The sequence below is a fragment of the Aliivibrio sp. S2TY2 genome (genome assembly GCF_028765525.1).
GTDB lineage: Bacteria > Pseudomonadota > Gammaproteobacteria > Enterobacterales > Vibrionaceae > Aliivibrio > Aliivibrio finisterrensis_A.
In genome coordinates, this window is record NZ_JARACS010000006.1 from 1 (window position 1) to 57,671 (window position 57,671).

General features: G+C 39.1%; 53 protein-coding genes and 3 tRNA genes (1 of these 56 running past the window's edge). 14 read left to right on the forward strand and 42 right to left on the reverse strand.

The annotated features are described in order from the left end of the window. Positions 1-67: 67 nt before the first annotated feature. The 8 genes from PVK63_RS10865 to PVK63_RS10900 form a co-directional block, all read right to left on the reverse strand. A tRNA-Ser gene (locus tag PVK63_RS10865) sits at positions 68-160 on the reverse strand. A gap of 67 nt (positions 161-227) precedes the next feature. Then, a tRNA-Arg gene (locus PVK63_RS10870) sits at positions 228-304 on the reverse strand. Between the two features lie 53 nt (positions 305-357). Next, positions 358-450 (reverse strand) — tRNA-Ser (locus tag PVK63_RS10875). A gap of 214 nt (positions 451-664) precedes the next feature. Further along, on the reverse strand, positions 665-862 hold the full coding sequence (gene csrA / locus PVK63_RS10880; RefSeq protein WP_005417777.1) for a carbon storage regulator CsrA: 198 nt from the start codon (positions 860-862) through the stop codon (positions 665-667). Between the two features lie 81 nt (positions 863-943). Further along, positions 944-2,113, reverse strand: coding sequence for an aspartate kinase (locus tag PVK63_RS10885; protein WP_130046832.1), 1,170 nt, complete (start codon positions 2,111-2,113; stop codon positions 944-946). Positions 2,114-2,125: 12 nt separating this feature from the next. Continuing rightward, positions 2,126-4,705 carry an alanine--tRNA ligase gene (gene alaS, locus PVK63_RS10890; protein WP_130086993.1) on the reverse strand — a complete coding sequence of 860 codons (2,580 nt, stop codon included), beginning with the start codon at positions 4,703-4,705 and terminating at the stop codon, positions 2,126-2,128. 245 nt (positions 4,706-4,950) lie between these two features. Then, positions 4,951-6,000 (reverse strand): recombinase RecA, encoded by a 1,050-nt coding sequence (gene recA / locus PVK63_RS10895; RefSeq protein WP_274440457.1) that lies wholly within the window; start codon positions 5,998-6,000, stop codon positions 4,951-4,953. Positions 6,001-6,142: 142 nt separating this feature from the next. After that, on the reverse strand, positions 6,143-6,640 hold the full coding sequence (locus PVK63_RS10900) for a CinA family protein (protein WP_130086989.1): 498 nt from the start codon (positions 6,638-6,640) through the stop codon (positions 6,143-6,145). A 140-nt stretch (positions 6,641-6,780) separates the two neighbouring features. On the opposite strand from PVK63_RS10900, the gene mutS reads away from it, so the two are divergent. The 5 genes from mutS (at position 6,781) to PVK63_RS10925 (ending at position 14,550) form a co-directional block, all read left to right on the forward strand. Further along, entirely contained in the window at positions 6,781-9,315 is a 2,535-nt protein-coding gene (gene mutS, locus PVK63_RS10905) for a DNA mismatch repair protein MutS (RefSeq protein ID WP_165371192.1), read from the forward strand. 252 nt (positions 9,316-9,567) lie between these two features. Then, complete coding sequence (locus tag PVK63_RS10910; RefSeq protein WP_130086985.1) at positions 9,568-11,244, forward strand: AMP-binding protein; 1,677 nt, start codon at positions 9,568-9,570, stop codon at positions 11,242-11,244. A gap of 424 nt (positions 11,245-11,668) precedes the next feature. After that, on the forward strand, positions 11,669-12,910 hold the full coding sequence (gene codB / locus PVK63_RS10915) for a cytosine permease (RefSeq protein ID WP_130046837.1): 1,242 nt from the start codon (positions 11,669-11,671) through the stop codon (positions 12,908-12,910). A 10-nt stretch (positions 12,911-12,920) separates the two neighbouring features. Continuing rightward, positions 12,921-14,198 carry a cytosine deaminase gene (locus PVK63_RS10920; protein ID WP_130046838.1) on the forward strand — a complete coding sequence of 426 codons (1,278 nt, stop codon included), beginning with the start codon at positions 12,921-12,923 and terminating at the stop codon, positions 14,196-14,198. 112 nt (positions 14,199-14,310) lie between these two features. Beyond that, the gene (locus PVK63_RS10925) at positions 14,311-14,550 is read left to right on the forward strand and encodes a VF530 family DNA-binding protein (RefSeq protein WP_130046839.1); all 240 of its coding nucleotides are present in this window, start codon (positions 14,311-14,313) and stop codon (positions 14,548-14,550) included. A gap of 120 nt (positions 14,551-14,670) precedes the next feature. Here the strand turns inward: PVK63_RS10925 and fusA are convergent, their stop codons facing one another. Together fusA and radA are read right to left on the reverse strand one after the other, a co-directional pair. Then, entirely contained in the window at positions 14,671-16,755 is a 2,085-nt protein-coding gene (gene fusA / locus PVK63_RS10930; protein WP_130086983.1) for an elongation factor G, read from the reverse strand. A gap of 194 nt (positions 16,756-16,949) precedes the next feature. Continuing rightward, a complete protein-coding gene (radA, locus tag PVK63_RS10935; protein ID WP_130046841.1) occupies positions 16,950-18,335 on the reverse strand; it encodes a DNA repair protein RadA in 1,386 nt (461 codons plus the stop codon). Between the two features lie 117 nt (positions 18,336-18,452). On the opposite strand from radA, the gene PVK63_RS10940 reads away from it, so the two are divergent. The 5 genes from PVK63_RS10940 (at position 18,453) to PVK63_RS10960 (ending at position 23,907) form a co-directional block, all read left to right on the forward strand. Continuing rightward, positions 18,453-18,683, forward strand: coding sequence for a hypothetical protein (locus tag PVK63_RS10940; protein ID WP_274440458.1), 231 nt, complete (start codon positions 18,453-18,455; stop codon positions 18,681-18,683). Positions 18,684-18,863: 180 nt separating this feature from the next. Next, a complete protein-coding gene (locus tag PVK63_RS10945) occupies positions 18,864-20,798 on the forward strand; it encodes a PilZ domain-containing protein (RefSeq protein WP_274440510.1) in 1,935 nt (644 codons plus the stop codon). Positions 20,799-20,911: 113 nt separating this feature from the next. Then, a complete protein-coding gene (locus PVK63_RS10950; protein ID WP_274440459.1) occupies positions 20,912-21,592 on the forward strand; it encodes a response regulator in 681 nt (226 codons plus the stop codon). A gap of 2 nt (positions 21,593-21,594) precedes the next feature. Next, positions 21,595-22,938 carry an ATP-binding protein gene (locus PVK63_RS10955; protein WP_274440460.1) on the forward strand — a complete coding sequence of 448 codons (1,344 nt, stop codon included), beginning with the start codon at positions 21,595-21,597 and terminating at the stop codon, positions 22,936-22,938. A 3-nt stretch (positions 22,939-22,941) separates the two neighbouring features. Further along, positions 22,942-23,907, forward strand: a complete 966-nt coding sequence (locus PVK63_RS10960) for an ATP-binding protein (protein WP_274449256.1) — start codon at positions 22,942-22,944, stop codon at positions 23,905-23,907. A 56-nt stretch (positions 23,908-23,963) separates the two neighbouring features. Here PVK63_RS10960 and PVK63_RS10965 read toward each other — a convergent pair whose 3' ends face one another. The 15 genes from PVK63_RS10965 to serB form a co-directional block, all read right to left on the reverse strand. After that, the gene (locus PVK63_RS10965; RefSeq protein ID WP_274440461.1) at positions 23,964-24,623 is read right to left on the reverse strand and encodes an OmpA family protein; all 660 of its coding nucleotides are present in this window, start codon (positions 24,621-24,623) and stop codon (positions 23,964-23,966) included. 14 nt (positions 24,624-24,637) lie between these two features. Then, the gene (locus PVK63_RS10970) at positions 24,638-26,029 is read right to left on the reverse strand and encodes a pilus assembly protein TadG-related protein (RefSeq protein WP_274440462.1); all 1,392 of its coding nucleotides are present in this window, start codon (positions 26,027-26,029) and stop codon (positions 24,638-24,640) included. A 2-nt stretch (positions 26,030-26,031) separates the two neighbouring features. Continuing rightward, positions 26,032-26,580 carry a tight adherence pilus pseudopilin TadF gene (gene tadF / locus PVK63_RS10975; protein WP_155655106.1) on the reverse strand — a complete coding sequence of 183 codons (549 nt, stop codon included), beginning with the start codon at positions 26,578-26,580 and terminating at the stop codon, positions 26,032-26,034. Beyond that, complete coding sequence (locus tag PVK63_RS10980; protein ID WP_011261286.1) at positions 26,555-27,040, reverse strand: TadE/TadG family type IV pilus assembly protein; 486 nt, start codon at positions 27,038-27,040, stop codon at positions 26,555-26,557. Before PVK63_RS10980 ends, tadF begins: the two co-directional genes overlap by 26 nt. Before the next feature lie 8 nt (positions 27,041-27,048). Then, positions 27,049-27,789 (reverse strand): tetratricopeptide repeat protein, encoded by a 741-nt coding sequence (locus tag PVK63_RS10985; RefSeq protein ID WP_274440463.1) that lies wholly within the window; start codon positions 27,787-27,789, stop codon positions 27,049-27,051. Further along, positions 27,782-28,654 carry a type II secretion system F family protein gene (locus tag PVK63_RS10990; RefSeq protein ID WP_274440464.1) on the reverse strand — a complete coding sequence of 291 codons (873 nt, stop codon included), beginning with the start codon at positions 28,652-28,654 and terminating at the stop codon, positions 27,782-27,784. The genes PVK63_RS10985 and PVK63_RS10990 overlap by 8 nt, the downstream gene beginning before the upstream one ends. Continuing rightward, on the reverse strand, positions 28,654-29,571 hold the full coding sequence (locus PVK63_RS10995) for a type II secretion system F family protein (protein WP_274440465.1): 918 nt from the start codon (positions 29,569-29,571) through the stop codon (positions 28,654-28,656). Before PVK63_RS10995 ends, PVK63_RS10990 begins: the two co-directional genes overlap by 1 nt. Further along, positions 29,571-30,860 carry a CpaF family protein gene (locus tag PVK63_RS11000; RefSeq protein WP_155692044.1) on the reverse strand — a complete coding sequence of 430 codons (1,290 nt, stop codon included), beginning with the start codon at positions 30,858-30,860 and terminating at the stop codon, positions 29,571-29,573. Before PVK63_RS11000 ends, PVK63_RS10995 begins: the two co-directional genes overlap by 1 nt. A gap of 6 nt (positions 30,861-30,866) precedes the next feature. After that, a complete protein-coding gene (locus PVK63_RS11005; RefSeq protein ID WP_274440467.1) occupies positions 30,867-32,105 on the reverse strand; it encodes an AAA family ATPase in 1,239 nt (412 codons plus the stop codon). 49 nt (positions 32,106-32,154) lie between these two features. Next, positions 32,155-32,625 (reverse strand): hypothetical protein, encoded by a 471-nt coding sequence (locus tag PVK63_RS11010; protein ID WP_274440468.1) that lies wholly within the window; start codon positions 32,623-32,625, stop codon positions 32,155-32,157. Next, entirely contained in the window at positions 32,622-33,932 is a 1,311-nt protein-coding gene (locus PVK63_RS11015; protein WP_274440469.1) for a type II and III secretion system protein family protein, read from the reverse strand. The genes PVK63_RS11010 and PVK63_RS11015 overlap by 4 nt, the downstream gene beginning before the upstream one ends. A 3-nt stretch (positions 33,933-33,935) precedes the next feature. Continuing rightward, entirely contained in the window at positions 33,936-34,748 is an 813-nt protein-coding gene (gene cpaB / locus PVK63_RS11020) for a Flp pilus assembly protein CpaB (RefSeq protein ID WP_274440470.1), read from the reverse strand. A 7-nt stretch (positions 34,749-34,755) separates the two neighbouring features. Then, on the reverse strand, positions 34,756-35,193 hold the full coding sequence (locus PVK63_RS11025) for an A24 family peptidase (RefSeq protein ID WP_274440471.1): 438 nt from the start codon (positions 35,191-35,193) through the stop codon (positions 34,756-34,758). Between the two features lie 15 nt (positions 35,194-35,208). Further along, on the reverse strand, positions 35,209-35,415 hold the full coding sequence (locus PVK63_RS11030; RefSeq protein WP_274440472.1) for a Flp family type IVb pilin: 207 nt from the start codon (positions 35,413-35,415) through the stop codon (positions 35,209-35,211). Positions 35,416-35,674: 259 nt separating this feature from the next. Next, positions 35,675-36,643: a phosphoserine phosphatase gene (serB, locus tag PVK63_RS11035; RefSeq protein ID WP_274440474.1), complete on the reverse strand. Its 969-nt coding sequence runs from the start codon at positions 36,641-36,643 to the stop codon at positions 35,675-35,677. Positions 36,644-36,776: 133 nt separating this feature from the next. On the opposite strand from serB, the gene PVK63_RS11040 reads away from it, so the two are divergent. Further along, a complete protein-coding gene (locus tag PVK63_RS11040) occupies positions 36,777-37,373 on the forward strand; it encodes a YtjB family periplasmic protein (protein ID WP_274440475.1) in 597 nt (198 codons plus the stop codon). A gap of 63 nt (positions 37,374-37,436) precedes the next feature. Here the strand turns inward: PVK63_RS11040 and deoD are convergent, their stop codons facing one another. The 13 genes from deoD to ubiT form a co-directional block, all read right to left on the reverse strand. Then, positions 37,437-38,153, reverse strand: a complete 717-nt coding sequence (gene deoD, locus PVK63_RS11045; protein ID WP_060992425.1) for a purine-nucleoside phosphorylase — start codon at positions 38,151-38,153, stop codon at positions 37,437-37,439. A 71-nt stretch (positions 38,154-38,224) separates the two neighbouring features. Next, positions 38,225-39,445: a phosphopentomutase gene (locus tag PVK63_RS11050; RefSeq protein ID WP_274440476.1), complete on the reverse strand. Its 1,221-nt coding sequence runs from the start codon at positions 39,443-39,445 to the stop codon at positions 38,225-38,227. Positions 39,446-39,455: 10 nt separating this feature from the next. After that, the gene (gene deoA / locus PVK63_RS11055) at positions 39,456-40,787 is read right to left on the reverse strand and encodes a thymidine phosphorylase (RefSeq protein ID WP_274440478.1); all 1,332 of its coding nucleotides are present in this window, start codon (positions 40,785-40,787) and stop codon (positions 39,456-39,458) included. Positions 40,788-40,902: 115 nt separating this feature from the next. Continuing rightward, entirely contained in the window at positions 40,903-41,679 is a 777-nt protein-coding gene (gene deoC, locus PVK63_RS11060) for a deoxyribose-phosphate aldolase (protein ID WP_274440479.1), read from the reverse strand. A gap of 265 nt (positions 41,680-41,944) precedes the next feature. After that, on the reverse strand, positions 41,945-42,115 hold the full coding sequence (locus tag PVK63_RS11065; RefSeq protein ID WP_274440481.1) for a XapX domain-containing protein: 171 nt from the start codon (positions 42,113-42,115) through the stop codon (positions 41,945-41,947). A 287-nt stretch (positions 42,116-42,402) separates the two neighbouring features. Beyond that, a complete protein-coding gene (locus tag PVK63_RS11070; RefSeq protein ID WP_130086959.1) occupies positions 42,403-43,659 on the reverse strand; it encodes a NupC/NupG family nucleoside CNT transporter in 1,257 nt (418 codons plus the stop codon). Between the two features lie 198 nt (positions 43,660-43,857). Next, positions 43,858-44,634: a TatD family hydrolase gene (locus tag PVK63_RS11075; RefSeq protein ID WP_274440482.1), complete on the reverse strand. Its 777-nt coding sequence runs from the start codon at positions 44,632-44,634 to the stop codon at positions 43,858-43,860. Beyond that, positions 44,634-44,747, reverse strand: a complete 114-nt coding sequence (locus PVK63_RS11080) for a DUF5363 family protein (RefSeq protein ID WP_130044286.1) — start codon at positions 44,745-44,747, stop codon at positions 44,634-44,636. The genes PVK63_RS11075 and PVK63_RS11080 overlap by 1 nt, the downstream gene beginning before the upstream one ends. A 102-nt stretch (positions 44,748-44,849) precedes the next feature. Further along, the gene (gene prfC / locus PVK63_RS11085; protein ID WP_130044287.1) at positions 44,850-46,430 is read right to left on the reverse strand and encodes a peptide chain release factor 3; all 1,581 of its coding nucleotides are present in this window, start codon (positions 46,428-46,430) and stop codon (positions 44,850-44,852) included. A gap of 117 nt (positions 46,431-46,547) precedes the next feature. Next, positions 46,548-46,994, reverse strand: a complete 447-nt coding sequence (rimI, locus tag PVK63_RS11090; RefSeq protein ID WP_274440483.1) for a ribosomal protein S18-alanine N-acetyltransferase — start codon at positions 46,992-46,994, stop codon at positions 46,548-46,550. Further along, on the reverse strand, positions 46,984-47,385 hold the full coding sequence (locus PVK63_RS11095; protein WP_130044289.1) for a DNA polymerase III subunit psi: 402 nt from the start codon (positions 47,383-47,385) through the stop codon (positions 46,984-46,986). The genes rimI and PVK63_RS11095 overlap by 11 nt, the downstream gene beginning before the upstream one ends. Before the next feature lie 129 nt (positions 47,386-47,514). Then, the gene (locus tag PVK63_RS11100; RefSeq protein ID WP_130044290.1) at positions 47,515-48,018 is read right to left on the reverse strand and encodes a GNAT family N-acetyltransferase; all 504 of its coding nucleotides are present in this window, start codon (positions 48,016-48,018) and stop codon (positions 47,515-47,517) included. Next, positions 48,008-48,526, reverse strand: coding sequence for a ubiquinone anaerobic biosynthesis accessory factor UbiT (ubiT, locus tag PVK63_RS11105; protein ID WP_130044291.1), 519 nt, complete (start codon positions 48,524-48,526; stop codon positions 48,008-48,010). The genes PVK63_RS11100 and ubiT overlap by 11 nt, the downstream gene beginning before the upstream one ends. 216 nt (positions 48,527-48,742) lie before the next feature. Between ubiT and PVK63_RS11110 the strand changes: the two genes are divergently transcribed. The 3 genes from PVK63_RS11110 to PVK63_RS11120 all read left to right on the forward strand — a co-directional run bounded on the left by PVK63_RS11110 (position 48,743) and on the right by PVK63_RS11120 (position 52,877). Then, positions 48,743-50,770, forward strand: coding sequence for a putative bifunctional diguanylate cyclase/phosphodiesterase (locus PVK63_RS11110; protein ID WP_130046860.1), 2,028 nt, complete (start codon positions 48,743-48,745; stop codon positions 50,768-50,770). Positions 50,771-50,987: 217 nt separating this feature from the next. Next, positions 50,988-51,989, forward strand: a complete 1,002-nt coding sequence (ubiU, locus tag PVK63_RS11115) for a ubiquinone anaerobic biosynthesis protein UbiU (protein WP_130046861.1) — start codon at positions 50,988-50,990, stop codon at positions 51,987-51,989. A 9-nt stretch (positions 51,990-51,998) separates the two neighbouring features. Next, entirely contained in the window at positions 51,999-52,877 is an 879-nt protein-coding gene (locus PVK63_RS11120) for a U32 family peptidase (RefSeq protein WP_274440484.1), read from the forward strand. Positions 52,878-52,952: 75 nt separating this feature from the next. Here PVK63_RS11120 and nlpI read toward each other — a convergent pair whose 3' ends face one another. The 4 genes from nlpI to truB all read right to left on the reverse strand — a co-directional run. Beyond that, entirely contained in the window at positions 52,953-53,921 is a 969-nt protein-coding gene (nlpI, locus tag PVK63_RS11125) for a lipoprotein NlpI (RefSeq protein ID WP_130046863.1), read from the reverse strand. Positions 53,922-54,031: 110 nt separating this feature from the next. Continuing rightward, on the reverse strand, positions 54,032-56,161 hold the full coding sequence (gene pnp, locus PVK63_RS11130) for a polyribonucleotide nucleotidyltransferase (protein ID WP_130044296.1): 2,130 nt from the start codon (positions 56,159-56,161) through the stop codon (positions 54,032-54,034). A gap of 350 nt (positions 56,162-56,511) precedes the next feature. After that, positions 56,512-56,781, reverse strand: coding sequence for a 30S ribosomal protein S15 (gene rpsO, locus PVK63_RS11135; RefSeq protein WP_130044297.1), 270 nt, complete (start codon positions 56,779-56,781; stop codon positions 56,512-56,514). A gap of 163 nt (positions 56,782-56,944) precedes the next feature. Then, positions 56,945-57,671, reverse strand: the 3' portion of a protein-coding gene (gene truB / locus PVK63_RS11140) for a tRNA pseudouridine(55) synthase TruB (RefSeq protein WP_130046864.1). 230 nt of this gene lie beyond the right edge of the window; the window shows 727 of its 957 coding nt (coding positions 231-957); its start codon lies beyond the right edge, outside the window — the gene reads right to left on this strand; its stop codon occupies positions 56,945-56,947.

The window sequence follows — 57,671 nt, forward strand, 5'->3', positions numbered from 1 at the left end:
GCTGAGCTACTAGCGCACAATAATTCTTTTATGTTTTTGCTGATTTAAAATCAACAGAAACAAATAATGGCGGTGAAGGAGGGATTCGAACCCTCGATGCGGCTATAAACCGCATACTCCCTTAGCAGGGGAGCGCCTTCAGCCTCTCGGCCACCTCACCGTGTAAATTTGCTTATAGTTACCTACTAAATAACTATATTATTGATAATCACTTACCAATGAAAGAATGGTGCGCCAGGGAGGATTCGAACCTCCGACCGCCTGGTTCGTAGCCAGGTACTCTATCCAGCTGAGCTACTAGCGCACAATAATTCTTTTTTATTCTTGCTGACCATAAAGATCAACATGAATCAATAATGGCGGTGAAGGAGGGATTCGAACCCTCGATGCGGCTATAAACCGCATACTCCCTTAGCAGGGGAGCGCCTTCAGCCTCTCGGCCACCTCACCGTCTTGAGGAGGCACATATTACGGTTTACCAAAAATATGTCAATGACTTTCTTAGTAAAAAATAACGTTTTTTGTTTAACAGCCTACGAAACGACCAAAGTGAACAAAAATAAAACGTTATCCCTAGTTTGTGCCTTTTATTTTGTTTGTTTTTACTCATCAATGCTAAATAAAAACAAACAAGGTCAACACTGTTGACCCTATTCATACGAAATTAAAAGTTACCTTGCGATGCTGCAGGTGTACCTTTTTCCGCTTGAATGCGCATATAAATTTCTTCACGGTGTACAGATACTTCTTTAGGTGCATTAACACCAATACGTACTTGGTTACCTTTAACGCCTAGTACAGTAACTGTTACTTCGTCACCAATCATAAGAGTTTCACCTACACGGCGAGTCAAAATTAGCATTCGAATGCTCCTTGAGTTATCTCAGTTTTATAATAAATGTATGTTTTGTCCGTTATCGCTTATTTTCATAAACGTCTTTGCTCAAGAAACAGCGATCATAAGGTTATTATCTTGTGATTGCTCTGTAATAACAAACGTTTTATGTAAAATATCGGCCGCTCGTTCTAAATCAGCTTGATTCACGATAACCGACAAACTTTTAGGCTCTATACTATGCTGATAAATATCAACACAATTAGCCATTAGTTGATTGCAAGCAGAGTCTGCCATCCCTTCAACCTTATCTCCAACTAACGTCAGAATTGATAAGCTACTAATATTGCGTATTTTTGTACTAAATGCCAGTTTCAATTGTAAAAAAGCCGCTTTTGGCACAACAATTTGAAAACAATCACACCTTTCAATTAACACTCTGTACTGTTTACGTAATTCAGTCAACTCTTCTTCTAAAAAGCCATTACACTCTATTAGGAGTAAATCCTGCTTAAGTGCCAAACCGATTACCCCTTTACCCTCTACTGGTTGTTCACAAATCAGTGTCCCTTCACCATCGTCAAATGATGATAATACACGTAAGGTAACCGATGAATTCCAGGCGTGAGCGACAGAATGCTCTTGTAATACTTTGGCTCCAGACTTTGCTAATAAATGCATATCTGAAAAAGAGATTTCTTTTAAACGACGTGTATTAGGTACAAATCGAGGATCTGAAGAATACACACCATCAACATCAGTAAATATTTGGCACTCATCTGCATTTAATGCAGCAGCTAAAGCAACCGCAGTGGTATCTGAGCCGCCTCTTCCTAATGTCGTAATGTTGCCATTCTTATCTCGCCCCTGAAAACCAGCAACAATAACAATATAACCTTTATCTACCCACTGAGTTATTAAATCGGTTTCAATATGCTCAATAGTTGCATCATTAAATCTATTGTTAGTGTAGATTCCAGCCTGATCAGCCGTTAAAGAAATAGCTTTAATGCCCTTTTGATTTAAAGATAGGGCTAATAACGCGATAGAAACTTGCTCGCCAGCAGAAAGCAACATATCTAATTCACGTGGTTCTGGAACCTCGCTCATTTGATTTGCTAAATTCATTAAACGATTGGTTTCACCCGCCATAGCAGAAACAGCAACAACAACATCATGTCCTTGCTGCTGGGTTGAAATGATGCGTTCAGAAACAGATTGGATCCGCTCAACGGATCCAACTGATGTACCACCATACTTTTGTACGATTAATGCCACCGATACGACCTATTACAGACGCTCAGTTAGCCAAGCTTCAACAGAAGCTAGTGCTGCAGGTAATGCATTCGCATCAGTACCGCCAGCTTGAGCCATATCAGGACGACCGCCGCCTTTACCACCAACTTGTTGTGCAACCATATTCACTAATTCGCCCGCTTTCACTTGGCCAATAAGATCTTTAGTTACACCAGCAATTAAACCTACTTTACCGTCATTCACATTACCTAACATGATAACGCAGCTACCAATTTGATTTTTAAGCTCATCAACCATGCCACGAAGCGCTTTACTCTCTGCACCATCTAACTGAGCAATAAGTACTTTTGTTCCTGCAATGTCTTGAACTTGATTGATCAGGTTTGCACCTTCTTGAGACGCTAGCTTATCTTTAAGCTGTTGGATCTCTTTCTCAAGTTGTTTTGCTTTTGATGCAGCTTCATTCAGCTTTTTATCTGCTGATTTTTGTTGTGCTTCAATCGCATCTAATGCTGCTTCACCAGTAACGGCTTCAATACGGCGGATACCTGCAGCAATACCACTTTCTGACGTAATTTTAAATAAACCAATATCACCAGTGCTTGATGCGTGAATACCACCACACAATTCAGTTGAGAACTCACCCATAGAAAGAACACGAACTTCATCGTCGTATTTCTCACCAAATAGAGCCATTGCGCCTTTTTCTTTCGCTGCATCAATGTCCATTAGGTTTGTTTCAATCTCATGGTTTAAACGTACTTGTTGGTTAACAATACGCTCAACTTTACGCAATTCTTCAGCTTTTACGCCTTCAAGGTTAGAGAAGTCAAAACGTAAACCTTCCGCCTTAACTAATGAGCCTTTTTGAGTTACGTGCTCACCGAGTACTTCACGAAGTGCTGCGTGTAATAAGTGAGTTGCTGAGTGATTTAAAGTAATCGCAGTACGACGCTCTTCATCAACTTGAGCCATTGCACTATCAGCCGTTGATAATACACCTTCAACTAACTTACCGTGGTGACCAATTGCATTACCTACTTTTTGAGTATCAGTAACAACAAACTTACCCGCTTCAACAGTAATGATACCGGCGTCACCAGATTGACCGCCTGACTCTGCATAGAATGGCGTTGCATCTAAAATTAGAATCGCATCATCACCAGCAGAAAGAGTCTCAACGGCTTCACCTTCACGGAAGATTTCTAATACCGTTGCTTTTGCTTCAGTCGAATCATAACCGTGGAATACTGTTTCAGATTCAACTTTGATCACTGCATTATAATCAGTACCAAATTGACCCGCTTCACGAGCACGTTGACGTTGTTCTTCCATCGCTTTTTCAAAACCATCTTCATCGATAGTTAATTCACGCTCACGAGCAACATCATTGGTTAAATCAGCAGGGAAACCGTAAGTATCGTAAAGTTTAAATACAGTTTCGCCGTCAAGAACCGTACCTTCAAGGTTATCTAATGCTTCGTTTAGAATTACCATTCCACGCTCTAGTGTGCGACCAAAGTTTTCTTCTTCAATCTTAAGAACTTTTTCAACTAGCGCTTGCTGTTTTTTCAGTTCTTCACCAGCGGTTCCCATGATCTCTGCCAATGGTCCAACTAATTTATAGAAGTAAGAACCTTTAGCACCTAACTTGTTACCGTGACGTACCGCACGACGAATAATACGACGTAATACGTAACCACGACCTTCGTTTGATGGCATAACACCATCAACAATTAAGTAAGAACAAGAACGGATGTGATCAGCAACAACACGTAGAGATTGGTTTGAAAGATCATCGTAACCAACTACTTTTGCTGTTTCTTTAATTAGTGTTTGGAAGATATCAATTTCATAGTTTGAGTGAACGCCTTGCATGATTGCTGCAATACGCTCAATACCCATACCTGTATCTACTGATGGCTTAGGAAGCAGTTCCATTGTACCGTCTGCTTGACGGTTGAATTGCATAAATACGTTGTTCCAAATTTCAATGAAACGGTCGCCATCTTCTTCAGGAGAACCTGGACGGCCACCCCAAATGTGCTCACCGTGATCGTAGAAAATCTCAGTACAAGGACCACAAGGACCAGTATCACCCATCTGCCAGAAGTTATCTGATGCGTAAGGTGCACCTTTATTGTCACCTATGCGTACGATACGATCTGCTGGAATACCCATTTCTTTATTCCAGATTTCGAAAGCTTCGTCATCAGTTTCATAAATAGTGACTAATAAACGGTCAGCTGGCAGTTCTAGACGCTCTGTTAGAAATTCCCAAGCATACTTGATTGCATCTTGCTTGAAGTAATCACCAAAGCTGAAGTTACCTAGCATTTCAAAGAAAGTATGGTGACGAGCAGTAAAGCCTACGTTTTCTAAATCGTTATGCTTACCACCAGCACGAACACAACGTTGAGCCGTTGTTGCACGAGTATAGTTACGTTTTTCTGAACCTAGGAAACAATCCTTAAATTGGTTCATACCTGCGTTGGTAAATAAAAGAGTTGGGTCATTTGCTGGAACTAGAGAAGAACTCTCAACAATTTGGTGTCCTTTGCTTTCAAAAAAAGCAAGAAACGCACGGCGGATCTCGTCAGTGCTCATATACATGTAGGTATTCCTGATTGAATCGTAGGTTAACTCACTCTTGTACTCAGTTAAGACAAGCAGTGTTTTTTAGACAGAATTTCGAACATTGTATACGCAAATGCAAGCGAAATATAGATAAGTAAAGTGATCAAATGAGGAATAAGGTGGGTTTTAAAATATCACTGATAGATTCTCAATAAATAGAAACAAAAAAGCCAAACACTGTGGTTTGGCTTTTGTCTTCATTTATTTTCAAAGAAAGCGATTTAGAACTCTTCGTTTTCTTCTACTTCAGCAGTCACATCTGGTGTTTCTGGCTGATCTTCTGCTGGAGTTAGTAACAGCTCACGTAATTTAGCGTCTAGTTCCGAAGCAATGGCTACGTTATCACGCATAAACTTAGAAGCGTTTGCTTTACCTTGACCAATCTTGTCGCCGTTATAGCTGTACCAAGCACCCGCCTTATCAACTAATTTATGCTTAACACCTAAATCAATTAATTCACCTTCGCGGTTAAACCCTTTTCCGTATAAGATTTGAGTTTCAGCTTGCTTAAATGGTGCTGCAATTTTATTTTTAACAACTTTAATGCGTGTTTCGTTACCAATCACTTCGTCGCCATCTTTTACTGCGCCTGTACGACGAATATCAAGACGAACTGATGCATAAAACTTAAGTGCATTACCACCCGTTGTGGTCTCTGGGTTACCAAACATCACACCAATTTTCATACGAATTTGGTTGATGAAGATAGCCATACAATTTGATTGTTTTAGATTACCTGTTAACTTACGCATTGCTTGAGAAAGCATACGTGCCTGAAGACCCATGTGGCTATCGCCCATTTCACCTTCAATTTCAGCTTTTGGTGTTAACGCAGCAACCGAGTCAATAACCATTACATCAACAGCACCAGAGCGCGCTAACGCATCACAGATCTCTAGAGCTTGCTCACCCGTATCAGGTTGAGAAACTAATAATTCATCAATGTTTACGCCAAGTTTTTTAGCATAAACAGGATCTAGAGCATGCTCAGCATCGATAAAGGCACATGTTTTACCTTCACGCTGTGCTGCAGCAATTAATTCAAGAGTTAATGTTGTTTTACCTGAACTCTCAGGACCGAAGATCTCAACGATTCGCCCCATTGGTAAACCACCAGCACCAAGTGCAATATCAAGAGATAAAGAACCAGTAGACACAGTCTCAACATCCATTGTGCGGTTATCGCCCAACTTCATGATTGAACCTTTACCAAATTGTTTTTCAATTTGACCTAATGCGGCGGCCAGTGCTTTTTTCTTGTTATCGTCCATCTTGATTCTCCAGTTACTCTAGATCACGTAATCAGTTAATAACCAGTAGTATACTGTCTATTCATACAGTGTCTATAGGCTTGTATCATTTTTTCTTTAACTTTCGATATAATTTCGACTAAATAACACTTAACCTTCTGAATTAGTTAAGATCTAACAAACGATTCTTTAATGTGAGAAATGCATATTTGATCGCACTTTTTCTAATATCACAGCGATCACCAGTAAAATATACAGTAGTTTCATAATGCCAGTCATGTTTATCAGCAAAGCCAAAACAAACGGTCCCAACAGGTTTTTCATCACTCCCTCCACCAGGGCCAGCAATACCACTAATTGAAACCGTAATATCAGCGTTACTGTGCACCAAAGTACCTTTAGCCATCTCTTTTACTACGGGCTCACTCACAGCACCAAAACGCTGTAATGTCTCTAAACTAACGCCCAGTGATTCGTTTTTTGATTCATTACTGTAAGTAACAAAACCACGCTCAAACCAAGCGGAACTTCCTGCATTTTCTGTCGCGCAGAAAGCCACACCACCACCTGTACAAGACTCTGCACATGCCATAGTCTTACCTTGTTGCATTAATAACTCACCCACTTTTTGGGCAAGTTGCGTATTTTTCACCATATCCATTAGATTCTTTCCATCTTGATTCGAATTTTATCCATTCTATCTTTGATTGCTGCTTTGATTCACGTATTCTTAGCAACAAATATTTTCTACACTCATTAGGTCTCGTTGTGGCAACAAAATCAACTGAAAAACACACCCCAATGATGCAACAGTACTTGCGTTTAAAATCTGAAAACCCGGATATTTTACTGTTCTATCGTATGGGCGATTTTTATGAGCTTTTCTATGATGATGCGAAACGAGCCTCTCAACTGCTTGAGATCTCTTTAACCAAACGAGGCTCTTCTGCAGGCGAACCTATCCCAATGGCAGGCCTCCCTTACCATGCTGTTGAGGGCTATTTAGCCAAATTAGTTCAGCAAGGTGAATCGGTTGCGATTTGTGAGCAAGTGGGTGACCCTGCGACGAGTAAAGGTCCTGTTGAGCGTAAAGTTGTTCGTATCGTTACCCCTGGTACTGTAACTGATGAAGCGCTTCTTCCTGAACGTTTTGATAACTTAATTGCCGCTATTTATCATCATAAAGGCCATTTTGGTTACGCTACATTAGACATCACCTCTGGTCGTTTTAAACTATCAGAGCCAAATACTGAAGAAGCGATGCTTGCCGAGCTGCAACGTACAGCCCCAACTGAGCTGTTATTCAGTGAAGATTTTGAACCAGTTCATTTATTAGAAAAAAGAAATGGTAATCGTCGTCGCCCAGTATGGGAATTTGAGCTTGATACTGCTAAACAACAGTTAAACCAACAATTTGGAACTCGCGACTTGGTTGGCTTTGGGGTTGAAAAAGCTGAATTTGGTTTATGTGCTGCTGGCTGCCTTATTCAATATGTAAAAGACACTCAACGTACTACTCTGCCTCATATTCGCTCCATCGTAATGGATCATCAAGATGACTCAGTGATCCTAGATGCGGCGACACGTCGAAATCTTGAAATCACCCAAAATTTAGCGGGTGGATTCAATCATACGTTATCAGAAGTACTTGATCATACAGCAACCGCAATGGGTAGCCGTCTGTTAAAACGCTGGTTACATCAACCCGTTAGAACACATGATGTATTAAACCAACGTCTTGATGCTATTGGGGAATTAAAAGATGAAGCGCTATTTAACGAACTGTCTCCACAGTTAAGAAACATTGGTGATGTTGAACGTATTCTCGCTCGACTTGCATTACGCTCAGCTCGACCACGAGATCTTGCTCGTTTACGTAACGCACTGCAACAGTTGCCAGAATTAGCTCAAACCGCACAAGAATTTAAGCAAACTCATTTACAAAACTTAGCTCAACTAGCACAACCAATCGATTCTATTTGTGAGCTTTTAGAGCGTGCAATAAAAGACAACCCTCCAGTGATCATTCGTGATGGTGGTGTTTTAGCTGATGGTTATAACGAAGAGCTCGATCAATGGCGAGATCTGGCCAATGGTGCAACTCAATATTTAGATAAGCTAGAACAAGAAGAACGTGAACGTCACGACATTGATACGTTAAAAGTCGGTTACAACAACGTACATGGCTTTTATATTCAAATCAGTAAAGGGCAAAGCCATAAAGCACCCGCACATTATGTTCGCCGTCAAACATTGAAAAATGCTGAACGTTATATCATTCCTGAATTAAAAGAGCATGAAGATAAAGTCCTAAGTTCAAAATCTAAAGCACTAGCAATAGAGAAAAAGTTATGGGAAGAACTATTTGATCAACTTCTTCCACACTTAGAACAACTTCAATTAATGGCGAATGCGATTTCAGAGTTAGATGTACTGAGTAACTTGGCAGAACGCGCGGACACCTTGAATTATTGTCGCCCTACACTATCTTCAAGTATTGGAATGGAAATAAAAGGAGGCCGTCACCCTGTTGTTGAGCAGGTAATGACAGACCCATTTATTGCCAACCCAATCAATTTAAATGATGACCGTAAGATGCTGATCATTACCGGACCTAACATGGGTGGTAAATCGACCTATATGCGTCAAACAGCACTCATTGCATTAATGGCTCATGTTGGCTGTTATGTCCCTGCTGATTCAGCAAAAATAGGCTTGCTCGATCGTATCTTTACACGTATTGGCGCCTCGGACGATCTAGCGTCTGGGCGCTCAACTTTCATGGTTGAAATGACAGAAACCGCGAATATCCTTCATAATGCCACCAAGTATAGTCTGGTACTTATGGATGAGATTGGTCGCGGCACAAGTACTTATGATGGTTTATCGCTAGCATGGGCAAGCGCAGAATGGTTAGCTACAAAGATTAACGCCATGACTTTATTTGCCACGCATTATTTTGAGTTAACTGAATTACCTAATTTATTTAATGGCTTAGCGAATGTACACCTTGATGCTGTAGAGCATGGCGATGAAATTGCCTTTATGCACGCAGTTCAAGATGGTGCCGCAAATAAATCTTATGGTCTTGCTGTTGCTTCTTTAGCGGGAGTTCCAAAAACCGTTATTAAGAAAGCAAAACTAAAACTTCAGCAACTTGAAAGCGGTAAAAATACGTCAGTATTACCACCAAGCGCGCAAGTAAAAGAAGAACATCAACTCTCTTTGATCCCAGAACCAAGCGAAGTTGAAGAAGCACTATCTAATGTAAATCCAGATGATTTAACACCGCGGCAGGCATTAGAAGAACTATATCGCTTAAAAGCTCTTCTATAACCAAGAAACAGTACTAAACCCCAAAGCCTGCTTATAAAATATTATAGGCAGGCTTTTTTATATTATTTTTGAAACCCTCTAAATTATACTAGTTCCAATAATGATCATCTAATTAACTACATTGGCATTAGTGCAAATACTCACTTATAAAGTTCTCATTATTTTGATTAAAATTTGACTGAATCATTAAAAGGATATTTACTTAACATAAAATTAACAATAAATAATAACGATAAACCGCAGGATGCCCCTATGAGCCAATCAGTATTAAATCACAATACAAACCCACAACTTCCTCACCAAGCAATGCTTGAATGGGCCGAAAAAAAACCTAATGACGTTTTCCTTCGTCAGATTAAAAATAGGCAATTTGTGGATTACACTTTTTCTGAAGTGGTTGATAAAGCACTCCGTCTAGTGACATCCTTACAAGAGTTAGGCGTTAAACCAAAAGACAGGGTTGCTTTAATTTCGAAAAATTGCGCTGAATGGTTTATTACGGATCTCGCTTTAATGCTCGGTGATTTTGTCAGTGTTCCTATTTTCCCAACAGCTGGCCTTGAAACTATTGAACACTGTTTAACTCACAGCGAAAGTAAAATCCTTATCGTAGGAAAACTTGATGATGTTAACGCCACTCAAAAAGCAATGGAAAACCTTCCAGAGATAAACACCATTGCTTTTAATTATGACTCTGCCGCAAAATGCCAATATCAATTTGATGAACTTATTCAACAATACCAACCATCCGAGTTTAGGCCCGAGCATAATGACAATACCCTAATGTCAATTGTTTATACCTCAGGAACATCCGGATTACCAAAAGGGGCAATGCTCACCTTTGGTGGATTTAGTCATTCATCAAAACACCTTATTAATCATATCGGTATACAAGCAGGCGACCGTCTATTTTCTTATCTGCCTCTTGCTCACATTACTGAACGTGTATACATCCTAGGTTCTGCTTTTTTTGGTGGTATCCAAACTGCTTTTCCAGAGTCACTCGATACCTTCATTGATGATGTAAAAATGCATCGCCCTACTCTATTTATTTCAGTACCAAGGTTATGGACCGTATTCCAACAACGAATTCAAGATAAGCTACCGCAGAAGAAGCTAAACATTTTACTGAAGATCCCTTTTGTTAACGGCTTAATTAAACGCAAACTGGCAGATGGTTTAGGGTTAGACCAAGCTCGTGTACTAGGGTGTGGATCTGCACCAGTCTCCGCAGGATTATTAAAATGGTATGAAAGTATTGGATTAAACATCACTGAAGCATGGGGAATGACTGAAACCTTTGCCTATAGCACACTGAATTATCCTTATCGCTCCGATAAAGTCGGCAGCGTTGGATCTGCAGGCCCTGGCGTTGAACTCAAAATTGCTAACGATGAAGAAATATTAGTAAGAGGCGATGGGCTTTTTGCTGGTTACTATAAAAATGATGAAGCAACAGAAGAAAGCTTTAATAACGAAGGTTGGTTACATACCGGAGATATTGGCTCTATTGATTCTGAAGGTTATTTAACCATTCAAGGTCGTAAAAAAGACACCTTTAAAACAGCCAAAGGAAAGTTTGTTGCTCCTGTTCCTATTGAAAAGCGTATTTTCGATCTTAGCAATTTAGAAATGATGTGTCTTATTGGCTCTGGCCTACCCGGACCTATTTTACTCGCTATTCCACATGCCTACCCTAATTTTGACCAAGCACGTTATGAGCGTACAGCCCTTAGAAACTTAGAGACAATTAACAGTGGATTAGAGTCTCATGAAAAACTAAAAGGGATATTAATGATTAAAGAACCGTGGTCAATTGAGAATGGTATTCTAACCCCAACATTAAAGATAAAACGCCATATTTTAGAAAAGAAATACCATGAATTCGCATCATCATGGCCTAAGGATAAAAAAATAATATGGGAATAACCCATAAAAAATCCTTAGTTAACAAAAATAAATAAAGCTCTAAGCAAATTATCGACCTCAAGCATGCAAAATTATATGTTTGAGGTTTTTTTTTGCTCGAAAAATTTCAACTTCACCCAACTCAGATAAATAATGAGATAAAAAACCTTATTTACAGATTTAAATTAGACGTTTATTTAAATTAAATGCATTTAAGTCCGATTATCTACCAAAAAAGACTTTTTCATACCCATTCTATAAAAACAATCGTTTGCAATGAAGACAATTGCAATAAACAAAACTCACAAGCATCTATAATTCAACAACTTAAATTACAAACCAAATAAAACACCAACTTCGTTATTGACATTATTGTTATTCCATTTAGACTCCTGTCCGTTTATCAAAAAACTGACCGAAAATTCAAGACAGATGAGGAACGGATATGTCGAATGACAATGATTACAGCTTGAGTGCTGTACCTAAAACCGCAAGAAAAGGTGCGGTTTCTCTGACATTAGTAATGCTAGGGTTAACCTTCTTTTCTGCAAGTATGTGGACAGGAGGCTCTCTTGGTACTGGGCTCTCTTTTGATGACTTCTTCCTCGCTGTTCTTATTGGTAATTTAATCCTCGGTATTTACACTTCTTTTCTTGGCTACATCGGCGCTTCAACTGGTCTCTCCACTCATCTTCTCGCTCGTTTCTCTTTCGGTTCTAAAGGCTCATGGATCCCATCTCTTTTACTTGGCGGTACTCAAGTTGGTTGGTTTGGGGTTGGTGTCGCCATGTTTGCAATTCCAGTTCAAAAAGCCACAGGCATTGACACTAATGCATTAATCGTAATTTCTGGTCTATTAATGACCGTCACCGTTTATTTTGGCATTTCAGCATTAATGGTTCTCTCCATGATTGCGGTTCCAGCTATCGCAGTACTTGGTGGTTATTCAGTATTGACTGCCGTTGACAGTATTGGTGGTGTAGCTGAACTACAAAAAATCCAACCGACTGAACCAATGGATTTCTCAATTGCACTTGCTATGGTTGTAGGCTCTTTTGTAAGCGCTGGTACATTGACGGCTGATTTTGTGCGATTTGGTAAAAAGCCGATGGGAGCCGTAGCCATTACTATGATTGCTTTCTTTATTGGTAACTCACTGATGTTTATCTTTGGTGCAGCAGGCGCTTCTGTAACTGGCCAGTCTGATATTTCAGAAGTAATGATAGCTCAAGGTTTATTGATTCCGGCAATCATTGTGCTCGGACTAAACATTTGGACAACTAACGATAATGCACTATATGCCTCAGGTCTCGGGTTCTCGAATATCACTGGTCTACCAAGTAAATACATTTCAATGTTAAATGGCTTAATTGGTACTGTGTGTGCCCTATGGTTGTATAATAACTTTGTTGGATGGTTAACTTTCTTATCTATCGCTATTCCGCCAATTGGTGGCGTTATCATCGCTGATTTCTTTATGAACCGTAAACGCTATATGGATTTCGAAAACGCCAAATTCAAAACGATTAATTGGGCGGCCATTATTGCGGTTATTATTGGTGTCGCTGCTGGTAATTTCCTACCAGGTGTTGTACCTGTAAATGCTGTGTTTGGTGGCGCACTAAGTTACCTACTACTGAACCCTCTTTTAAACAAAGAAAAAGCCTCTGAAACAGAAGCTGCATAGAAGAATTCTTATGACTGATTTATTAATTAAAAACGTAACATTACGAGATCAAGAAGGGTTATTCCAAATCTTAATCCAAGATGGTCAATTCAATAAAATCGCTTCAAATGAAGAACAACTTTCATATTCAGGAAAGGTACTAGATGCGGAAGGCGGTCTTGCTAATGCGCCCTTTTGTGAGCCTCACGTTCATTTAGATACAACTCAAACTGCTGGTGAGCCAAGTTGGAATATCTCAGGAACCCTTTTCGAAGGTATTGAGCGCTGGTCTGAACGTAAGCAACTGCTGACTATTGAAGATGTTAAGAGCCGTGCCAAGCAAACACTTAAATGGCAAATCGCTAACGGTATTCAGCACGTTCGTACTCACGTTGATGTTTCTGATCCAACATTGATTGCCTTAAAAGCAATGCTAGAAGTTAAGGAGGAGATGAAAGAATGGGTCGATATTCAAATCGTTGCTTTTCCTCAAGAGGGCATTCTTTCTTATCCAAATGGCAAAGAGTTACTAGAAGAAGCCGTACAACTTGGTGCTGATGTTATTGGTGCCATTCCACACTTTGAATTCACTCGTGAATACGGCGTTGAATCTTTACATTACGTTTTTGAATTAGCACAAAAGTACGACCGCTTGATCGATGTACATTGTGATGAAATTGACGATGAGCAATCACGCTTTGTAGAAACACTTGCCGCTCTAGCTCATAAATTTAATATGGGTGAAAAAGTCACAGCAAGCCATACGACAGCGATGCACTCTTATAATGGCGCTTATGCTTCTCGTCTCTTCCGTTTATTGAAAATGTCAGGTATCAACTTTGTTGCCAATCCATTAGTGAATATTCACTTACAAGGTCGCTTTGATGATTACCCTAAACGTCGCGGTATTACCCGCGTGAAAGAGATGCTTGCCAGCGATATCAACGTCTGTTTTGGTCATGATGATGTATTTGACCCATGGTATCCACTAGGTACTGCCAATATGCTACAAGTTCTGCATATGGGGCTGCATGTTTGCCAAATTATGGGGTATGACCAAATCAACCAAGGGCTTGATTTAATCAGCTACAAGTCAGCACGAACCCTGAATATTCAAGATAATTATGGCATTGAGGAAGGCAAGCCAGGTAACTTAATTATTTTACCTGCAGAAAATGGTTTTGATGCACTACGTCGTCAAGTACCTGTTCGTTACTCGATTCGCCAAGGTAATGTAATTTCAGAAACGCAACCAGCAACAACAATCATTACTTTAGATGAATCAGAAGTGGTTTCATTTAAGCGTTAATTGGAAACTAAATAATCAAATATACATGGGAGCCTATTATGCTCCCATTTTTTATGAATATCTTTAAGGGTGAATGCTATACTTACCCTAATTCAAGAAAAATGGCGATATTATGACACAGCAAAATAACCCGCTTCATGGCGTAACCTTACAGGCAATCTTAACTGAATTAGTGGAGCACTATGGTTGGGAAGAACTAAGCTACATGGTTAACATCAATTGTTTTAAATCTGATCCAACCATTAAATCGAGTTTAAAATTTTTGAGAAAAACCGAGTGGGCGCGAGTGCGAGTAGAGAATATCTATTTAAAACTTCAACGTCATAAAGAAAAAGCAGAAAAATTAAATTAATCTGAATAATACCAATCTACATAAGTATTTGACCATTCTTACTTGTGAAAATCGACTAAAAACAAAAAGCCCCGCAAGTAAACTTGCGGGGCTTTTTTAATTAAAGAGCGTTAGCCAGAATTACTTCTTAGCGTTAGCTTCTTTAACGTCAGCAATTACTTGCTCTGCTACGTTCATAGGACAAGGTGCGTAGTGAGAGAACTCCATAGAGAACTGACCACGACCAGAAGTCATTGTACGTAGTGAACCGATGTAACCAAACATTTCTGAAAGAGGGATGTCAGCTTTAACACGAACACCTGTTACGCCAGCCATTTGGTCTTTGATCATGCCACGACGACGGTTAAGGTCACCGATTACATCACCAACGTGGTCATCTGGAGTGAACACGTCTACAGCCATGATTGGCTCAAGAAGTTGTGCACCAGCTTTTGGCATAGATTGACGGAATGCACCTTTCGCTGCGATTTCAAATGCTACTGCAGATGAATCGACTGCGTGGAAACCACCATCTAGAAGTTCGATTTCAACGTCAAGAACAGGGAAACCAGCAAGAACACCAGTCTCCATCATGCCTTTGAAGCCTTTCTCGATTGCAGGCCAGAATTCTTTAGGAACGTTACCGCCCACAACAGAAGACTTGAACGTAAAGCCAGAACCAACTTCACCTGGTTTCATAACGTAGTCGATCTTACCGAACTGACCTGAACCACCAGATTGTTTCTTATGCGTGTAGCTATCTTCAACAGGTTGAGTGATAGTTTCACGGTAAGCAACTTGAGGTTGACCAACAGTTAGGTCTACACCGTATGTACGACGAAGGATATCAACTTTAATGTCTAGGTGAAGCTCACCCATACCTTTAAGGATTGTTTCGCCAGTTTCTTCGTCAGTTTCAACTTGGAAAGATGGATCTTCTGCAACCATTTTACCGATCGCGATACCCATTTTCTCAGTACTGCCTTTATCTTTAGGCGTTACAGAGATTGAGATTACTGGTACAGGGAATACCATTGGCTCAAGCGTTACTGCGTGCTTAGGATCACATAGAGTATGACCAGTTTGCACGTTTTTCATACCAACGATAGCGATGATATCACCAGCTTGCGCGTAAGTTAATTCGTTACGATCGTTCGCTTGCATCTCAACCATACGGCCAACACGCTCAGTTTTACCAGTGAACGAGTTAAGGATTGTGTCACCCTTGTTTAGTTTACCAGAGTAAATACGTACGAATGTTAGTGCACCAAAACGGTCATCCATGATTTTGAATGCTAGCGCTTTGAATGTTTCGTCTACAGAAACGATAGCGTGTTCGCCAGTCTCTTCGCCTTCTTCGTTCATTAGCGGTTGAGGATCTACTTCTGTTGGAGAAGGTAGGTAATCAACTACAGCATCAAGAACAAGTTGCATACCTTTGTTCTTAAATGCAGAACCACAGAATGCTGGGAAGAAGTCCATTGTGCGCGTACCTTTACGGATACATGCTTTTAGTTGCTCGATAGATGGCTCTTCGCCTTCCATGTAAGCTTCCATTAGATCGTCGTCTTGCTCTACAGCAGTCTCAACTAGCATCTCACGGTATTCTTCTACTTGATCAACCATGTCCGCAGGAACATCAGTGATTTCGAAGTTTTCTGGAAGACCAGAATCATCCCAAATGTGTGCTTTACGAGTTAGAAGGTCAACAACACCAACGAAATCGTCTTCGATACCAATTGGTAGAACCATAACTAGTGGGTTAGCACCTAGTACGTCTTGAGTTTGCTTAACAACACGGAAGAAGTCAGCACCCATACGGTCTAGTTTGTTAACGAAGATGATACGTGCAACTTCTGATTCGTTCGCGTAACGCCAGTTAGTTTCTGATTGAGGTTCAACACCACCAGAACCACAGAATACACCGATACCACCGTCAAGTACTTTAAGAGAACGGTAAACTTCTACTGTGAAGTCAACGTGTCCCGGAGTATCGATAACGTTAAAACGGTGATCTTTCCAGAAACAACTTACAGCTGCTGATTGGATAGTAATTCCGCGCTCAGCTTCCTGTTCCATGAAGTCAGTCGTAGATTCGCCATCATGTACTTCACCAGTTTTGTGGATCTGACCAGTAAGTTTTAGGATACGCTCAGTTGTGGTAGTTTTACCCGCATCAACGTGCGCGAAAATACCAATATTTCTGTATTTAGATAAATCAGTCATTGTTTTACTCTATTAATAGGATAGAAAATGCGCGCAGAGTATAACACAAACTGCCAATTGGTATATGCTTTGTTCTATTTTTGGATAGAATTTAGCCCAAATAAGCTCTGCGTACGTTCTGCTTGCGCAAATTATAGATGAATTTACACGATTTCAAATAAAAAATCGGAAAAAATCAGTAATAAATTCTGTCTTTATAACTCATCAAAAGCATCAATTGCCTCAGATAATTTTTTTACACCATGTATTTGCATGCCTTCAATGCCACCTTTTGGCATATTAGCCGCTGGAACAATCGCTTTTTTAAAACCATGCTTATAAGCTTCCATTAAACGCTCTTGCCCACTTGGCACTGGACGGATCTCGCCAGCAAGGCCTATTTCGCCAAACACAACAACGTCCTTTGGTAATGGTCGATCTTTAAAGCTAGATAACAGTGCAATAATTAATGCCAAATCCGCACTCGTTTCAGCCACTTTAACGCCACCGACCACGTTAACAAAAACATCTTGATCTGCCATTTGCAAACCTCCATGCTTATGCAATACCGCAAGCAACATCGACAATCGATTTTGATCTAAACCCACTGATACACGTCTCGGATTTGAAAGTTGAGAATAATCAACCAACGCTTGTATTTCGACAAGCAATGGACGAGTCCCCTCCCATACCACCATTACTGAACTACCAGAGGTTTCTTCTTCACCACGAGATAAGAAAATCGCAGACGGATTACTCACCTCTTTCAGCCCTTGTCCGGTCATGGCAAAAACCCCGAGCTCATTCACCGCACCAAAACGGTTTTTATGACTGCGGAGCGTTCTAAAACGACTATCAGCGCTACCGTCAAGTAATACGGAGCAATCAATAATATGCTCTAACACTTTAGGCCCAGCTAAAGTGCCATCTTTGGTTACATGACCTACTAAGAAAATAGCCACATTATTTTGTTTTGCATATCGAGTTAAGGCGGTTGCTGACTCACGGACTTGTGCGACACTACCTGGTGATGATTGAACATCCGCTACGTGCATAACCTGAATTGAATCAATAACCATGATCTTAGGTTGCTCTTTTTCAGCGACCTGACAAATCTTATCGATATTGGTTTCAGATAACATTTTTAAGTTATCTTTTGGCAACCCAAGACGGGAAGCGCGCATCGCTACCTGCTGCAACGATTCTTCACCAGTAACATACAACGTTGGCATTTCTGCCGCCAAACGACACATGGTTTGCAAAAGTAAAGTAGATTTACCAGCACCAGGATTACCACCAATCAAAATGGCAGCACCAGGAACAATGCCACCACCTAAAACACGATCGAACTCCTTAAATGAGCTACTAAATCGAGGAACTTCTTGTAGATTAATACTCGATAACGTTTGTACTTCGGAGTCTATCGCTGACCCTGCATAGCCACCTCCAGACAGGCGTTCATTTCGAGCCACCTGTGGAGAAGCGGCCAATCTAACCTCTGTAATCGTGTTCCATGCCCCACAAGCATTACACTGGCCTTGCCAACGAGGAAAGTCTGCTCCACAATCATTACAAACATAGGCGCGTTTTGCTTTTGCCATATATCACCGACATATAAATAGTTAAAGTGATGGGTATTACTATTTAACGTATAGTGTTAAATATTTTAGCAACTCTGCCGATAACCCCATTAGATTGTTATTACTGTACCAGAAATCATGCAGCAAGAAGAATATCAAAGCTACGTTGAACAACTTATCCCTGTATTTGGCGAACCAGATTTTGAATTGGTTTGTAACCAAGTCATGTCTCATGAACACGCATCAATTCATTTAATCGTCAAAATTGAGTTGAAGCGTATCATGACGCCTTGTAAAAAAAGCATTGATTTACGTGGGAGAGTAAAAGGACAATGCCATCAATACGAACTTGATGGCTATACTCATTAGTTAGATGATGTCGCCATAAATACCTACCATAAAAGCATTGAACGCTATGGCAGCTATACCGAAGGTGTATGGGAAGCATTAACCAATACACGAAATAATTTTCGCGTTTTACATAAAAATAAAGAACTGATTTCAGCATCTGAAGATAAAAACGAGGAAGGTTTATTTAAAACCAAACTAATCCGTTTTGGCCATTATCTAACACGAAGCGAAAACCGTTTACGCATGTCAACGCAAGTTACCGTACTTCTACCAAATGGCAATCTAATTCATGGTACGAGTAGCGACCTTTCCTCTTCTGGTGCCAGAATCAAAGTTCCTGCCGCTTTCGAATATGGTTTAGGTCAAATTATTCAAGTTAGCTTTCCTACTCTTGCAAAAGAAACAGGCATTAAAGATCTTAATGGTGATTTCCCATATCGAATTCTTGGTATTCATGACAGTGAAGAAAGTGACAGTTATCGCTGGTTGCGCCTTAAAATGGAAGCTAACCACGATGTTATCGCTATCGCCATTGATGAAAAACTAAATAAAAATAAGCGTCGAACTCTGCACGACCAAAAAGATCAAGTGGTCCGTGCACGAACGCAAGGGTATGAGCACTGTTTTTTACGTCATACCACTAACATCCCGTTATTCTTCTCTGGTGATACTTTAAAATATGCCATCCTTACCGATCATAATGAATCCCTTTGGAAGCACTGGCATGACGAAAAGAACCAACCTGTAATCAATCACCTGTTTAAAGCTGAACGTATGCAGTTTTTAACCAAGCCAGGGTTAAAAGCCAGTCGAACACATTTTTACAGTTTTAAACATGATCATGAAGATAGAGAACTTTTCTATTCAATGATGTCTTCAGAAGGGACTCAGCAAGAACGCCAACTGTTCTGGCATATTGGTGCTAAGCGAAAGAGCTGGAAGGTGATCCGCCTTTCTCTTTTTGAACTAGAAAAAGGAGACAAAGAACGTCTGCTTACCGTTGCTCCTGAGATGGAGGGCGTACTTTCAACTCTAACGCACATGGGGATCTTAACTGAGATCAGCTTGCCAGAAACACAGAAAGATTATCTCTTAACAGATAAACCCGTGCTGGCGCCTAAAGAATTAAATCCATATCGTCATGCCACGGCACCCATTAGCCAAGCGCATGCACTTTATTTTGATTCAGCACCTCGTCGAACAGAGCCTAGGTTTAACTATCAAACTCTCGTGACCTTACATCACCCTCAACTTGGGGATGTGACAGGAAGAACATTAGATATATCAATAAATGGACTGTCTATTCAATTAGATAAAGCGGTACAACTGACAAAAAAATCAGACGTAAAAGTAACATTTAATGATTTGCAGAGTTTAGATAAAAATACGCCATTAAGTCGTATTGGATACCATGTATTAAAAGTCGCTTCTAATGGTATTAATATCCAACTCCATATTGAAGACAGCTTAAAAACCCAAAAAAGCAAAGCATTTTTAAGCCGCTTAATCGAGCATAATATTGAAAGATTACCTATGGATTATGAGCAACTTCCATCCATGGAGATGCTGAAAATTATGCATCAATTATTGCTTAATAAACTAACGACAACACCTTTTTTTATCGAAAAAGATAACCATAAAATTAAGACTCGTTGTATTGGGGTTAACTTCCCTCTCAACCGCCTAAATAAGATTTGGCAGCATTTAGGGGATGAAAACACCCTCAATTTAGAGCCTATTTTTAAAACAAGGGTACGTCAATTACTGGTTGAACCATTAAAAACACCCGCAAATAAACGTTCGCATCATCACGAAATCTACCTTGCTGTTGTGATTAAAGATGGGAAGATCAAATCTGTTTTCACTCGCATGCTGCAGGAATTCAGTTCATATAACGATCGCTTAACTTTTATAAAGAAAGCAAAAGAACATGGTGAATTTTTAGCAATCAGAGTGACTACTACAGCGGTTAAAAATCCATTATCAACCACATCAGAGAGTGAGTTGAGTCAACTTGCACAGCATGCGATTCACTATGCTAGAGCACTTGAAAATGAATTATCAAGTATTGTCGGCTGTGGTGAAATCGCAGATATTACTGATGAAGTATTAATTCGACTAGAGTTAGGGTAACTAATGTGATTTAAATTTAATAAAGCCCATCAATTTACGGGCTTTATTATTTAAAAACAAAATGATAAGTGTTATTAATGACTATATAAACCTAAGGAATCAGTCGGTATATTATGCAAATAGCTCTTGTTGAAGATAATGAAATCTTAAACCACCACCTGTCTAGTCAATTAAAAGATCAGGGACATGTTGTTTATTCTGATAAAACAGCCTCTGCATTTTTACAAACCGTACAAAAAAAAGAACACATTGATGTCATGATTGTTGATTTAGGTTTACCTGATTTCGACGGTATCACTCTCATCAAGCAAATTCGCCGCAAAGAAATTCATAGCCCTATTCTAATACTTACCGCTCGCGGGAACTGGCAAGATAAAGTCGAAGGACTTGAGGCTGGAGCTGACGATTACCTAGTAAAACCTTTTCAATCCGAAGAATTAATAGCAAGGCTTTATGCCCTAGCAAGACGAGCGGCAGGATTTACACAATCGAAAGTAACCGCTGAAAATATTGAATTAGACATAAAAGCAAAAACCATCCATGTAGACGGTCAATTTCTACAATTAACTTCATTTGAATATGATATCGCTGCTTATTTAATAAAAAACAGCTTAAAAATCATATCAAAACAGCAATTTGTTGATGCTTTATATCAAGAAGATTCTGAAGTTCAACTCAATAATATTGAAGTTATCATTTCACGTTTAAGAAAAAAATTTGCAACCGTTGGTCATAGTGAACTGATTACAACGGTACGAGGTCAGGGCTATCAGTTTCAAATAAAGGCGAAGTAATCATGAAGCGTTTAGTTCAAAACCAATTTCGACGACGCATATTATTCAGTTTTTTAGCTGTCGTTATTGGTTTTTTAATGCTAAATGGCTATCTTCGCTATAAAAATGCTCGTTCAGAACTAATTGCTGAATACACTCTGAGTATTGGTCATACTTTTCCATCAATTTTCAATGAAATAACATCTTCAGGTTATTTACCTAAATTATCAGAAGGAACTAAAAATAATTATTATAAACCATCTTCAGAAAATATTACTGTTGTAATTTGTGATGATAATGATAATTTACTTTGGGATAGTATGCTTAAAGGGCCAAAAACACATGTTAAGAACATTTGTACAGATTTACCTAAAGTATTAAATAAACCTATCTTACTAACAAAGCCAAGTGGTGCATCTTTCATTTCTCATGCAATACAAGTACAAAAATATAAAAATTTACCTCAACGTCGAATTATTCTATTACAAAGAATGGAGAAAAAAATTGGAGCACTTAAGAAGCTAAAAATACAACTTGCAATAGCTTATACAATCCTTATTTTAATTGCCATCTTAGGCGTGTTATGGGGATATAAGCGTTCTTTTCATCCTTTAAATAAACTTCATAATGAATTAAAAAAGATAAAAAATAGCAAACAAGAAAAACTTATTTATAGCTATCCTGAAGAACTAGAACCTATAAGCCAAGCGATTAATCGATTACTTGAACAACAAGATGAGCAATCAAGTAAATACAAAAAAGCAATGGACGATTTAGCACACAGCCTTAAGACTAGAATAGCGACTTGTGATGCATTGTTATATCAAAAAGAACCGCCTATCGCGGATATCATGGAACAACTCAATGATATGGACTCTGTGATACAACACCAATTGAAACGTGCCCTAATGGGATCTAGAGGCATAAGTAAACATCATACTTTACTCTCTCCTATTGTAGATAAACTCACGAAAATGTTTACTAAGATTCATAAAGATCGTCATATCGAATTCATTCCCAACTATAATAATACGCAAACCTTACCCATTAATTATAATGACTTAATGGAAGTTCTCGGAAATATCTTAGAGAACAGTTATCGCTTTGCAGATAGCTATATTATTTTATCAATTGTAGAGCGTAGCGAAGGCTTCAATATTCATGTTGAGAATGATGGCGATCCTTTACCTCAAGATAAAATCGAATCGGTATTTCAACGAGGAATACGTGCGGATGAAAAGAATCCAGGCACAGGAATTGGACTCGCGGTATGTGAAGAGATCATATCCAGTTACAACGGGCAAATCTGGTTCCACACACAAGATGCTGGCTCAAGATTAGAAATATTTTTACCACACCAACTATAAGTAATGATGACAAACCTAAATAATAATTATGGATTTTCCCGGATCTTTTTTTCTTTAATCCTAGGAGCTCTACTCTTTAGTGCTCCAATTTTGTTTCTAATATATAAGCAAACAGAACAACCAATAATATTAATCACTGTGGGGACATTGCTAAGTTTCATTGTCTTTATTTACTTTAGTTACCAATGGGCAATTAAACCGATAAATAAGAAAAGACGAGAATTAAAACGCATTCAAAACATGAAAGAAGGTTTCTTTGCTCAACCAAGTGACACCGAGTCAGAGTTAACATCAATTTACCACTCAACTAACCGTGCCCTCTTTCAAGCAAAAGAAAAAGAAGAACAATATAAAAAAACACTCGATGATTTAGCTCATAGTTTAAAAAATCACGTTATCGCATCAAAACTATTACTACAAGATCTGCAATCCGAGTCAACAGAAAAGCTCTTTCAACAATTAACCTTAATGGATGATGTTATCCAAGGTCAATTACAAAGAGCTACATTAAATATTAAAGAACTAAAACCAACGGCAACTGTGGTTAGTGAACCATTACAAGGATTACTCTCCATGTTTAGTAAGATCTACCATGAAAAAGGAATTGAGGTTTGTTGTTTGATCAATGAAGAGCAAAAACTACCAATAGAAAAAAATGATTTGATGGAAATACTAGGTAACACACTAGAGAATAGTTTTCGATTCGCATCGACAAAGATCGTTATTACCATTAAACAATATAGTAACGATTATATATTGAGCATTGAAAATGATGGCCCATCAATTCCTGAAGAACAAAAAGAATCGTTATTTTTACGAGGAGTTAGAGCTGATAAACTGAATGCAGGAACAGGATTAGGACTTGCTTTATGTGCTGATATTATTGAGAAATATAATGGAAGTATTTGGTTTGACACTCCAGAGAATAAACGTTTAGGTGCACTACTAAAAATAAAGCTACCTATTTAGCAAACAAAGGCGGTATTCCAACGTTTCGTTAGTAACACCGCCTATCTCTTTAACTATCAATTAGCTTCGTCTGCTTTTTTCTCAATATCAACTCGACGATTATGATGCTGACCTTCCAATGTAGTATTGTCATCAATCGGCTGTTGCTCTCCAAATGAATAGGATTCTAACTGCTCTTTGCTAGCTCCTTGATCTAATAAAAATGCTTTTACGCTATTTGAACGAGCTAGCCCAAGATCAATATTATAATTTTCTCGGCCTTTATTATCGGTGTGGCCATTAAGTCGCACTGTATCTTTTTGTGTTTCTAATTTTTCAGTTACGTTTTGAAGAATATACTTTGAACGTTCCGTTAATGAGTATTGATCAAAATTAAATAGCACTCGTGCAAATAATTTTTGCTCTACATTATCCTCAACGACTTCAGCGTAACTTAATAAATACTCACTGCATTGATTACTAAGATTTGCTTGTTGCATTGTATTGCTAAATGTTCGCTTGATAACTTCAGGTGATAACTCGGTATTCACCTGCATAAATGGACCTTGATGAAATAAAATTTGTTTTCCTTCACCAATGGTAACTTGCTCTTGAAACTCAACACTCTCAGTTCCACAATAATAATCAAGTAACTGATTAAATTCTTGGTTATGATTTTTCTCGGCAGATAACACATTGGCAGAAAATAAAGCCAATAACACACATATTTTTTTCATAATTTACTCCGACTTTATTGAGCTAAATGCCCGACTTCTTCTGATACCAATGACATAATTAAATTTAAAATTTCATCTTTATTATTTGCACTAAATGCGTTCTCTTCTCCCACACAATTTAGCAGCCCAGTATTAGCATGAATATCATAACCATCACCAAAGCCAATCATTGCAATCCTTACACTAGGATCTTCTCCTGTATTCGTCGGTAACCCTGAGCTACTACCACTAGAGAAAACAATTTTATCTGCTTTATTATCTTCAGAAGATACAGGACCACCTTCAATGGCATTACGTAAATTGTCACACATACCATAATCTACTAAGGTTTCTGTTTGTCCTAAATAATGATTAAAATCCTCACCATCAGATAAAATAATAATTAACTGCTTAGGGTTGGCTTCTTCGCCATCATTAGTTATATGGTAAGAAACAATCTGGCTTGCTCGAATGATTCCTTGTAGTGATGCTGTACCACCAAAGGCTTCAAACGATTTAATTTTATGATTAAACGAAGCAAAATCAGAAGTGTACATAATATCGGTAAACTCAGCTTTCTCATCGCCATTTGGTACTCTAGCAGCAGCCCCTTTAACCATAAATTGCTTATTAATGGTTTTCTTAGGATAAAACGTATCACCTGCGTCATAGCCATCAGAGTTATATTTAGTGATCCGCTGATCTCGTATAACAAACTTACCATTACTCGATTCGTTAACCGTTCGACGGTTATAACCTGTCATTGCGACACGATGCTTTGGGCCTGTCGTTGAGTTGTTATAAACTTGCAGTTCATCTGTCACCATTTGAACCACATCTTTTAAATCACTTAATCGTGATGGAGGTGAATAACGCCCAGGAACTTTTGGAACCTCTTCTTCCATATAAGACGGAGCATGCCCTTCCCAGTCGTAATTCATAGACCCGGAAAAATCGAGAATAAAAGTGATATCCATAGGCTGACTGCTTTGAAACTTACGCGCTTTAGACATGCCTGTAACATCAAATGATTCACCAAATCCAACGGTTACATCATTACCAGGAAACCATGATTTATGTTTTGTTCTTCCAGAGACTTGATACTCAACAAATGGTCTATCGTTATCATCAGCAGTACATTCAGGTAGCTCTGAACATTCAAGCTTCTCTACCTTAATATCCACCAAACTCGACATATCATGCAGGTAGTGAGCAACATAGTCTTTGCCGGTTTGCGTTGAAACTTCATCCTCTTCACCATATGCAGAAACGGCTAATACGGCAGCCTCCGCAGCATCCTCTAATCGAGCTTTTGATTGCAAGGCTCTTGCACCATCCGACGCTAATGTAAAAACGCCAAATAAAACAGGAATGCACATAACAAATAAAATAGCGGCATGGCCTGATTGTTGTTTTTTTAATTTCATTATCATCGACCAATAACAATAGAATCAGACATCACCGTGGTATAGCTTTTATCTACCAAATCACCAAACCAGTTATCACTTTCATAGCAAAGCGCTACACGATACAGAGGCATAGTTCGCCCTCTAACACTAAGCACCGTCAATTCTTTTAACTGACCGATAGATTTATTTACATGACACGTTTCTGTACCACGATGTTCACTAATCACTGGATTAGGCACATCCACTTCAGAAAAACTCAGTTCCTCTACTAACATGCCGTATTTATTAGCATCAAAATTACCAAACGTTCTTGAAAGCGAGTTTTTTGCTATCTTATTTAAGCTGTCTACTTCTTCTGATGTTAATTGATAATCCATACCGTAAAGTTGGGTGCGCTCTTTTAGTACATTAACCAAAGAATAAGAAAGACGATCCAATTTCCCTTTTATGGATAACTTAATAATCACATCCCCGCTAAAGGCGAGAAGTAAACTAAAGCAAATACCAACAATCGCGAATTCAATACTAAAAATCCCACGTTGTTTAGATTTCAAATTGCGATCGTTCATACTCTTGCACCACTATCATTTCACGGCTCAAATTAGCTGAGCGACTAAATACATAAGAGAAAATAGGATGAAAATCATAGTCAATTCGATAAATTGCTAGTGCATTATTCCCCTCATCTCCACACTCTCGAGTTCGTTGCCCTTCAGGGATTGGGCATCCTTTCTTCTCTGACTCTAAGGCTTCAATAGTCGGCAGATACTGAATTGATACTCTAAAATTATCCGCCGAGATCACCGTGTTCCAAATACTGTTATCACGATATAAAACCTCATCAACAATATCTAAATAACGCTCTTCACCTTTCTTGGCACTTCGAGATACTTCTGAAATCGCAAGGTCGTTAATGGCTGAAATATAAGACATGTAACTCATTTCAACCCATGCCATACACATAAACCAAAACGCCATAAAACCCATTACAAATTCAATAGAAGCTGAACCGTTTTGTTTATTTCTCATATATCACCCTAAACGCTTTTCTTTGTATCAATATCTAAAGAATTAAATCGTTGTAATGATTGATAAATACGTTCAATTTCTTTTTTTGTGTGTTTATCACCTAGCACTGCCTGAATAAATTCAAGATTCTGCTCTTTAGCCATGCTTAGTATTAAATTAGCCATCACTTGTTCATTGGCTTGTCCACTACGATAAACTGGCAATAATCGTTGTGCCGCTCGTTTGTAATTACCTTCGGCAATATCCAAAACCGCTAAATTATTGGCTATCGTATTGCTATCATAAAAATGCAATTGTGCTTTTTGAAAGTATTTGCGTGACTTTTCATATTGATATTCATGACCATATAAAATCCCTAATAAGTTTTCCGTTTCAGGGTTATCAGGGTTTTCTTCCAATGAAAGTAAGGCTGCTTTTATCGCTTGAGGATATTTTCCTAAGTCCCCTAAAGCAGAAGCTTGAAGGTAATAACTTTGAAAGCTTGCTCCGTTTTCAATGTTTGGTTTTAAGTAGAACAACGCACTTTCAGGATCTTCTAAATGCAATAATGCGGCAGCAAGGGCTTCTCGTATTTCTTCAGAATCCTCTTTTTTCAATTCCGCTTTATATAAATCAGATAAAGCGACGTAATTTTGTGTTTGCTCATAAATATCAATTTTTGACTGAGTTAATGAACTTTCACTGTATTGACGAGAACTGCATGCCGACAATAAAAGAACAGTAGAGACTAGAAGTAATTTTTTAAGCATTTAACATCAACCTCATTACACCTGGTGCCGCAATTAAAATAACAATAGGGATCATAATGAATACGATCAGTGGAACTGACATCTTTGCTGCTAACTTCCCTATTCGCTCTTCTAATTCCAGCATCTGTACTTCTCTAATGTCTGATGCCAATGTGGTTAAAACGCTATAAATGGATGAACCGTAATGCATGCTCTGCGTTAATGTCATCACAAAACTACGCATTTCATTAGAGGGGATTTCAACGTACATTTCTTCTAATGATTTTTCTAACCCCACCATACGAGAGCGTTCATTCATTTTAGTTAATACTTGAGTTAAGTCCTTATTAAAGCCTTTCATCTCTTTCGCTAAATAACTAAGAGAGGCTTCAACTGTCATCCCCGTTTGAACACATACCGCCATTAAATCCAATAGGTAAGGCATTTGAGTAGAAACTCGATGGATCCTTGCCTTTATCTTTGTTTGTAAATACATATCGGGAGCAATAATCACAAACACCACCCACAATGATGCGGCAATAACCCAAGCTGTACTTGATAAAAACGATTGGTAATAAGCGATACCAAAAATAACTTCACCAATCAGTAACACGCTGTATTTAATTGGCATAAATAGGTGTACATATTGCGTATTAGTCCAACCTGCTTGACGTAATTTTTGTTTAATCTCTTCTTCATTCGGGTTAAGTTCAGACGCTTTGCTCTTTAGCCATCCACCTAGTTCGTTCTCTTTTGTTTTTTGATTACTACCACTTAAGACTTGTAACTGCTTCTCTCTTAGAAACCTCGTAATACTTAAATAAATAATAAGCATCAAGCCGAATGAAATAAGCGTAATAGATATAAATAAATACCAATCTGACATTACTTGGTTCCTTTTAATAAGCCCCAAATAATAAGCATCCCTATAGCTTCACTAATGAGTACATAATATAAAATGGGTCTACCTTCAGTATGAAACATGACAAATTCATAGTTTTCAGGACTGAGGAACTGCAAAATAAACAAAAAGAAAAAAGGTGTCGCGCAAACTATTTTTGCCGATATTCTCGCTTCTGATGTTAGAGCGTATTTCTTTCTCTCTACAGCTCTCGCATCAAACATCAAACGATTTAAGCGCGAAATCACATCTCTTAATTGACCACCTCGGTTCATGTTTGCGCGTAATGTAATAACAAAAAAACGAAAAGCAGGATAAGGGAAGCGAACACATGACTTCTTAAATACTTCGTCTGGACTCTCACCAAGCTGCAAACGCTCTCCCATTATTTTAAATTCTTTGCCCACATCACCCTCAAGTTTCTTGCCCACAAAAGCAATCGCATGAGTGATACTTTCACCTGCAGATACCGCACTCGATAGCATATTAAGCGCATCCGGAAAACGTTCATTAAATTGTTTTTTCTCTCGCTCTTGAAGCCAAACGTATCCCCAAATCAATCCAGCTACGATAGATATTAATACAACAATATAAGGGGAAGCATGAATCATAGAACGGTTAATCAACAGACCTATTAAGGCAAAAACACATACGGAAAAAACCAGTTTTAACCCAGCACCATTACCTAATTGTCTCGCGATGTTTTTCCAAATAAACTCAAGTTTTTGTCGAAACGTTCGCTCTGTTAAGGAAGCTAAATTGATCGCTTGCTCTGTGCTATTTAAGTCATCAACAAACTGAGTCACATTAGATTTTTCTAAATATTGACTCTTTTTTACCGGCTTATCACCAAGAGCAAAGCCCAATAAAATTAGGCCAATACCGATTGCAATCCAAGACATTACTGTACCTCTGCGTAAGGGGCTCTAAATGCTGATTGTATTTTGTCTTCCATACCAAAGAATCGTGCTTTTTCCATCAACACAGAGCGTTGCATTAAGCCGGAAGTAAAATAGTTACCTTTTACTTTGCCATCTTCGTTTTGTTCTTTATTTGGTTTAAAAGCGAATATTTCTTCAAGAACAACGTTATTACCTTCCAAACCTACAACCTCAGAAATACTCATTACTTTACGAGTACCGTCATGCAGACGACTGATTTGGATAACGATATCGACAGCACTAACAATGGTTCTTCTCACCGCTTCTAATGGTAAGTTATTCGTTGCCATCATCACCATAGCCTCAACTCGTGATAACGCATCTCTTGGTGAATTGGCATGCAATGTAGACATTGAACCATCATGACCAGTATTCATCGCTTGAAGCATTTCAAACGCCTCTCCACCACGACACTCACCTACGATGATTCGATCAGGGCGCATACGTAGTGAGTTAATAACCAAATCACGCTGAGAGACAACACCGGTCCCTTCAATACCTGATGTTCTAGTTTCTAAACGAACAACATGAGGCTGTTGCAATTTTAATTCTGCCGCATCTTCGATTGTGACAATGCGTTCGCCTTCAGAAATGAACTGAGATAATGCATTTAGCATGGTTGTCTTACCTGAGCCAGTACCGCCTGAAATTAAAATATTCAAACGACAGCGTGAAGCAACCATCAGTATTTGCGCCATTTCTTTGCTCATGGCACCAAATTCAACTAAGTCAGAAAAGCCAATACTCTGCTTTTTAAACTTACGAATAGAAATTGAAGTTCCATCAATTGCAATCGGAGGGATCACGATATTGACACGACTCCCGTCTTCTAAGCGTGCATCACAAGTAGGACTTGATTCATCTACTCGACGACCAACACGACTCGCAATGCGTTTTGCAATATCAATCAGTTGTTGTTCATCAATAAAATTAACACTGACTTTCTCTACTAAACCATCTCGCTCAATAAATACATTTTCGTGGCCATTGATCATGATGTCAGTAATGGTTTCATCATCCATCAAGTTTTGTAATGGACCTAAACCAACAAGTTCATTGACTAAACTTTCTACGTACTCATTTTTCATAATAAGAGAGACGGGTAATTGCTCTCTATCAATAAGTAAATCTACCGCATTCGATAATTGTTGAGTCAGCTCTTGTTTGGTTAACTTATTTAACGCTTCAGGTTCTAACGCATTAAATATTTGAGTTCTTAATTGAATATACAGCGCTTTATTATTGTTCATTTTCTACTACCCTTTCTTTTTAAAGAAACTTAAAAATGAACGGCTTTCTTGCTTTGGTTCTTCACCTAAAATCAAAGCAACTAAATTCATAAGAGGCAGTGCCATGGCTGATTTAGTTTTTACGATTTGTAACCCTTCAAGTACGTATTGCGGTGCTTTATCGTCATATGGAATACTGATGGTTGCTCTTTGCCCACTATACTTTTCAATTTCTTCAGCCGAAACCGAACCGCTATTACTCGGACGTGATGAATTCAATACCGAAATAACACGAGTTTGATTATCTAGGTTATTCTTCTTAACTAACTGATTTAATCGGTTGTAATCACGTAATGACGAAACCGTTGCGTCAAAAACAAGTACTAAAACATCAACCTGTTGTAAGAGCTTAATAATGTCATCTTCATTACGAATTAAATGAGCATGATCTTCAATCATCACACTTGAATTTTTAAGCGCCTGCTCTTGTACTGCTAGCGTATATTCTTTCAATTCTTGCGCGTTCAATTCATCAGAATCGATGGCTAACATAGATAACATTGGCGTAATTTTACGAATTAAACCAAGAGCATAAGTACCATCGATATTTGAAATTAATGTTCCTTTTTGAACGATTCTTTTTTTGTGCTGCTTTAACCCCATAAAAATATCGAGATTTCCACCGTGATAATTATGATCAATAAGGAGAGTTGAAACGCCTTTATCAAATGAAAGCATTCGAGACACTTCACTACTAATAAGAGAAGTACCGACACCACCTTTCACACCAACCATAGCAACTCGCTTAGATTTTCGATTGGCCATTAAACCACGATGTTGTTCATGATTATCAAGAACATGCTTCATAAAATCTGAACATTCTTGCTTGCTTACGGGCCAAAATAGGTAATAAAAACCCATCTCTTTAAGTAAACGAATCGTTGAAATTGCGTCTTCAGAACCAACAATAACTACGGATACTTGGCTTGGTAGTAAATGAGCTAATCGCTGTGCATCTTGAACTACATCTTGACTCGCATTGAATTCAATAATCACCACTTCTGGTGGATTTAATAAATCAATCTGACGAAACTCTTCATCGCGGTTTTTAACGCATTTAGGTTCATCTTTACCATCAAATCGAAAAGATTCATTAACCAATGAACGGCACTCTTCTGTCTGGTAAAACAGCATTGTTTTTAATTTATGGCTTAATTTACTTTCATTACTTTTGTTTGTACTTAAACGCTCTGCCAAATCAAACATAATAGCTCCAATAATATGATGTTAATTACGCTAACTCTTTGCGAAATAGCTACATTGCATTTTCAGGATTAACCATCGAATGCCAGCGATTACTTTCGGTATAACAACCGATATTATTAGAGCCGTAATAATCAATTTGCTCATAACCACAAATTTGATATTCAATTTGTTGAGTAATAAATGAAACCGTAACAAGAAAGTAAGGTTTTTCTTTCAATTCAACCGTTTTTATTTGATTAAGGGTATAACCAAATTCACCTAACAATTGTTGATATTTAATTTCTTGTTCTTTTATATCGTCTTTATATATGAATATTTCCCAATGGCCTTTTTTATTTTTAAGTCCATGATGATGAATAAACGTATTTAGTTTATTTTTTATAATGTCATCACTCTGACTGTTAATTGAGAAAGAATATGTCACAGGAATAACATTAATATGTGTCCCCTGTTTTTCATTAATATGGTCAGCACAACCCGATAAAAATAAAAGCACAACCATTACATATAGTTTTTTCATTTTCTAAATCCACCCGCATTCAGAACTTCGCTTGCCCATTGGTCTTCTGCTCTTTCATAGTCACTTCCCATACCGAGGAAACGTCTTAACGTACTGGTTTTCTGCATGGTCGGAAGCTGGATTTGATTTGCTTTAACTGGTTGAACAAGGTTTACCGTTGCAACAATAATCAACTCGGTTTTATTTCGCTCCGTACCGGTATGACGAAACAAAGCCCCTAAAATAGGGATATCACCGACAAAAGGAATGCGAGTTAACGACTCTTTCTCTTCACTATTAAGCAAGCCACCTAACACAAAACTTTGTCCATCTCCGAGTTCTACTGTTGTTCTTGCACTGCGCGTTTTTAATGATGGTAAGTTGTAATTATCAGTCGTATATTGCCTATCAAGAGAGCTTACACTTGGTGCTAATGCCAGTTTAATTTTATCGTCTCTCTCAACCTTAGCCGTTAGATCTAGCTTTACACCAAATTCTTTATATTGAACGTTTGTCGTCCCATCAACGACAGTCACAACAGGTAATTCCCCACCAACAAGAAAACTGGCATCCTCACCAGAAATCACTGATAAATTTGGCTCAGCTAACACTTGCCCTACTGAATCTGTTCCTACAGCGGTGATCACAGAAACAATGTCACTTGCACTAAAATGAACAAGTTGATCAACAAAGATCCCTGCTTGGCCATTACTTCCTACCTTAATGCCAAAATCCTGCATAAAAGAGTGAGAAACTTCTGCGATAGTGAGCTTCACATTGACCTGTTTGGTTCTCGCCACTTCAATTTGGTTAACCACACCTTCAAAATTCAACTTATCCATGTAAGTTAATTCAGTCCGGTCATCTTGTGCGTTGTTATCAGCGTTATCATCAAACAATAGAGTCGCAACCATTTGATAAATCTGATCACGATCTTCTTCATTTAATACGGTACCACTCACCACCGCATTAGTACCAATGGCAAAGATATCGATATCGGAAGTAGGGAATCGCAACTTAACCTGCTGCTCAATACCTGAGTAATTTCGGCTTACAATTATTTTTTTATTTAATAGCTCTCGCCCTTGAACATCAAAAGCAATAAAAACTGAATCACCCACTTCTCGGCCAAACAAAACTACTTTGTATTTATCTATAATTTTGTAGTCTGCTACTTTTGGATTTGAGATAAATACAGACCCTATCTCAGTCGTGGTTGTTATGCTTTTTGCATCACCCGCTGACAGGTTTTCAATCTCTTTTGCTCTCACATTCAAAGAAACAATACTGAGTAAAACCGTTAATATAATAAGAATTCGATATCGCATTTTTTAGCCTCTAAACTCTTGAATAGAATTGACTGGTTTTACTTTTTTAAATCCAGGGATAGTAATAACATCACTTGAATCTGCATGAAGTTCGTGAGAAAACTCAGCGCCAATGGACTTATGAACTTCTAATTCGGCGATACGTTGCGCAATAACTAACTTTGCTAACTCTCGATTTGATACTTCTAGCACCAAGTTGGTCACTGTTTTGGTTGATTTACTGTTTAATCGGACCGGCTTTTCTTGTTGAATGATGTCGAGAACCATTATCTGTGTAAGTAACGGAGCCATTTTTAAACTTTGTACATTTGAGATAGAGGCATCATTTGACAAGTTTTGCTCTGATGATGAAATAGAAGCAATATCAACAATATCACCAACAGAAATAGCACCACCAAGAATAGCGTCATTACTCACCTCTAGATTAAAAGGGACTTTGCCTTCTCTTATTACAAGGTTGAGATACCCTTCTTGTCCTGGGCTTAACACCATATCAGATGTAACTATATCTCCTTGGAGAATGTCTTTTTTAATCAACAATTTTTTATTGAAATTAAATTTAACATCATGAACGATACCGAAACGATCCGCTTGTGTTTGACTGATCCGCTGCACTTCAAGATCCGTTCGTTGTACTGGCGAACCAAACATTAAGTCTTTTTTGGCTATCCAGACCATCACCGTTGGCTCTGGAAGTTTATCGAATTCTTGTACTTTCTCAGTAATAGGTGACTCTGTCGTTGATGTCTGTGACATGCCGTATAAGCCAATCGAAATAGCAATTACAGCTAAAACCAATATTATTTTGGATTTCATTTTTCACCTATATTGATGCGAGAATACCGAATAAACTTCCTATAGAAATAGCGACGCCATAAGGAACCCCTCTTTCTATCCAACGTTCGTTCCCTGTTAGCTTATATATACTGTATTGACAATAAGCTTGAAGGCCACCTAGACATAAAATAATGCAGGTCACCAGTAGTAAATATTGCTGTTCAATCATTAAGGACATTGCTGCATAATATTTAATATCACCGGCAGCAATAATGTTAAATTTAAATAAGATAAATCCAACGAAGAGAATTATTAAAGGTGATAATAAATAACTAATATCACCTTTAACAAAGATAGAGAAAAATCCAATAAACATAATTACTGAAACAACGTTATTAGATATTTTTCTATTTTTAATATCATGGAAAATAACATAAAAATTAACTAACAATATTAAAGCAATAATTAAAAATTTAATTTCCATTTCTATAATTAATTATTATACATCAGCTGCTGAATTAATAACTGTAACAATTTTATTCATTGCTGTTTCAAGCGCGCCCTTTAAAGTACCATTAAATACAGCAAAAACAATTGTTGCCATACAAACACCAATGATTGCATATTCAATTGCTGTTACGCCGCGCTCATCGTTTTTGAAAGATTGAAGAGCAAGTTGAGACTTTACGAATAATTTAGTTAGCATAATAACTCCGCTATTGATTAATATGTGTTCGAAGTGAACAAGGTGAATATTATTCATACAATCAATTAACGTCAATTTAACGACGACAACAAAACGACTTTCTGAATGGATTCCTGCATTTCATTCAGATTCCATTAAGGTTGAGAGCTGGATCACGCTATTTACGCAATATGTAATCGTTATTGCTGAATTTAACGCAAAAAAATGAGCTTTATAATAAAGCTCATTTTTTATATTAAACTTATGGGAGATTAAGCTTCTACCAACTCAGTTTATTACTGAACAATAACGAAGCTGATAAAATACAAGCAACACCACCTAAATCAGCATGTCTGATTGCGGTTTGTGCTTGCTCTTGCACTTTAGGTTTTGCGTGATAGGCAATACCAAGGCCTGCCGCTTCCATCATAACCAGATCATTAGCACCATCACCAACGGCAACCGTATTGCTGATCTCTATCTCATATTTATCTGCAAGCTCAATTAAAATATGTGCCTTCGTCTCTGCACTGACAATCTCACCAAGAACCTTACCGGTAAGTTTGCCATCAACAATTTCCAGTTGATTTGATTGTGCATGTACAAGGTTGAGTTCTTGTTTTAAGTAATCAGAAAAATAAGTAAAACCACCTGATGCAATAGCCGGTTTCCAACCGTATTTATGCATGGTAGCAACCAGCTCTCTGACTTCTGGCATGAAGGGTAACTCTGATTTCACTTTAGCTAAAATCGCTTCATCAGCTCCGGCTAGGGTTCCTACTCGCTGAATTAAGCTCTCTTTAAAATCAAGCTCTCCTTGCATTGCGCGCTCGGTTACTTCTGAAACTTGTTTTCCAACACCAGCTAATTTAGCGATTTCATCAATGCACTCAATTTCTATTGCTGTTGAATCCATATCAAATAAGATAATTCCAGGCTTTGATAAATCAGGAATATCTTTAACTTCAGCGTAATCTAACTCTAGTGCATCAAGAATCGTTTTATGTTCAGGCGTCATTTCACCTGCCATCGCTGCGACATCATAATGCCCAACTTTCCAAGTCGAGAGTACTAAACTTTGCTCGCCAATAAAGAAGTCAATATCTTGAAAGTGATGTTGCGATAAATGGGGACTATATACAATCCACCCAGTCTGCTTTAGATCCAACTGGGTGGTTTCTCGGGTTGATGAGAAACGCTTTAATAGGGGTATATTTTTCTTAATTGAGAATGGGGTTATCATATCCATGATTCGTATCCTTACTAATCCTATCTCAAAAATACCGATTGCAGAGCAGATGAGCAAGACCCAAACGACATAAACTGCTATTTTTCTGTAAATTGAGTATAATTCCCTCATTCTAATTTGCGTGGTGATCTCGATGCTTTCTCAAAATTTTATTGTAAAAAGCCTAATGCTAATTTCCCTTCTTGCATTCAGTTACTTTATCTTAATCAACAGTACCGTTATCAGTGACAATAACCAAATTATACAAAATAAGCAGCTGCAAGATCTTAGTCGTACTATGGTACGCCAAGCTGCTCTCTTTTCTGTTGAGAATATAAAACAAGATAATCACGAAGGTTTACTGCAACTGACTAATAATTTAGCTACAGAACCTCTCGTATTTGATGCAACAATATACGATGCAGAAGGTGGGATCCTAGCCAAAAGTGATAATGCGCTGACCGCTTCACAAATTACAGGGTTAAATACACCACTCTCTATAGATGGTATTGGACGCCAACAATTAATCGAACCGATAATCAAAGAAGATCGTTTACTTGGCTTTCTTCGAGTCACCTTTGAGAAGTCGACACTGACAGGGTTTGCTAATCACCATTACCGTAAAAGCGATCGCTTAATGTTTGGTATGTTAGTAATCAGTTTAGTTTCAGGGATGATGATTATGGCTTTATTACGAAAAAGAGAGCGTTCGAGTAAACCGGTTACCACATTATTTGGTGGTAAAGCATAAAAAGAAAGGCGATGAAGTTACCCTCATCGCCTTTTTCATTTCTAACGGTTTTCGTTATGCGTGTTATTTGTCACCAAGCAGTACTGAATCAAGTGCAATTAACATCATTTCATCAAAGGTCGTTGCACGCTCGTCAGATGTGGTTTGCTCGCCGGTCTTAATATGATCCGATACGGTACAAATCGCTAATGCTTTTGCACCGTACTCCGCAGCCACGCCGTACATACCCGCCGCTTCCATCTCTACGCCTACGATGCCGTATTTGTCCATTAAGTCAAACATGCTTGGATCTGGTGTGTAGAACAACTCAGCAGAGAACAGATTACCTACTTTTACATCGATGCCACGCGCTTGAGCAGCTAGCTCTGCATTACGAACCATTTCATAATCAGCAATTGCGGCAAAGTCATGATCTTTAAAACGGATACGGTTCACTTTTGAATCAGTACATGCTCCCATACCAATAACTACATCACGTAACTTAATGCCTTCATTAACCGCACCACAACTACCAACACGGATAACTTTCTTAACGCCGAAATCTTTCACTAACTCTGTCATGTAGATTGAGCATGATGGGATACCCATACCGTGGCCCATAACAGAAATCTTACGGCCTTTATAAGTACCTGTAAAACCGTACATATTGCGAACATCACATACTTGCACTACATCATCAAGGAATGTTTCAGCAATGTATTTTGCGCGGATTGGATCACCAGGCATCAGTACTACGTCTGCAAAATCACCCATTTCAGCATTAATATGTGGAGTAGCCATAATTTATATCCTTGCTTATTTAACTTTAAATAGAAAAAAGCAGTAGAGAGAGCTCTACTGCTTATTATTTTTTATAGGAACGATTTTCCATATTCCATATCAGAGGTTTCAAAGTACTCTGCTAAGGTTTGACCAATATCGGCAAAGGTATCACGACGGCCTAATGAACCCGCTGGTACTTTATGACCATAAACAATGACTGGAATATGCTCACGAGTATGATCCGTACCCGGCCATGTTGGATCACAACCGTGATCTGCCGTTAAAATAAGAATATCGTCTTCTTGCAGCATATCCATGATTTCAGGAAGGCGACCATCAAAGTACTCTAACGCAGCGGCATAACCTGCAACATCACGACGGTGGCCATACGCTGAATCGAAATCTACGAAATTTGTAAATACGATGGTGTTATCACCTGCTGTTTCAATTGCGTCTTTAGTCGCATCAAACAGCGCAGGAATACCTGTCGCTTTGGTTTTCTTAGTAATACCGCAGCCAGCATAGATATCAGAGATCTTACCAATTGAGTGAACTTGTCCGCCTTTTTCATCCACTAATTTTTGTAAGATAGTCGCAGCTGGTGGCTCAAGAGATAAGTCACGACGGTTACCCGTACGTTCAAATTGACCTTTACCAGGGCCAATAAATGGACGAGCGATCACTCGACCAATATTATAATCTTCAAGCTCTTCACGCGCGATTTGGCATAATGCTAATAAGTTATCTAAACCAAATGTCTCTTCATGGCAGGCAATTTGGAATACGGAATCGGCAGAGGTATAGAAAATAGGCATGCCTGTTTTCATGTGCTCTTCGCCCAAGTCATCAAGCACTTGTGTACCCGATGCATGGCAGTTACCTAGGTAACCTGAAAGATTTGCACGAGCAAGAATACGATCTGTTAACTCTTTAGGAAAACTGTTTTCTTTATCGCTAAAGTAGCCCCAATCAAACAATACTGGAACACCTGCGATTTCCCAGTGACCAGAAGGCGTATCTTTACCTGAAGACAATTCAGCCGCATGACCATAAGCACCAATGATCTCAGCGTTCACGTCTAAACCTGCGGCAAATTGACCTGTAGACTCTTTACCCGCCATAGCTAAACCAAGCTTAGAAAGGTTTGGAAGCGTTAAAGGTCCTTGACGATTACTGTTGTCAGCTAGGCCTTTATCACACTGTTCTGCAATATGCCCCATCGTATCTGAACCTACGTCGCCAAACTTCTCTGCGTCGCCTGCGGCACCGATACCAAATGAATCAAGTACTAAAATTATTGCACGTTTCATGTTTTCTTCCTTACACGTCTTCAGGGCGAATTTTGCGATAAACTTCCGGAGTCATTTCTGGTTGTTCTTCACTAATCACAACGGCTGCTTTTACCGCATCCGCTGCTTGTTGCCATTGTTCTTCATTACGAGCGTGAATCATTGCTAATGGTTGTTCTGTATCGGCAGTTTGGCCTAGACGGATCATATCACTTAAACCAACCGCATAATCAATAGTATCCGTTGCAACACGACGACCGCCGCCCATGCCCACTACAGCCATACCTAAGTCGCGAGTATCCATCGCATTAACAATACCCGCTTTATCAGCAAATACAGGTTTAATGATTTGTGCGCTTTCTAAATGATTATCGTAATTTTCAATAATGTCACTTGGACCACCAAGACCAAACACCATTTTACCAAAGCATTCTGCTGCTTTACCATTATCTAGTACAGATTGTAGTTTAGCACGCGCTTCTTTTTCATCTTTTGCTAAGTTAGCAATCACTAGCATCTCTGCACATAGTGCCATCGTTACTTCGTATAAACGAGGGTTACGATATTCACCGGTTAAGAAACGAATCGCTTCACGTACTTCTAATGCGTTACCCGCTGTAGATGCCAGTACTTGGTTCATATCTGTTAATAATGCCGTTGTCTTGGTTCCTGCCCCATTAGCTACTGCTACAATTGATTTTGCTAGTTCTTCTGATGCTTCGTAAGTTGGCATAAATGCACCAGAACCCACTTTAACATCCATAACTAACGAGTCTAAACCCGCGGCTAATTTCTTAGACAAAATAGAGGCTGTAATTAATGAAATATTATCAACCGTTGCCGTTACATCACGAGTTGCATATACACGCTTATCAGCCGGTGCTAAATCACCCGTTTGACCAATAATTGCTACACCCGCTTCTTTAGTCACTTTACCAAAAATCTCATTGCTTGGCATAATGTTGTAACCAGCAATTGACTCTAGCTTATCTAGCGTACCACCAGTATGACCTAAACCACGGCCAGAGATCATAGGAACATAACCGCCACACGCTGCCACCATTGGGCCAAGCATCAATGAGGTTACATCACCTACACCACCAGTAGAATGCTTATCAACGATTGGACCATCAAAGTTCATGTGGCTCCAATCAATCACCATTCCTGAATCACGCATAGCGCACGTTAATGCGATACGTTCAGGCATTGTCATTTCATTAAAGTAAACCGCCATTGCAAATGCGGCGATTTGACCTTCAGATACCGTATTTTTTGCAACACCTTGAATAAAAAAGTTAATTTCTTCTGTTGTTAGTACTTTATTGTCACGCTTTCTGCGAATAATCTCTTGTGGTAGATACATTAGTGCCTCCCCAATCTTGGTTGGGTAATTAATATAGGTAGGGTTGAGGTAGGTGAGGCGGTAATGCCTCACCTAAGTCGATTTATTTTTTAGCTATAAATCAAGTAACGAGAAACTAGTAAGCTGATGGATCAGCTGTTTCTTCTGTTACTTCTAATGTATTTAGTAGATTAGTCAGTAGGCTTGATGCACCAAAACGGTAGTGCATGTTATCAGCCCAATCGCCACCTAAGATATCATCAGCCATTGCTAGGTATGCTTGTGCATCTTCAGCAGTACGAACGCCGCCAGCAGGCTTAAAGCCAACTGTTTTCGCTACGCCCATATCACGAATAACTTCTAGCATCATGCGAGCGTATTCTGGTGTTGCATTAACAGGCACTTTACCTGTTGATGTTTTAATAAAGTTAGCGCCTGCTTCAATACAGATTTGAGATGCTTTCTTAATTAACGCTTCTTCTTTTAGCTCACCCGTTTCGATGATCACTTTAAGAAGAACATCACCACACGCTTCTTTACACTGCTTAACTAGCTCAAAACCAACCGTTTCATCACCTGCGATAAGCGCACGGTATGGGAATACCACGTCAACTTCATCAGCACCATAAGCAACAGCCGCTTTAGTTTCTGCAACTGCGATAGCGATATCGTCATTACCGTGTGGGAAGTTAGTTACTGTTGCGATACGCACTTCTGGTGTGCCTTGCTCGCTCAGCGTTTTCTTAGCGATAGGAACGAAACGTGGGTAAATACAAACTGCTGCGGTATTGCCTACTGCTGTTTTTGCATTTTTACAAAGTGCAATTACTGCTTCGTCTGTATCATTATCGTTAAGCGTCGTTAAATCCATTAATTGTAATGCACGTAGTGCCGCTGCTTTTAAATCGCTCATTGTTATCTCCAAAATAGAATAAATTCTTTGATAGTTTTGCTGTTCATATATTAAGTTCAACAGCAAATGAGCGGACTTGATTCCTTGAAGACTTGAGCGCATAACGCTCAATCAATATCCATTTTGCCGCCAGTACTTACTTCAATAGTATGAATGAGTACCGCTCTAACGTCTCATCATGAGACACCGTTGAAACATGGTTCATTTTACCAATACTTGTTCAGTGGCACTAGTGAAACCATGTTTCCATAGAAAGACACTGAGATTATGAAAAGAAACGTTCAACAATCCATTGGTAGCCGACAGCACCGGCGTAAACACCGACGATTCCCATCACTCCAGAAAGAACTGGTGGCGCTGGAATAGGCAGCTTAATTGCAGAGAAAACAACTCCAACAATCAAACCCGCTAACATAGATAGTAAAACTTCATTCATAATTGACTCTCATTTTTTAGGTTGTGTGTGCATTAACTATAGTTTAGACCATAGTTTATTTTTTTAACCTAGCAGTTCTTCTCTCTTTTATTATGGATTCATTATATCAATATAATTTAGCTTGATTGTTTTCGTGTGGTAACGCAATCGGTTTGCATCTCAATCTTTTTTACACAAAATATGTGAAATAACGTCATATTTTCATCACACTTATTACTTAAATAACAGACATAAAAAAACCCGCAATAAGTGCGGGTTTTTGTGATTATCTGCTCTGCTCTATAAGATTATAGAGATAGGAATAGACCTGCGATTGTTGCTGACATTAGGTTTGATAATGTACCAGCAGCAACAGCTTTCATACCCATCTTAGCGATGTCATGACGACGTGCTGGTGCAAGGCTACCAAGACCGCCAAGTAGAATCGCTACAGAAGAAAGGTTTGCGAAGCCACATAGTGCGAATGAAATGATTGCTTTCGTTTTCTCAGAAAGAACAATTTCAGCGCCTTCCGCTAGGTACGGTGCAAAGTTTAGGTATGCAACGAATTCGTTAACTACCAGTTTTTGACCAAGGAATGAACCTGCAATTGTCGCTTCTTCCCACGGCACACCGATAAGGAATGCAAGTGGAGCAAAGATGTAACCAAGAATAAGCTCTAGTGTGATTTCTGGCATACCGAACCAACCACCAACGCCACCTAAGATACCGTTGATAAGCGCGATAAGGCCGATGAAAGCAAGAAGCATTGCACCTACGTTTAACGCAAGTTGCATACCTGTTGCAGCACCTGCCGCAGCAGCATCGATTACGTTAGCTGGCTTGTCGTCGCCTTCGTTATCAAGAGCGTCAAGTTGATCAATTGGTGTTTCAGTTTCTGGTTTGATGATTTTAGCAAACAGAAGACCACCAGGTGCAGCCATGAATGATGCTGCGATTAGGTATTCTAGAGGCACGCCCATAGAAGCATAACCAGCAAGTACACCACCAGCAACAGAAGCTAGACCACCACACATTACTGCAAATAGCTCAGATTGAGTCATTTTTGGAACAAACGGACGCACAACTAGAGGCGCTTCAGTTTGACCAACAAAGATGTTAGCTGTAGCAGATAGTGATTCCGCACGAGATGTGCCAAGCGCTTTCTGTAGAGCACCACCTAGGAAGTTAATCACGATTTGCATGATACCTAGGTAGTAAAGAACCGCTGTTAATGAAGCGAAGAATACGATTACAGGAAGTACGCGTAGTGCGAATACGAAACCGCCGCCACCAAATACTTCAAACATTTTACCTGATACTAGGCCACCGAATAAAAACTCGATACCTTGGTTACCATAGTTGATTACGTTCGCAACGGCTTCAGATGCACCGTAAAGTACATCACGACCCACAGGTACATAAAGTACAAATGCGCCTAGGAAGAATTGGATAGCAAATGCACCACCCACAGTACGTAAATTAATTGCTTTGCGGTTATCAGAAAGAAGTACAGCTATACCTAGCAGTACCACGATCCCAACCAAACTCATTAGCAGGCTCATAGTTAAAGTTTTCCCTAAATTTATTGTTGGCGTGTTTCAAATTAGCGGGGGCGATTATACTCATTGAACCACCAATAAAGTAATGCTGTTGTCACATAATCGCGGCTGATACATGCTTTGTTCATTCATAATTGTGATCATTATCACTAAGAGGTTTCTAAATAATCATCAATTACACCTAAAGAAATGACTAATAACTCAAATCCCAAACAAAGAGGTGGTATTTTTATAAACAGTTTCCGAAATCGTTTGCATTGACTCTTTTCTAATCAAAGCTAAGTGTTCGCATACTTTTTGTACTTTATCTGGCGTGTTTTTTTGCCCTTGAAAGCCAAACAATGGCATGTCTGGAGCGTCGGTTTCTAATAAAATTTTATCTAAAGGCAATTGTGAAACCACCATTTTGGTCTTCTTAGCTCTTTCGTAACTGATCACGCCACCGACACCAATATAGAAACCTAATTCAATAAATTGATTCGCCTGCTGCAAACTACCACTAAAACCATGAATAACCCCGCCTCTCTCAGGCCTAATTTCTCTCAACAGCTTTACTACCATATCGTGGCTTTTACGGCTGTGAATAATTAAAGGAAGTTGATGCTTTTTTGCCAATAAACACTGCTGGCGAAAAACAGAGATTTGTATTTCCTTATCACTTTCTTGATGCCAAAAATCTAATCCACATTCACCAATCGCTACACACTTATTATTTTCTTCATCAAGCAACGCAGCTAAACTTTCTAACTCTTTTTCATAGTTTGATATAATAAATAATGGGTGAATGCCTAATGCGTAATAAATACCATCAAACTGTTTGGATAAACCATTCACTTGATTCCAATTTGATTGATTCACACTAGGGACAATGAATGTTGTTACTCCTCTGTCTTTTGCCATTTGTAAATACAAGGCTTCGTTACCTTTAAAAGGTGCAAAATCAAAATGACAGTGTGAATCAATGAATCGGAAAGCCATTACTCTTCTTCTTTTTTATAAGGGACACAACTGCGTTTATTTTCAGGCGTTAACCCTAGCGACTTACACCAATCATCGTATTTCTTAATCCATAACTTAATCAGTTTCAGCACCCTCGCCTTCCTTATCATTAATTACCGTCATTATCTCTATACTATAGATACAAAAACGGAGTCCGTTAAGACTCCGTTTCTATTTATTTGATTGCAACTAGATTAGTGCTCACGAGTCGCTCTGAATTGAACCTCAGGGAAACGCTCAGACGCTAAATTCAAATTAACCATCGTTGGGGCAATGTACGTTAAGTTATTACCACCATCTAACGCTAGGTTACTTTGGTTTTTACGCTGGAAGTCATCCATGATTTTGCCATCAGTACATTCAACCCAACGAGCAGTTGCTACACTGATGCCTTCATAAATAGCTTCAACGTTATATTCAGATTTTAAACGAGATACGACCACATCAAACTGAAGTACACCAACCGCACCAACGATCAAATCATTGTTTTGAAGTGGACGGAATACTTGTACCGCGCCTTCTTCAGAAAGTTGAACAAGACCTTTAAGCAGTTGCTTTTGCTTTAGTGGATCTTTTAGGCGAATACGACGGAACAATTCAGGGGCAAAGTTTGGAATACCTGAGAATTTTAAGCTCTCACCTTGTGTAAACGTATCGCCGATTTGAATGGTACCGTGGTTGTGTAAACCAATGATATCACCCGCATACGCCGTCTCAGCACGAGAACGATCGCCCGCCATGAAAGTTACCGCATCAGAAATGCTGACACTCTTACCTGTACGCACGTGGTTCATTTTCATGCTTTGAGTATAAGTACCCGACACAATACGCATGAAAGCGATACGGTCACGGTGCTTAGGATCCATGTTTGCTTGGATCTTAAATACAAAGCCTGAGAACTTATCTTCTGTTGCTTCAACTGGACGTTCTACTGCTTCACGTGTTTGTGGTGCAGGAGCCCAATCCGTTAAGCCTTCTAGCATGTGGTCAACACCAAAGTTACCTAATGCGGTACCAAAGTATACTGGCGTTAATTCACCGGCAAGGAAAAGCTCAAGATCAAATTCAGGGCAAGCACCCATTACTAACTCTAGCTCTTCACGAACATTCGCAGCTAACTCAGCACCAACGGCTACATCTAACTCAGGGTTATCTAAACCTTTAATGGTGCGAACTTCTTGAATTTCATGGCCATGGCCTGATGCGTATAAGATCGTTTCATCGCGGTGGATGTGGTAAACACCTTTAAATTCTTTACCACAACCAATCGGCCATGAAATAGGTGCACAAGCCATTCCTAGCTCGCTTTCTACTTCATCAAGCACTTCCATTGGGTCACGTACTTCACGGTCTAATTTGTTCATAAACGTAACGATAGGTGTATCACGTAAGCGTGTTACTTCCATCAATTTACGAGTACGATCTTCGACACCTTTAGCGGCATCGATAACCATTAGACATGAATCTACTGCCGTTAGTGTACGGTAAGTATCTTCAGAGAAATCTTCGTGTCCAGGAGTATCAAGAAGGTTAACAAGACAACCATTAAATGGAAATTGCATTACCGACGTAGTTACCGAGATACCACGTTCTTTTTCCATTTCCATCCAGTCTGATTTTGCGTGCTGGTTTGAACCACGACCTTTTACCGTACCCGCTTTTTGAATCGCGTTTCCGAATAATAATACTTTTTCAGTAATGGTTGTTTTACCCGCATCCGGGTGAGAAATGATGGCAAACGTTCTGCGTTTACCCACTTCTTGTAAAAAAGACATAAGCGTTGATAATCCTGTAAGATTTCAGAAAGGATGTAATTAGGCGAGATTATACTCAAAGACGGCCATTATCTAAAGCACCGAATTAAAATAACCTCAGCATTAAATAAGAGGCATTTAAAAGAAAATATAACTCATGATAATAGCGTCTTCTTTACCAGTAGCTGTTGGGTAGTAATCATGACGTCGAGTGACTTCATTAAACCCTTCTGATTCATATAAAGAAATTGCTTTTACGTTACTTTCACGAACTTCAAGCCAAGCAGATTCAGCGCTTTGTTCCATGCACATATCAATAAAAAACTCAGTCAATTTACGACCAAGCCCTTTTCTTTGATGCGCAGGATCAATAGCAATATTCAGCAAGGTAACTTCGCCTACCACGTTTTGAGCATAGAAGTAGCCCACCACCTGATCATTTTCTAGCATCACTCGATGTTGCGCGCAGCGACTGTTCAGCTCCCGGATCATAGATTCTGCCCAAGGGTGTGAATGTGCTGCGTTTTCGATTCTCCAAATATCATTTAAATGAGAATCAGAGATCGGTTGAATATTAATGGTCATAAGAACAAATTTGTCGCCATAAATCGCGTCGTGATTGAGTATTGGTATGCATTTCTGAAAGCAGTGGTGAGCTTAATGCTTTCACCCCTTCCAACTCAGTAATAGGTACACCCGAAAACCAAGACCATGTTAGCTTGTGTTCAGCTAAATACTCTAACGCGCTAGAAGGAAGAAATAACGCCTGCTCTGGTGATAATTTCATGCTCGCAAGTACCTTTCCAAAAAGAAAAGCATCGCGCTCAGTAGGAACCGCAGGAGCCACAAAAAGTAACTGACAAGTTTCTGGTAACGATATGGTATTGGCTTCTAATGTTGGAAAGTATTCAGGTTGTCGGACTTGCCAAACTGAAATACTCATCTCATTTAAAAACTGTAACGCTTGCTGTGGCATATCACTTCACTTGTCAATCTAGGGAGAAGAATATTATCAATATTCCTCAACTGATGCCACTTGTTGTCGGAGGGATTAAAGCGATAAATAAAAATGCTCATTAATCATAATGAGCATTCTATTATTGGATTATAGCAAATCAAACTCTGGGCAATATTCAATTAAGCCCGCTTTCCCTTCTAGAAACTCAGGAGAGCACGCCTTAATCATAAATGCCTCTTCTGGCACTTCCCATTTACAATTCATATTATATGTTTTTGCAGATTCAAAACCGAAACGTTGATAATAAGCGGGATCACCCAATACCACTGAAACCGGGTAACCCAATTCAGCTAAGGTTTCTAATCCCTCTTTCACTAAGGTTTGAGCAATACCTTGCTTTTGGTATTCTTTTTTAACGCACAATGGCGCTAAACCTTGCCAATTAAAATCTTCACCATCAAGTGTTACAGGGCTAAATAAGCAGTGTCCAATCACCTCTCCTTCATCAGAGCAAGCGACCAATGATAACGTTAAGTGACTGTTTTCACGTAAAGACATCACAAGCTTTGCTTCTGCTTCTGTTTCAAAGGTTTCACGAACTAATCGATCTATCGTTAAAATATCCGCTGGCGCTTCAGTTCTAATAAGCATTTATCGTCTCTTTTACTTCAGGTTCTTGTAAACCTTGTTGGACAAAATTAGCCAACGTCATCAATGCTTGGTTTAAAGGTTTTGGAAGTGAATCAAGATCAACACTGTCCATTAAGTTTTTCACTTCAAGCCCAAGCTCTGTATCCCCTTCAATTTTAAGGCGACGTTGGAAAAATAGAGTGTCAGGATCTTCTTTACGGCCTGCAATTAAAATCAAATCATTTAATTGGCCACTAAAGCTTACATCATCACTCTCTTCTTTGTTTGAGACTATCAGTTTTTCATCTTGATAACTGATAAACCAATGTAATTCGAGATCAAGAATGGAAACTTTTAACCATTTATCCTCTAGAAACTCAAAATCTCCATCGTCAAGCGCTTCATGAAATACTTGTTTCAAGCCTTCGAGCAATGCCTTCTGTTGAACTGAAACAGGAACTAACTTTGCAGGAACTTTTAAGATCGATGCCGCATTTTTTACTAGTTTTGAACGAATTTGATTAATCACGCTTAATTTCCATTACATTTAGTCGATAACTGTAAGCAAGTATAAATTGATTGTCCGATATCTAACCTGTTTCTTATCAAAAAAAGTACTTATTACAATTTAGGGTAGAAAATAGGGATTCATTCAATGTATATTTTATCGTTCGACTTATAAATACTAATAATTATTACTAATTCTGGAAGTTATTTGTCTTCTTTTACTAAAAGCGGTAACACTATGTCTCTTTCTCAAATACAACACTGGCTTCCTTTGCTTACAGATAATAGTCCATTTCTGTTTGCTATTTTGGACACGGATCATAACTACGTTACCGTTAATAATCGTTACTGTGAAATCAGTGGGTTAAGTAGGGAAGCGTTATTCGGCCGTTCCGACACCGATATCTTAGGTGCTCATTTCTATTCCTCACTTAAAGCTTATTATGATAGAGCCTTAAGTGGTGAAAAAATTGAAGCTGAAATCACATTAGACGATCATCGTTTTGATACCAGCCTTCACTTTAGTTTATTCCCCATAGAGCAGGACGATAACACCTACATTGTCTTTCACGCTGTTGATACTTCAGAACGACAACAACTACTCAATTCTTTAAAAGAAAGTGAAACCAAATATCATAAGCTTACCGAACTGCTAAATGACTCCGTCTTGCTGATTGAAGGGGATATTATTGTTTCAGCAAATACCGCTTCCGCCAAAATGCTTGGGTTTAATAAAGCCTCTGAATTTGTAGGTGAAAGCATTGAGCAGTTATTAACCTCCGCAAACAAAACTCAGTCACTTTCCGAAACCATTATTGAATTGGCATCAGAGCAATCTCTCATTGTAAGAACTACCGTTAATTGTGGCACCCGAGCTGAACTGATATTAACCGTTGAAAAAACACATATCCTAGGTAGCCCCGCTCATTTAGTTATTTTAAAAGAGCACAAAAAACAAACCAAAAATGAAAATCAAATCGCGGTTTCTCAAGTCGACCTATTAACCGGGATCTATAATCGACATGGTTTCACTCATGTTATTGAAAAAATGATTAAAGAAGACATTCCTTTTTTCATGCTTTACCTAGACATCGATAACTTCAAAAATATAAATGACTCTTTAGGCCACCACATTGGCGATAGAGTGTTAAAAGAAATTTCCACCCGCTTACAAAAATTACTCCCTAAACACGCTATTGTTGGCCATTTAGGTGGTGATGAATTTGGTATTCTTTTTCCAAAGCCTGAACATAATCAGATCCTTGACCAATTATCTGAAAAGATCATATCCCTTATTAACCAACCTTTTGATCTTGTTCACTTCTCTAAAAGACTCGCTTGTTCTATTGGTAGTGTTCAATACCCTGCCGATGGCACTGATGCACGCAGCTTATTACAAAATGCAGATACCGCAATGTATGAAGCAAAAGATCGCGGTCGTAATCGTTTAATCAAATTCCATGATCAAATGAACAAAGAAGCGCGTATGCGTTTATGGCTAGAGATTGAACTTCAAAAAGCGCTACAAAATAATGGGCTCGAAGTCTGGTATCAACCAAAAGTCAGCGCTCGTGATTTTAGAATTAATGGTGCAGAAGCCCTAGTTCGTTGGAAGCATCCTGTAGAAGGTTACATTAGCCCAGCTCGTTTTATCCCTGTTGCTGAGCGTTCAGGTTTAATTGAAACGCTAGGTAAAGTGGTTATGCGTGAGGTGTTTCAAACCGTTAAAGAGTGGCGTAATCAAGGTATTTTACCTGGCCGTATTGCAATTAATTTATCACCAGAGCAATTTGGTAATCCTCAGTTAATTGAATACATGGAACGTTTGCTTAAAACCACACAAGTTGACCCGAACTGCATCACTTTAGAGCTAACAGAAAGTGCGGTAATGAGTGATGGTGAACACGCCATTCAAATGCTAGATGCTATTAAAAAACTTGGCTTTACCTTATCTATTGATGACTTTGGTACTGGTTACTCTTCTTTGGCTTATCTTGCGCGCTTCCCTCTTGATGAACTAAAAATTGACCGTGGTTTTATCAATGAAATCGACACATTACCTAAACAAATCACCATCATTGAAAATGTGATTAATTTAGGCAAAAACTTAAACATGGATATCGTGGCTGAAGGGGTTGAGACAAGACAACAAGCGATGCTGTTATCCAGTTTAAATTGTGACTCCATCCAAGGCTTCCACTTCCATAAACCTCAACCAAAACATGAGATTGAAGCGCTATTAGTACAAAATAAACGTTCTAGATAATCAAATACTAGATAACTTAATACCTAGGAAGCACCTGCCACTTTCTAGGTATTACAACCAATTATGAAAAATTAAATCAAAAAAAGTCACCTTTCATACCATTCTATGTCAAAGCTGTATTTCAAGAACAAAAGAACCAAAAACCTGCCTTAAATCAAGTTTCAAAATTATCTTATCATTATCATAGAGCATCAGATTCTCGTAACTAGGTATTCTAATGGAACTCCTCTGCCCTGCCGGTAATTTACCTGCCCTGAAAACCGCAATCGATTGTGGTGCTGATGCGGTTTATATCGGTTTTAAAGACGATACTAACGCTCGCCATTTTGCAGGCTTAAACTTCACAGGTAAAAAACTTGAGAAAGCGGTGCAATACGTTCACGACAATAATAAGCATATTCATGTCGCTTTAAATACATTTGCTCACCCGGATGGATTTAGCCGTTGGACAAAAGCCGTTGATAACGCGGCAGCGATGGGGATCGATGCGCTCATTATCTCGGATATCGGGGTTCTAGAATACGCGGCAACCACTTACCCAGATTTAGAGCTACACTTATCCGTTCAAGCTTCGGCCACCAACGTTGCTGCGATTGATTTCTATAAGAAAAATTTCAATATTAAACGTGTAGTTTTGCCACGAGTTCTTTCAATCCATCAGGTAAAGCAACTATCACGTAACTTAACTTCTGATGTTGATTTAGAGGTCTTTGCGTTTGGTAGCTTATGTATCATGTCTGAAGGTCGTTGTTACCTATCCTCATACATGACAGGCGAATCACCAAATACGGTTGGTGCCTGCTCTCCAGCAAAATACGTTCGCTGGCAAGAAACTGAAAATGGCTTAGAATCACGCCTTAATAACATCCTTATCGATCGCTATGGTGAAGGTGAGAATGCAGGTTACCCTACCCTTTGTAAGGGGCGTTTTGACGTAGAAGGAAAAACCTTCCATGCGCTTGAGGAGCCGACAAGCTTAAATACCTTATCTCTTGTTCCTGAGCTTTTTGCTGCCAATGTCGCTTCAGTTAAAATTGAAGGTCGTCAGCGTAGCCCTGCTTATGTAGAACAAGTGACTCGAACTTGGCGTGCAGCCATTGATCACTATAAAGCAAACCCTGAAGGCTATTCTGTTGAACCTAAGTGGGATGCAACATTAGCTAATGTATCAGAAGGGACTCAAACAACCCTTGGCGCATATCACAAGAAGTGGCAATAGGAGAACATTATGAAATACGCACTAGGTCCACTTCTGTACTTTTGGTCAAAAGAAAATATTGAAGACTTTTACCAAAAATCGATCAACAGTGAAGCTGATATTATTTATTTAGGCGAAAGTGTTTGCTCAAAGCGCCGAGAAATGAAACCTAAAGATTGGTTTGGTATCGCTAAAGAGATTTCAGATTCTGGCAAGCAGGTCGTTTTATCAACCATGGCACTGTTAGAAGCACCAAGTGAAGTCAATGTAATGAAAAAGTACATTGATAACGGTGACTTCATTATTGAAGCTAACGATGTTTCTGCGATTCAATTAGCTTCAGATAGCAAGGTTCCGTTTGTGGTTGGCCCTGCCGTTAACTGTTATAACGCACAAACGTTAAATTTATTTTTAAAACAAGGCATGACTCGTTGGTGTATGCCGGTTGAATTATCACGCGAATGGCTACAAAACGTATTAATTCAATGTGATGAACTTGGTATTCGTAATAAATTTGAAACTGAAGTATTCAGCTACGGTTACTTACCACTGGCTTATTCAGCTCGCTGCTTTACCGCAAGAGCAGAAAACAAACCAAAAGATGAGTGTGAGACTTGTTGTATCAAGTACCCAAATGGCATCACTGTAAATAGCCAAGAAGGGCAAGAAGTCTTTACTTTAAATGGTATTCAAACCCAATCAGGCTACTGCTATAACCTTATCAATGACTTACCAAGTATGGAAAAGCTGGTTGATGTGGTGCGATTAAGCCCATTAAGCGTAGAAACCTTTAGCGAAGTCTCTAAATTTAAAGCTAATGAAGCAGGTATTGAAAAGTTTGCGCTAAAAGATGCTCGTCAATGCAACGGTTATTGGCACAATATCGCAGGGCTAGATATCCAAATCTAGTATAAGCCTTAATGATACAAAAAAGCCCTTACTTCGCTTAGAACTAAGGGCTTTTTATAAACACTAAATACAGCGTTATTCCGCTAACGCTTCTTCTTTTAATACTTCTTTTTCTGTACTTTCAGCAACAGGATCTTCTTTCGATTCTAATGCTTGCTGTTCTTTTATCTTCTGCTCTTGTAACTCGCGTAATGATTGGTAGATTTTACCAAGCTCAACAAAAGAGTAGCGATGTTCAACATATTCATACACATTGCCTGCCATTGCTAATTTATACAGAGCAATCGCATTAGAGTAATCGCCTTCATGTTGATAACGCTTAGCTAAGTAAAAATACCCTTCCGTTAGTTTTTCTGCCAATGCAACGTTATTACGAGTGGTAGTCAGAAGCTTTTTATAAAACTCATCTTCTGAGGTCTCTTTTAAAATAAGTCCTGCAAGATCCCATCCAAAATCTTCATCCGCTCTTTGTTGATATTGTTTTTGGAAAGTTTCTGTTGCTACTTTCGCATCCACTTCTAATCCAATCCAATATAACCAAATAGCACGATATGGGTCTCGTGGTGCATCGTTATAATGTTTTGTGGCAATTTCATAAGCTTGATCGTAACGCTCGCCATAATAAAGGGCGATGGCTAGATTACGCTCTGCAAATTGATTCGATGGATCTAGCTCTAATGCAGAGTCTAATGCTTCATAAGCACCATCAAAGTCAGTATTTTGCGTGTAATACACACCTAAAATATTAAAAACATCACTTTGATCTGGTTTTAAATTAAGAGATTGGGTGAAGTCTACACGAGCTAAATCACGTAAACCTAAACTATCATTAATTAAACCACGCTCATAAAACATTTTAGCACGAGTAATATCATCAACATCTGGTCGTAGTAATAATTGATCTAAACGAGACAATTGAATCTCTTGCTGGATGCTTGGTTGCAAAGGAACCGCCATTGGTGGGTAACCCCAACCAGAGGAGTTTGATGCACACCCTGATAATACTAATACTGCGCCTACTAACGCAACTCGAATCCAATTCACTCATTTTCTCCTATGATAAGCCAATTTCTTTTAACGATACTTAAAAGAAAAGGGAGCACTTCTGCTCCCTTTATAACACGCTTTAAATCAAAAGACTGTAATCAATAAGATTATTCTGCGTCTTTTGCTTCAGCAGCAGGTGCTGGGTTTAGCTCAGCATTTGCTTCTTTAATACTTAGACGAATACGGCCTTGACGGTCGATTTCTAGTACTTTAGTTTTCACTTCTTGACCAACTTGTAGGTGATCAGCCACTTTCTCGATGCGCTCTTCAGCGATTTGAGAAATGTGTACTAGACCTTCTTTAGGACCAAGAACCGTTACGAACGCACCGAAATCTACGATACGCATAACTTTACCTGTGTAGATCTTACCCACTTCAACTTCAGCAGTAATTTCTTCGATACGACGGATAGCTTCTTTAGCAGCAGCACCTTCAGTCGCAGCAATTTTGATAGTACCGTCGTCTTCGATTTCGATAGTTGTACCAGTCTCTTCACAAAGAGCACGGATAACTGCACCACCTTTACCGATAACATCTTTGATCTTATCAGAGCTGATTTTCATTGTGTGGATACGTGGAGCGAACTCAGAGATATCTTCACGAGCACCAGAGATTGCTTCATCCATAACAGTAAGGATGTGCTTACGCGCACCTTGTGCTTGGTTTAGAGCGATCTGCATGATCTCTTTAGTAATACCTTCGATTTTGATGTCCATTTGAAGAGCAGTAATACCTTCGTTAGTACCCGCTACTTTAAAGTCCATGTCACCTAGGTGATCTTCGTCGCCAAGGATGTCAGAAAGAACAACGAAATCGTCGCCTTCTTTAACAAGACCCATTGCGATACCAGCAACAGATGCTTTAATTGGAACACCAGCATCCATAAGTGCTAGAGAAGTACCACATACAGAAGCCATTGAAGATGAACCGTTAGATTCAGTGATTTCCGATACTACACGTACTGTGTATGGGAATTCTTCAACAGAAGGCATAACCGCTTGAATACCGCGCTTAGCTAATTTACCGTGACCAATTTCACGACGCTTAGGTGAACCAACAAAACCAGTCTCACCTACACAGTATGGAGGGAAGTTGTAGTGTAGAAGGAAGTGATCTTTCTTCTCACCCATTAGGCTATCGATGATTTGCGCATCACGTTGTGTGCCAAGCGTTGCAGTAACAAGTGCTTGAGTTTCACCACGAGTGAATAGAGAAGAACCGTGTGTACGTGGAAGAACACCAGTACGTACGTCTAGCGCACGAACCATGTCTTTTTCACGACCATCGATACGTGGGTGACCAGCAATGATGCGGCTACGTACAACTTTTTTCTCTAGAGAACCAAGCATGCCACGGATTTCACGCTCGTCTAGTTCTTCGTTTTGAGCTAGAAGTGCTTCAACAGCTTCGTTTTTAATTACGCCAACTTGCTCGTAACGCGCCATTTTTTCAGTGATTTGGTACGCTTCAGAAAGACGAGTTTCTGCAAGCTCTGCAACTTGTGCTTTAAGCTCTGTGTTTACTTCTGGAGCAGTCCAATCCCAAGCAGGAGTAGCAACTTCAGCAGCAAACTCGTTGATAGCTTTGATTACTACTTGTTGTTGTTCGTGACCAAACACAACAGCAGAAAGCATTTCTTCTTCAGATAGGTTGTCAGCTTCTGACTCAACCATTAATACTGCGCCTTCTGTACCAGACACAACTAGGTCTAGTTTAGAGTTTTCAAGCTCAGTGTTTGATGGGTTAAGAACTAGCTCACCATTAATGTGACCAACACGTGCAGCACCGATAGGACCATTGAATGGTACACCAGCAATAGAAAGCGCAGCAGACGTTGCGATCATAGTGATCATGTCTGGGTTTACGTCAGGGTTGATAGAAACAACCGTAGCGATAACCTGAACTTCGTTTTTAAACGCACTTGGGAAAAGTGGACGAATTGGACGGTCGATTAGACGTGCCGTTAGTGTTTCGCCTTCAGAAGGACGACCTTCACGCTTGAAGAAACCACCAGGGATTTTACCAGCAGCGTATGTACGCTCTTGGTAGTTCACTGTTAGTGGGAAGAAATCTTGACCTGGTACTGCGTCTTTCTTAGCAACAACAGAAACGAATACTGATGTATCGTCCATGCTTGCCATTACAGCTGCAGTTGCTTGACGTGCCATTACGCCCGTCTCTAGAGTTACGGTATGGTTACCGTACTGAAATGATTTTACGACTGGATTCGCGAACATTATTTTTCCTTTATTCTTAACTGCTGGATCATTACTGACCTGAATTAAGAAAATTTAAGTGTTAACTCAATCTATTACCAATCGCGACTAGTACAAATTTACTGACGAAAAGATAACTTGTAATAGTCGCGACCTAGTGGCCGACTTCGGTGACTGTAATAGTTGAATAAAATGATAACGTTAAAAACGCACACTGCGATTTCAACGGCCATAGTATACCCCAATTGAGGCAATATGCGAGGTTCAGAAATGAAAAAGGAGAGTTATACCAAGGGACATAATATTGCAGGTATAAAAAAAGGAGCGATAAACGCTCCTTTTCGTCAAACTGTCTTTACAGACATCGCAAATTAGCGACGTAGGCCTAGACGTTTGATTAGATCTTGGTAACGAGCAAGGTTTTTGCCTTTCAGGTAATCAAGAAGCTTACGACGGCTAGAAACCATACGTAATAGACCACGACGGCTGTGGTGATCGTGCTTGTGATTAGCAAAGTGACCTTGTAGGTGGTTGATAGAAGCAGTAAGTAGTGCTACTTGTACTTCTGGTGAACCTGTATCGTTTTCACATTGTGCGTATTCTGCAACGATTGCTGCTTTAGTTTCTGCATTCAGAGACATAATTCTCTCCTGATAAGAGTTGTTTAATATTTGTAGTAGCCAATCTCTGATTCAGCCACTACGCGAAGGGCGAATTATACGGATGAACAATAATAAAGCAATAAAAAAAGAGCAAAAACCACAAGGCATTTGCTCTTTCTTGAATGATGCAATTTACGTAGGCTTACTTATCTTCTTCGACTTCGTCTCTAAAAACAACCAAACGCTTAGGTGCAACACGACCATCATCATCGATATGACCAACTCCGATAAACAAACGTTCTTCACCCGATGTCATGCGAACGATACCCTCTTGAGGAGCACCAAACACTTGAACCGGTTGACCATGAAGAACATGATCAGCCAATTCTGGGATCATATTAACTTCAGGCAAATCTTGAACCGCTGAGTCCATAGGCATAAGCAGTGGATCAAGTAATTCACGTGGCGCACGATCTTCACGGTGTGCTTGCTCAAGCAATGCTTCTAAGTGCTCAATCGTTACCATATTTTCATATGGGTAGTTTGATACACCTGTACGACGTAAATAAGTTACGTGCGCACCACAACCAAGCATTTCACCTAGATCATCGGTAATAGTACGGATGTAAGTTCCTTTTGAACAGTGAACTTCCATCTCAACTTCTTGACCTTCAAATCGGATCAATTCAATTGAGTAAACCGTGATCTTGCGTGATTCACGTGGTACCTCAATGCCTTCACGTGCGTACTCATACAAAGGGCGACCTTGGTATTTTAATGCCGAGAACATTGATGGAATTTGATCTGTTGTACCGCGAAATTTCGCAATACAACGCTCAAGTTGGCCACGGTCAACTTTCACTTCACGAGTTTGAACGACTTCACCATCGGAATCCGAAGTATTAGTACGTTCACCAAGTTTAGCGACA

Excerpts from the sequence above, each read along its gene's own strand:
- csrA (WP_005417777.1), bottom strand. The coding sequence starts at position 862 with ATGCTAATTTTGACTCGCCGTGTAGGTGAAACTCTTATGATTGGTGAC.
- alaS (WP_130086993.1), bottom strand. The coding sequence starts at position 4,705 with ATGTATATGAGCACTGACGAGATCCGCCGTGCGTTTCTTGCTTTTTTT.
- recA (WP_274440457.1), bottom strand. The coding sequence starts at position 6,000 with ATGGACGATAACAAGAAAAAAGCACTGGCCGCCGCATTAGGTCAAATT.
- PVK63_RS10900 (WP_130086989.1), bottom strand. The coding sequence starts at position 6,640 with ATGGATATGGTGAAAAATACGCAACTTGCCCAAAAAGTGGGTGAGTTA.
- mutS (WP_165371192.1), top strand. The coding sequence starts at position 6,781 with ATGATGCAACAGTACTTGCGTTTAAAATCTGAAAACCCGGATATTTTA.
- PVK63_RS10910 (WP_130086985.1), top strand. The coding sequence starts at position 9,568 with ATGAGCCAATCAGTATTAAATCACAATACAAACCCACAACTTCCTCAC.
- codB (WP_130046837.1), top strand. The coding sequence starts at position 11,669 with ATGTCGAATGACAATGATTACAGCTTGAGTGCTGTACCTAAAACCGCA.
- PVK63_RS10920 (WP_130046838.1), top strand. The coding sequence starts at position 12,921 with ATGACTGATTTATTAATTAAAAACGTAACATTACGAGATCAAGAAGGG.
- PVK63_RS10925 (WP_130046839.1), top strand. The coding sequence starts at position 14,311 with ATGACACAGCAAAATAACCCGCTTCATGGCGTAACCTTACAGGCAATC.
- fusA (WP_130086983.1), bottom strand. The coding sequence starts at position 16,755 with ATGACTGATTTATCTAAATACAGAAATATTGGTATTTTCGCGCACGTT.
- radA (WP_130046841.1), bottom strand. The coding sequence starts at position 18,335 with ATGGCAAAAGCAAAACGCGCCTATGTTTGTAATGATTGTGGAGCAGAC.
- PVK63_RS10940 (WP_274440458.1), top strand. The coding sequence starts at position 18,453 with ATGCAGCAAGAAGAATATCAAAGCTACGTTGAACAACTTATCCCTGTA.
- PVK63_RS10950 (WP_274440459.1), top strand. The coding sequence starts at position 20,912 with ATGCAAATAGCTCTTGTTGAAGATAATGAAATCTTAAACCACCACCTG.
- PVK63_RS10955 (WP_274440460.1), top strand. The coding sequence starts at position 21,595 with ATGAAGCGTTTAGTTCAAAACCAATTTCGACGACGCATATTATTCAGT.
- PVK63_RS10960 (WP_274449256.1), top strand. The coding sequence starts at position 22,942 with ATGATGACAAACCTAAATAATAATTATGGATTTTCCCGGATCTTTTTT.
- PVK63_RS10965 (WP_274440461.1), bottom strand. The coding sequence starts at position 24,623 with ATGAAAAAAATATGTGTGTTATTGGCTTTATTTTCTGCCAATGTGTTA.
- PVK63_RS10970 (WP_274440462.1), bottom strand. The coding sequence starts at position 26,029 with ATGAAATTAAAAAAACAACAATCAGGCCATGCCGCTATTTTATTTGTT.
- tadF (WP_155655106.1), bottom strand. The coding sequence starts at position 26,580 with ATGAACGATCGCAATTTGAAATCTAAACAACGTGGGATTTTTAGTATT.
- PVK63_RS10980 (WP_011261286.1), bottom strand. The coding sequence starts at position 27,040 with ATGAGAAATAAACAAAACGGTTCAGCTTCTATTGAATTTGTAATGGGT.
- PVK63_RS10985 (WP_274440463.1), bottom strand. The coding sequence starts at position 27,789 with ATGCTTAAAAAATTACTTCTAGTCTCTACTGTTCTTTTATTGTCGGCA.
- PVK63_RS10990 (WP_274440464.1), bottom strand. The coding sequence starts at position 28,654 with ATGTCAGATTGGTATTTATTTATATCTATTACGCTTATTTCATTCGGC.
- PVK63_RS10995 (WP_274440465.1), bottom strand. The coding sequence starts at position 29,571 with ATGTCTTGGATTGCAATCGGTATTGGCCTAATTTTATTGGGCTTTGCT.
- PVK63_RS11000 (WP_155692044.1), bottom strand. The coding sequence starts at position 30,860 with ATGAACAATAATAAAGCGCTGTATATTCAATTAAGAACTCAAATATTT.
- PVK63_RS11005 (WP_274440467.1), bottom strand. The coding sequence starts at position 32,105 with ATGTTTGATTTGGCAGAGCGTTTAAGTACAAACAAAAGTAATGAAAGT.
- PVK63_RS11010 (WP_274440468.1), bottom strand. The coding sequence starts at position 32,625 with ATGAAAAAACTATATGTAATGGTTGTGCTTTTATTTTTATCGGGTTGT.
- PVK63_RS11015 (WP_274440469.1), bottom strand. The coding sequence starts at position 33,932 with ATGCGATATCGAATTCTTATTATATTAACGGTTTTACTCAGTATTGTT.
- cpaB (WP_274440470.1), bottom strand. The coding sequence starts at position 34,748 with ATGAAATCCAAAATAATATTGGTTTTAGCTGTAATTGCTATTTCGATT.
- PVK63_RS11025 (WP_274440471.1), bottom strand. The coding sequence starts at position 35,193 with ATGGAAATTAAATTTTTAATTATTGCTTTAATATTGTTAGTTAATTTT.
- PVK63_RS11030 (WP_274440472.1), bottom strand. The coding sequence starts at position 35,415 with ATGCTAACTAAATTATTCGTAAAGTCTCAACTTGCTCTTCAATCTTTC.
- serB (WP_274440474.1), bottom strand. The coding sequence starts at position 36,643 with ATGGATATGATAACCCCATTCTCAATTAAGAAAAATATACCCCTATTA.
- PVK63_RS11040 (WP_274440475.1), top strand. The coding sequence starts at position 36,777 with ATGCTTTCTCAAAATTTTATTGTAAAAAGCCTAATGCTAATTTCCCTT.
- deoD (WP_060992425.1), bottom strand. The coding sequence starts at position 38,153 with ATGGCTACTCCACATATTAATGCTGAAATGGGTGATTTTGCAGACGTA.
- PVK63_RS11050 (WP_274440476.1), bottom strand. The coding sequence starts at position 39,445 with ATGAAACGTGCAATAATTTTAGTACTTGATTCATTTGGTATCGGTGCC.
- deoA (WP_274440478.1), bottom strand. The coding sequence starts at position 40,787 with ATGTATCTACCACAAGAGATTATTCGCAGAAAGCGTGACAATAAAGTA.
- deoC (WP_274440479.1), bottom strand. The coding sequence starts at position 41,679 with ATGAGCGATTTAAAAGCAGCGGCACTACGTGCATTACAATTAATGGAT.
- PVK63_RS11065 (WP_274440481.1), bottom strand. The coding sequence starts at position 42,115 with ATGAATGAAGTTTTACTATCTATGTTAGCGGGTTTGATTGTTGGAGTT.
- PVK63_RS11070 (WP_130086959.1), bottom strand. The coding sequence starts at position 43,659 with ATGAGCCTGCTAATGAGTTTGGTTGGGATCGTGGTACTGCTAGGTATA.
- PVK63_RS11075 (WP_274440482.1), bottom strand. The coding sequence starts at position 44,634 with ATGGCTTTCCGATTCATTGATTCACACTGTCATTTTGATTTTGCACCT.
- prfC (WP_130044287.1), bottom strand. The coding sequence starts at position 46,430 with ATGTCTTTTTTACAAGAAGTGGGTAAACGCAGAACGTTTGCCATCATT.
- rimI (WP_274440483.1), bottom strand. The coding sequence starts at position 46,994 with ATGACCATTAATATTCAACCGATCTCTGATTCTCATTTAAATGATATT.
- PVK63_RS11095 (WP_130044289.1), bottom strand. The coding sequence starts at position 47,385 with ATGCCACAGCAAGCGTTACAGTTTTTAAATGAGATGAGTATTTCAGTT.
- PVK63_RS11100 (WP_130044290.1), bottom strand. The coding sequence starts at position 48,018 with ATGCTTATTAGAACTGAAGCGCCAGCGGATATTTTAACGATAGATCGA.
- PVK63_RS11110 (WP_130046860.1), top strand. The coding sequence starts at position 48,743 with ATGTCTCTTTCTCAAATACAACACTGGCTTCCTTTGCTTACAGATAAT.
- ubiU (WP_130046861.1), top strand. The coding sequence starts at position 50,988 with ATGGAACTCCTCTGCCCTGCCGGTAATTTACCTGCCCTGAAAACCGCA.
- PVK63_RS11120 (WP_274440484.1), top strand. The coding sequence starts at position 51,999 with ATGAAATACGCACTAGGTCCACTTCTGTACTTTTGGTCAAAAGAAAAT.
- pnp (WP_130044296.1), bottom strand. The coding sequence starts at position 56,161 with ATGTTCGCGAATCCAGTCGTAAAATCATTTCAGTACGGTAACCATACC.
- rpsO (WP_130044297.1), bottom strand. The coding sequence starts at position 56,781 with ATGTCTCTGAATGCAGAAACTAAAGCAGCAATCGTTGCAGAATACGCA.